The organism is Pseudomonas sp. KB_12 (assembly GCF_052114545.1).
In the GTDB taxonomy this organism is placed as follows: Bacteria; Pseudomonadota; Gammaproteobacteria; order Pseudomonadales; family Pseudomonadaceae; genus Aquipseudomonas; species Aquipseudomonas brassicacearum.
Genome location: NZ_JBFREY010000004.1, coordinates 56,670 through 113,345, shown reverse-complemented (window position 1 = coordinate 113,345; position 56,676 = coordinate 56,670). Strand labels below are relative to the sequence as shown.

Below are 56,676 nucleotides of genomic sequence, written 5' to 3'. Positions count from 1 at the left end.
CATGGGGCAGGCTGACCACGCCTTTCATCATGTCCAAGCTGCCCAGCACCTCGACTTCGATGATGCCCACCCGCGAACTGACGGTCACGCGCTGCCCGTCCTCAAGACCGCGACTGGCGAGGTCATCCGGGTGCATCAGCAACTGATGACGTGGCTTGCCCTTCACCAGTCGATGAAAATTATGCATCCAGGAGTTGTTGCTGCGCACATGGCGGCGGCCAATCATCAGCAACTCGTCCGGTTTTGGCGCCTGCAACGCGGCAAAGCGCACAAGGTCGGCAAGAATCACCGCTGGCGCGGCCTGCACACGTTGGTTTTCGGTTTTCAGGCGTGCTGCCAGGTTGGGCTTGAGCGCACCGAGGTCGATGCCATGGGGATGATCGAACAGGGTCGTCAGGGACAGCTTGTGCGGCGAGGCGTCGCCATACGCCCCGCTACGCAGGCCGAAATCGATCATCTGCGCCGGCGGCATGGTCGGCTTGAGTTCCTTGCCGGTTCGGGCGGCAAAGGCCTTGGCCAGGCCGACGAAGATTTCCCAATCGTGCAGCGCACCCTCGGGCTTGGGCAGGATCGCCCGGTTGAAACGGGTCACGTTGCGCACCGCGAACAGGTTGAACGTGGTGTCGTAATGATCGTTCTCCAGGGCCGAGGTCGAGGGCAGGATCAGGTCGGCGTAACGTGTGGTTTCGTTGATGTACAAATCGAGGCTGACCATGAACTCCAGCCCGTCCAGGGCCTGTTCCAGTTGCCGCCCGTTGGGTGTGGACAACACCGGGTTGCCGGCCACGGTGACCAGCGCACGAATCTGGCCTTCACCCTCGGTGAGCATCTCCTCGGCCAGGGCCGACACCGGCAACTCCCCTGAGTACTCGGGACGCCCGGACACCCGGCTCTGCCAACGGTTGAAATGCCCGCCCGAGGTGGTAGCGACCAGGTCCACCGCCGGCTCGGTGCACAGCGCCCCGCCCACCCGATCAAGATTGCCGGTGACCAGATTTATCACCTGGATCAGCCAATGGCACAGCGTGCCAAACGCCTGGGTCGAGACCCCCATTCGCCCGTAGCACACCGCTGACGGCGCGGCGGCGAAGTCCCGGGCCAATTGCCGGATCTGCGCTGCAGGCACCGCACAGAGCGGGCTCATGGCTTCAGCCGTGAACGTGGCGACGGCCTCGCGCACCTCGTCCAGGCCGTCCACCGGCAGGTGACTGTCACGGGTCAGGCCTTCGCTGAACAATGTATTGAGCAAACCAGACAGCAGCGCAGCATCACCGCCGGGGCGTACAAAGACGTGCTGGTTGGCAATGGCCGCCGTTTCGCTGCGACGCGGATCGACCACCACCACCTTGCCGCCACGGGCCTGGATCGCCTTGAGGCGCTTCTCCACGTCCGGCACGGTCATGATGCTGCCGTTGGAAGCCAGCGGGTTGCCGCCCAGGATCAGCATGAAGTCGGTGTGGTCGATGTCCGGAATCGGCAGCAGCAGGCCGTGGCCGTACATCAAATAGCTGGTCAGGTGATGGGGCAGTTGGTCCACCGAAGTCGCCGAGAAACGGCTGCGGGTTTTCAACAGGCCCAGGAAATAGTTGCTGTGGGTCATCAGCCCATAGTTATGCACGCTGGGGTTGCCCTGGTAGACCGCCACCGCGTTCTGGCCGTGGCGCGCCTGGATATCCGCCAGGCGCTCGGCCACCAACGCGAAGGCGTCGTCCCAGGCAATGGGTTGCCATTCATTGCCAACGCGCTGCATGGGCTGGCGCAGCCGGTCTGGATCGTTCTGGATATCTTGCAGGGCCACCGCCTTGGGGCAGATGTGACCGCGGCTGAAGGTGTCCAGCGCATCGCCCTTGATCGAGGTGATCGCCAGGCCCTGGCCGTCGGTTTCGGTGGTTTCGAGGGTCAAGCCGCAGATGGCTTCACACAGGTGGCACGCACGGTGGTGGAGAGTCTTGGTCATGGCCAGTCTCTGTTTTATTCGTGGCGGGCGCTTTCGGCCGCGGGAACAAAACTATGGCGCGTGATTCCCGGCAGCGCCAGCGACGTTCGTCCTGTGAATTGCCGGGCATCAGGCCCACCGATGAGAGGGCGTCAAGGCTGATCGGAAGGCGGTGCCAGCATCTGGATTTCTTCGACGGTTTCCACCTGCTCCTGGGCAATGGGCACACCCGTGAGCTCGCCAATAAGCCGCCAATGCTCGTCGAGGCCGCTGCTGATAGTGGCCATGCGGTCGATCATCCGACGTCCCGCAGCCTTGGTCACCTCATCATCGCTGCGCAGCAATTCGAATGACATGGAAGTCACCGAAGCCGTCAGGTGCGTCAGCGAGCGTGCAGTCAGCCCCAGCAATTCCATCAATTGTTGCTCTTTCGAATCCATTTCGGGCTCCTGTGCCGCTGAGGCTCATTTATAACCCAGGCCTTTGCATTAGGAAATGTTTCACAGCCACCAGCAGACAGGCGAAAGGCTGGGACGCCACGGCGCAAACCGACTCTCATCCATGGCACGCCCGCCGCGCTTGATTGCCAAGCCAAGCAACGCCAGTGTACAAATGGGTCGCTGCTGTCAGGAAACCGGCCACAAATATGCCATCGCATTCGCGTGATGGCCTCGCTGAAATCCCCAAAAACCGTAGCCCTATTGGTAAGACGCGACATTTAATTATAAGATCGCGCCTTCCCCTATTTCGTCGCCCCGTGCGGCTTTTGCCGCAGGTCTCGCCCGTTTTTTGAATAAACAAGGCTTTGAGCATCTGCGGTCAGTTACAAAAAGGTAGTCAATCATGAGCGCAAGGCACTTTCTCTCCCTGATGGATTTCACGCCCGATGAGTTGCTCGGCGTGATCCGTCGAGGCGTGGAGCTCAAGGACCTGCGTAACCGCGGCGTACTGTTCGAGCCCTTGAAAAACCGCGTGCTGGGGATGATCTTCGAGAAGTCATCGACCCGCACCCGCATCTCTTTCGAAGCCGGCATGATCCAACTGGGCGGCCAGGCGATCTTCCTGTCGCCCCGCGACACCCAACTGGGCCGCGGCGAACCCATCAGCGATTGCGCCATCGTCATGTCGAGCATGCTGGACGCGATGATGATCCGTACCTTTGCCCACAGCACCCTGACCGAGTTCGCGGCCCATTCCCGCGTACCGGTGATCAACGGCCTGTCCGACGACCTGCACCCCTGCCAGTTGCTGGCCGACATGCAGACCTTCCTCGAGCACCGTGGCTCGATCCAGGGCAAGACCGTGGCCTGGATCGGCGATGGCAACAACATGTGCAACAGCTATATAGAAGCGGCGCTGCAGTTCGACTTCCAACTGCGCGTTGCCTGCCCCGAAGGTTTTGACCCCAATGCCGAGTTGCTGGCCAAGGCCGGGGACCGGGTGACCATCGTGCGTGATCCCAAACAGGCCGTGGCCGGTGCGCACCTGGTGAGCACTGACGTCTGGACCTCCATGGGCCAGGAAGAAGAAACCGCCAAGCGCCTCGAGTTGTTCGCGCCGCTGCAGGTCAACCGGGCTTTGCTCGACCTGGCGGATGCCGACGTGCTGTTCATGCACTGCCTGCCGGCCCACCGTGGCGAGGAGATCAGTTTCGATTTGCTGGACGATCCGCGCTCGGTGGCCTGGGACCAGGCAGAAAATCGACTTCACGCGCAAAAGGCACTGCTCGAGTTCCTTGTCGAGCCGGCGTATCACCACGCATGAGCCATTCGCTGCTGCTGAATTTGCATGACCTGGCCTGCGGTTACCAAAACCAGCGGGTCGTGCAGAACCTCAACCTGCACCTCAATGCCGGCGATATCGGTTGCCTGCTCGGTTCGTCCGGGTGCGGCAAGACCACCACGTTGCGTGCCATCGCCGGCTTCGAACCAGTGCACGAGGGTGAAATCCAACTGGCAGGGGAAACCATTTCCCGAGCCGGTTTCACCCTAGCCCCGGAAAAACGCCGTATCGGCATGGTGTTCCAGGACTATGCCCTGTTTCCCCACCTGAGCGTGGCCGAGAACATCGCCTTTGGCATTCGCAAGCATCCGGACAAGGATCGCGTCGTCGAAGAGTTGCTGGAACTGGTCAACCTGAAGCACCTGGGCAAGCGCTTTCCCCATGAGTTGTCCGGCGGCCAGCAACAGCGTGTGGCCCTGGCCCGCGCGCTGGCACCAGAACCACAACTGCTGTTGCTCGATGAGCCGTTCTCCAACCTCGATGGCGAGTTGCGACGCAAGCTCAGCCATGAAGTGCGGGATATTCTCAAGGCCCGCGGCACCAGCGCGATCCTGGTCACACACGATCAGGAAGAAGCCTTCGCCGTGAGTGATCATGTCGGGGTATTCAAGGAAGGTCGACTGGAACAGTGGGACACGCCCTACAACCTGTATCACGAACCGCTGACACCATTCGTCGCCAGCTTCATTGGCCAGGGCTACTTCATTCGCGGCCGGCTCGACAGCCCGGAATCGGTGCAAACCGAGTTGGGCACCCTGCGCGGTAACCGAGCCTACACCTGGCCCATCGGCGGAGCGGTGGATGTGTTGCTGCGCCCAGACGATATCGTCTACGCACCGGAGAGCACGCTCACCGCCAGCATTGTCGGCAAGACCTTCCTGGGCGCTTCAACCTTGTATCGCCTGCAATTGCCCACAGGCGCGCAACTGGAATCGATCTTCCCCAGCCACGCCGACCATCAGCTCGGGGACAGTGTCGGCATCCGCGTGGCGGCTGAACACCTGGTGCTGTTCCAGGCCTCAGGCAGCACCGCGGCGCACATCCCGCCGGTGGACAGCGGTGTGCGGCGCTATAGCCTGTAGGAGCTGACGAGCGGAACGAGGCTGCGATCTTTCCCCAGCCACTTGAATTTCAAGCGAAAGATCAAAAGATCAAAAGATCAAAAGATCGCAGGCTTCGCCAGCTCCTACAGGGCGCAAACCAGCGGGGAATGCCATCAACCCAGTATCAACGTCCCACTGGCCACCAACGTCGCATTCCCGCCGATCTTCACCCGCTCACCCTCCAAGCGGCAGAACAACGCCCCGCCCCGGGCCGAGCATTGGTAAGCCGTCAGGCCGTGCTTGCCCAAGCGTTTGGACCAATAGGGAATCAGGCTGCAGTGGGTCGAGCCGGTGACTGGATCTTCGTTGATGCCGATCGCCGGGGCAAAATAGCGCGAGACAAAATCATGCTTGCTCCCCGGCGCGGTCACGATAGCGCCGGGCCAAGGCAGCTTTGCCAGGGCCGCCATGTCCGGCTTGCAATCGAGCACCGCTTGCTCCGACTCCAGCACCACGAACAGTTCGTTGGAGCTCAGCACGTCCACCGCTTCGACACCCAAGGCACTCTGGACGGCCAAGGACGCGCCCAACTCGGCAGGCACGACGGCCGGAAAATCCAGCCACAACCGGTCACCCTCGCGCGTAACGCTCAACGAACCGGACTTGCAGATGAAATCCAGTCGTTCGACCGTTTCGTGGTAGACCTCGAACAGTACATAAGCGCTGGCCAACGTGGCGTGCCCGCACAGAGGGACTTCGGTGGCGGGCGTGAACCAGCGGATATGCCAATGCTGGCCTTCACGCACCAGAAACGCGGTTTCAGCCAGGTTATGTTCGGCGGCGATCTTCTGCATCAAGTCATCGGCAAGCCAGCCGTCGAGGCGATAGACCATCGCCGGGTTACCGCCGAACGGCCGGTCACTGAACGCATCGACCTGATGAAACGCAAGCTGCATGGCACTTCTCCTTTTTTTGATGCGCCAGCATGCGGTGCAGCGGCGCAGCTTATCCAGTGACAGATCAGTAGAATTTTCACCCTACAGAGCCGATGAAAACACAGATAAAGCTCAAGCCTTACCCCTGTGGCGAGGGAGCTTGCTCCCGCTTGGCTGCGCAGCAGCCACCCGGCTCTATTCAAGCACGCCCAATATCGGCAAACGCCGCCCCGGTGTGCTCCTTCAATACCGAAGGCGCCAACTCGACTTCCAAGCCGCGCCTTCCCGCACTGACAAACATACTGGCGAGCGGCTGTGCCGAACTGTCGATAAAAGTGCGCAGGCGCTTCTTCTGCCCCAGCGGGCTGATCCCACCCAGTAGATAACCGGTCGAACGCTGCGCAGCGGCTGGGTCGGCCATCTCGACCTTTTTCACCCCGGCGGCATGGGCCAGGCCTTTCAAATCCAGGCTTCCGGCCACGGGCACCACCGCCACCAACAGCTCACCCTTTTCGCTGGCCGCCAACAACGTCTTGAACACCTGCGCCGGATCCAGGCCGAGCTTTTCCGCCGCTTCCAGGCCGTAGGACGCGGCCTTGGGATCGTGTTCATAACTGTGGATACGATGTTCGGCGCGCACTTTCTTAAGCAGATCCAACGCGGGTGTCATGACTGCTCCTGACAAGGAAATGAAAAAAGAGTGGCCGGATTCTAAGCCATCGCCAATGAAAAGGCTTGGGACGGGGTCGCGAGTACCGGTACCCCACCGTCAGTGGAAGAGTCATTCACGCCACGAATAGTTGAAATGTGACCGACGGTTCACTTTCGACCTTTGACACCAGCGTTTCTTGTCTATATTTTTTCGAAACTGAAAGTCATATCGCAGGTCTCAAGCAGCAACCCGAGATCAGGATGGGGATCCTGCCTCGGCGGAGATCGCGCAATCGAGCTTTATCGAAGGCGCAGCAAAACAACAAAAAACCGAGGTTTGAATGACAACTGCTTTACAACAGCCGTCCCTGTCCAGCCAATGCCTGGCTGAATTCCTGGGCACTGCCCTACTGATTTTTTTCGGCACTGGTTGCGTCGCGGCCCTCAAGGTAGCGGGTGCCAGCTTCGGTTTGTGGGAAATCAGCCTCATCTGGGGTGTCGGTGTCAGCATGGCGATCTATCTGAGCGCGGGCATTTCCGGCGCCCATCTCAACCCCGCCGTCAGCATTGCCCTGTGCATTTTCACCGGCTTCGAAAAGCGCAAACTGCCTTTCTATATGCTCTCCCAAGTGGCCGGCGCTTTCTGCGGCGCACTTCTGGTCTACACGCTGTACAGCAACCTATTCTTCGATTTCGAACAGTCTCGGCACATGATTCGAGGCACCGAAGCCAGCCTCGAACTGGCCTCGGTGTTTTCCACCTACCCGCACGCCGCACTGTCCACCGGCCAGGCCTTCCTCGTGGAGGTGATCATCACGGCCATCCTGATGGGAGTGATCATGTCCCTGACCGATGACAACAATGGTTTGCCTCGCGGCCCACTGGCGCCACTGCTGATCGGCCTGTTGATTGCGGTGATCGGCAGCTCCATGGGGCCGCTGACAGGCTTTGCGATGAACCCGGCGCGGGACTTCGGTCCTAAACTGATGACTTTCTTCGCCGGCTGGGGTGAAATTTCCCTCACGGGTGGACGCGACATCCCGTACTTCCTGGTTCCGATTTTTGCCCCGATTGCGGGTGCGTGCCTGGGTGCTGCGGCTTATCGCGGCCTGATTGCCCGCCACCTGCCCAGCGCCATAACTGCTACAAAGGATGCAGAACCGGCCATTGACGGCAAGCCCAGAACATCCTGAAACAGTCGGCGCAGGCTCCTGCCATTCCAGCCTGCACCGTGGCTTCTTCCCTAATTTACGTCCCAAGGCAATCGACATGACCGATATCCAGAACAAGAACTACATCATTGCCCTCGACCAGGGTACGACCAGCTCGCGGGCGATCATCTTCGACCGTGACGCCAACGTGGTCTGCACCGCCCAGCGCGAATTCGCCCAGCATTATCCGCAGGCCGGCTGGGTCGAACATGACCCGATGGAAATCTTCGCCACCCAGAGCGCGGTCATGGTCGAAGCCCTCGCCCAGGCCGGCCTGCACCATGACCAGGTGGCCGCCATCGGCATCACCAACCAGCGTGAAACCACCGTGGTCTGGGACAAGACCACCGGCCGGCCGATCTACAACGCCATCGTCTGGCAATGCCGCCGCAGTACCGAAATCTGCCAGCAGCTCAAGCGCGATGGCCACGAGCAATACATCAGCCAAACCACCGGCCTGGTCACCGACCCGTACTTTTCCGGCACCAAGCTCAAGTGGATCCTGGACAACGTCGAAGGCAGCCGCGAGCGTGCGCGCAACGGTGAACTGCTGTTCGGCACCGTCGACAGCTGGCTGATCTGGAAATTCACCGGCGGCAAGGTCCACGTCACCGACTACACCAACGCCTCGCGCACCATGCTCTTCAACATTCACTCGCTGGAATGGGACGCGAAGATGCTCGACATCCTCGACATCCCCCGCGAAATGCTCCCGCAAGTGAAATCGTCCTCGGAGATCTATGGCCGCACCAAGAGCGGCATCGCCATCGGCGGCATTGCCGGCGACCAGCAGGCGGCGCTTTTCGGCCAGATGTGCGTGGAGCCAGGCCAGGCGAAAAACACCTACGGCACCGGCTGTTTCCTGCTGATGAACACCGGCAGCAAGGCCGTCAAATCCAATCACGGCATGCTCACCACCATCGCCTGTGGCCCGCGCGGCGAAGTTGCCTACGCCCTGGAAGGTGCGGTCTTCAATGGCGGCTCCACGGTCCAGTGGCTGCGCGATGAGCTGAAAATCATCAACGATGCGCTGGATACCGAATACTTTGCCAACAAGGTCAAGGACAGCAACGGTGTGTACCTGGTGCCCGCCTTCACCGGCCTGGGCGCCCCGTATTGGGACCCCTATGCCCGTGGCGCGCTGTTTGGCCTGACCCGCGGCGTACGCGTCGACCACATCATTCGCGCAGCGCTGGAGTCGATTGCCTACCAGACCCGCGACGTACTCGATGCCATGCAGCAGGATTCGGGGGAACGCCTCAAGGCCCTGCGCGTGGACGGTGGCGCGGTGGCAAACAACTTCCTGATGCAGTTCCAGGCCGACATCCTGGGTACCCAGGTCGAGCGCCCGAAAATGCGTGAAACCACCGCCCTGGGTGCTGCGTATTTGGCCGGCCTGGCGTGCGGCTTCTGGGGCACCCTGGAAGAACTGCGCGGCAAAGCGGTGATCGAGCGTGTATTCGAACCACAACTGGACGAACAGGCGAAGGAAAAACTCTACGCCGGCTGGCAGAAAGCGGTCAGCCGCACCCGCGATTGGGAACCCCATGAAGACGCTGAATAAAGCCTTATAAGGTTCTGAAACTGGTCGGGAGTGGATTCCTGCGGCATCATGGGCAAATTTTGTACGGCAGCCCAAAGGAAGCCCCATGAATCTGCCTCCCCGCCAACAGCAAATCCTCGAACTGGTCCGCGAACGCGGCTATGTCAGCATCGAGGAAATGGCGCAGCTATTCGTCGTCACCCCGCAAACCATTCGCCGCGATATCAACCAACTGGCGGAAGTGAACCTGCTGCGTCGCTACCACGGCGGCGCCGCCTACGATTCAAGCGTGGAAAACACCGCCTACGCCATGCGCGCCGATCAGATGCGCGACGAGAAGCAACGCATCGCCGAAGCCATCGCCGCCCAGATCCCCGATCATGCCTCGCTGTTCATCAACATCGGCACCACCACCGAATCCATTGCCCGGGCGCTGCTCAATCACAACCATCTGAAGGTCATCACCAATAACCTGCACGTGGCTTCGATCCTCAGCGCCAAGGACGACTTCGAAGTCCTGATCGCCGGCGGCAACGTACGGCGTGACGGCGGCGTGGTGGGCCAGGCCAGCGTCGACTTCATCAACCAGTTCAAGGTCGACTTTGCCCTGGTGGGCATCAGCGGGATCGATGAAGACGGCAGCCTGCTGGACTTCGACTACCAGGAAGTGCGGGTTTCCCAAGCCATCATCGCCAACGCCCGACAAGTGCTGCTGGCGGCGGACTCCAGCAAATTCGGGCGCAACGCCATGGTCCGCCTGGGGCCTATCAGCTTGATCGACTGCCTGGTGACCGACCAGCAACCCGTGCCGGCCCTGGCGCAATTGCTGAGCCAGCACAAGATTCGGCTGGAGGTGGTCTGACCACCTCCTCAATACCCTGTGGCAAGGCTGCTGTGGGAGCATGGCTTGCCCGCGATGAAGACGACACAGTTTCTACATAGAACGAGGCGCCTGTTTCGCGAGCAAGCTTTGCTCCCACAAATCCCTCTCGCCAGCGTGCCCAGGCACCTTCTTCTTCCTTACATGTTCGAAAATTTTCCTTTCAGCTTCTCTTGATCAGTATTTTCAATCGAAGTTAACTGGCTGTTGCCGTCTTTATGGGCTAGTATTTTCGCAAATGAACATTTATGTTCGAATTCAAATATTGCGAACAAGAGCCCGAGGCTAGCCGATGCCCACTTCTACCTTGCCTACGCCCCCTCTCGCCGAGGTTTACGACATCGCCGTCATTGGTGGCGGTATCAACGGCGTGGGGATTGCCGCGGACGCTGCCGGTCGCGGTCTTTCGGTGTTCCTTTGCGAAAAGGACGACCTGGCCAGCCACACATCGTCGGCCAGCAGCAAGCTGATCCACGGTGGCCTGCGCTACCTCGAACATTATGAATTTCGCCTGGTGCGCGAAGCGCTGGCCGAGCGCGAAGTGCTGCTGACCAAGGCCCCGCACATCGTCAAGCAAATGCGCTTCGTATTGCCTCACCGCCCGCATCTGCGTCCGGCCTGGATGATCCGCGCCGGCCTGTTCCTCTACGATCACCTGGGCAAGCGTGAGCAGCTCGCCGGCTCCAAAAGCCTGAAGTTCGGTGCCGACAGCGCATTGAAAAGCGAGATCACCAAAGGTTTCGAATATTCCGACTGCTGGGTCGACGATGCGCGGCTGGTGGTACTCAACGCCATGGCCGCCCGGGAAAAAGGCGCACATATCCACACCCGCACGCGCTGCGTGAATGCCCGCCGCAGCAAAGGCCTGTGGCACTTGCACCTGGAACGTGCCGACGGCAGCCTGTTTTCGATCCGCGCCAAGGCACTGGTCAACGCTGCCGGCCCGTGGGTCGCCAAGTTCATTCGCGATGACCTGAAGCTGGAATCGCCCTACGGCATCCGCCTGATCCAGGGCAGCCACCTGATCGTGCCGAAACTCTACGAAGGCGAACATGCGCACATTCTGCAAAACGAAGACCAGCGCATCGTGTTCACCATTCCGTACCTGAACCAGTTCACCCTGATCGGCACGACTGACCGCGAATACACCGGTGACCCGGCCAAAGTGGCGATCACCGAGGGCGAAACCGATTACCTGTTGAAGGTGGTCAATGCCCACTTCAAGAAGCAGATCAGCCGCGACGATATCCTGCACAGCTATTCCGGGGTGCGTCCGCTGTGCAACGACGAATCCGACAACCCATCGGCCGTGACCCGCGACTACACCCTGGCGCTGTCGGGTGGCGGTGAAGAAGCCCCCTTGCTGTCGGTGTTCGGCGGCAAGCTGACCACCTACCGCAAACTGGCCGAATCGGCGATGGCGCAACTGGCCCCGTACTTCACCCAGATGCGTCCGAGCTGGACCGCCGTAGAGGCCCTCCCCGGTGGCGAAAACATGACCACCCCGCAGGCGCTGTGCTCGGCGATCCGCGACAAGTTCGACTGGCTGCCAACCGACATCGCCCGCCGCTGGGCCACCACCTACGGCAGCCGCACCTGGCGCATGCTCGAAGGCGTGCACAACCTGGGCGACCTGGGTGAGCACATCGGCGCCGGGCTCTATACGCGCGAAGTCGACTACCTGTGCAGCGACGAGTGGGCCGTCGATGCCCAGGACATCCTGTGGCGCCGCAGCAAGCTGGGCTTGTTCACCACCCCGGTCGAGCAGGAGAAACTGCAGCAGTATCTGGACAAGGTCGAGCACAACCGCCGCAAGATCGAAGCGGCCTGAACGCTAGCCCGCTGAACCCAAAGCCCCTGAATCCTGCGATTCAGGGGCTTTTTGCATTCTGCAATACACAGCCGCCCCCTGTGGGAGCGAGCTTGCTCGCGATGAAAGCCAGCACATTCAACCTCTATGTGACTGACCTACCGCTATCGCGAGCAAGCTCGCTCCCACAATGGATTGATGCGGGCCAAAAGCATTCGGTTTTCCGAACACGACCCACCAGTCAGTTCGGCTAACCGGATGAAGCAGGTCGCAAAAAACCTGAAACAAAACATTAATTACCTTTAAAAACAATGCATTACGCAGATATGACTGGCCTGGCACGAGTCATGCTCTACACTCCTGGAGACGAATGCCTGTACGCCGACACAACAGGAGCTGCCAGGCACTTCGAAGTACTCAGGGCCGACAAACCGGCCGAAATAAAAAAAACAATGTCGAGGAAACATCGATGCGTATCGTTCCCCATCTCCTGGGCGCAGCCATGGCTGCCGCTCTGATCAGCACTCCGGTTTTCGCAGCCGAACTGACCGGCACACTGAAAAAGATCAAAGAGTCCGGCGTTGTCACGCTTGGCCATCGCGACGCTTCCATTCCGTTTTCCTACATCGCGGACGCTTCCGGCAAACCGGTTGGCTACTCCCACGATATCCAGATGAAAGTCGTCGAAGCGCTGAAAAAAGACCTGGACCTGCCCAACCTGCAGGTCAAATACAACCTGGTGACCTCGCAAACCCGTATCCCGCTGGTGCAGAACGGCACCGTGGACCTGGAATGCGGCTCCACCACCAACAACGTCGAGCGTCAGCAGCAGGTTGACTTCTCCGTTGGCATTTTCGAAATCGGCACCAAGCTGCTGTCCAAGAAAGATTCCAAGTACAAGGATTTCGACGACCTCAAGGGCAAGAACGTCGTGACCACTGCCGGCACCACGTCCGAGCGCATCCTCAAGGCGATGAACGCCGACAAGCAGATGGGCATGAACGTCATCTCCGCCAAGGACCACGGCGAATCCTTCCAGATGCTGGAATCGGGTCGTGCCGTCGCGTTCATGATGGACGACGCCCTGCTGGCTGGCGAAGCCGCCAAGGCCAAGAAAGCCGATGACTGGGCCGTGACCGGTACCCCACAGTCCTACGAAATCTATGGCTGCATGGTGCGCAAAGGCGACGAGCCGTTCAAAAAGGCTGTCGATGACGCCATCAAGGCCACCTACGCTTCGGGCGAGATCAACAAGATCTACGAAAAATGGTTCATGCAACCTATCCCGCCAAAAGGCCTGAACCTTAACTTCCCGATGAGCGACGAACTCAAGGCACTGATCGCCAAGCCGACCGATAAAGCGGCTGACGACAAGAAATCCTGATTTCTGACTAACCTTATCTCCTGAAGGGGCCCGGCCCTTTCAGGGGATGGTCACTCCCTGCTGGCAAATCTGGAAACACTCGAACCGGTGGCTGTCGAGCCGATCGCGTGTGCCTGGCCTTCAAGTCGGGCGGGAACGGAGTTTCCCCAGGCGGGCATTTGTACATCGAACGATCTGAGGGGAGACCCTAATGAATTACAACTGGGACTGGAGCGTGTTCTTCAAGTCCACCGGCGTGGGCAGCGAGACCTATCTCGACTGGTACGTGTCCGGCCTGGGCTGGACCATCGCCATCGCCGTCGTAGCCTGGATCATCGCCCTGCTGCTGGGCTCGGTGCTAGGCGTCATGCGCACCGTGCCGAACCGGCTGGTGTCTGGCATCGCTACCTGCTACGTGGAACTCTTTCGTAATGTGCCGCTGCTGGTTCAGCTGTTCATCTGGTACTTCCTGGTGCCGGACCTGCTGCCCGCCGATATGCAGGAGTGGTACAAGCAGGACCTGAACCCGACCACCTCGGCCTACCTGAGCGTCGTGGTGTGCCTGGGCCTGTTCACCGCCGCCCGTGTTTGCGAACAGGTGCGTACCGGTATCCAGGCGCTACCGCGCGGCCAGGAATCCGCCGCCCGTGCCATGGGCTTCAAGCTGCCGCAGATCTACTGGAACGTGCTGCTGCCCCAGGCCTATCGGATCATCATTCCGCCGCTTACCTCGGAATTCCTCAACGTCTTCAAGAACTCCTCCGTGGCCTCGCTGATCGGCCTGATGGAATTGCTCGCGCAGACCAAGCAGACCGCCGAGTTCTCCGCCAACCTGTTCGAAGCCTTCACCCTGGCCACGCTGATCTATTTCACCCTGAACATGAGCCTGATGCTGCTCATGCGCATGGTCGAGAAGAAAGTCGCGGTGCCCGGCCTGATCTCCGTTGGGGGTAAATAATGGAACTCGACTTCACTGGCATCATCCCGGCCATTCCCGGTTTGTGGAACGGCATGGTGATGACCCTCAAGCTGATGGCCTTGGGCGTGGTCGGCGGGATCATCCTCGGCACGATCCTGGCGCTGATGCGCCTGTCCCATAACAAGCTGGTCTCCAATATCGCTGGCGCCTACGTCAACTATTTCCGCTCGATCCCGCTGCTGCTGGTGATCACCTGGTTCTACCTGGCGGTACCGTTCGTGCTGCGCTGGATCACCGGCGAAGACACGCCAATCGGGGCATTCGGTTCTTGCATCGTGGCGTTCATGATGTTTGAAGCGGCGTACTTCTGCGAAATCGTCCGGGCCGGCGTGCAGTCGATTCCCAAGGGCCAGATGGGCGCCGCCCAGGCACTGGGCATGAATTACGGCCAGACCATGCGTCTGATCATCCTGCCCCAGGCGTTTCGCAAGATGACCCCGCTGCTGTTGCAACAAAGCATCATCCTGTTTCAGGACACCTCGCTGGTCTACACGGTCGGCCTGGTGGACTTCCTCAATGCTTCGCGGGCCAGTGGTGACATCATCGGCCGCTCCAATGAGTTCCTGATCATCGCAGGTCTCGTGTACTTCACCGTCAGCTTTGCCGCCTCGCAGCTGGTCAAGCGTCTGCAAAAAAGGTTCGCCGTATGATCTCTATCAAGAACATCAACAAGTGGTATGGGGACTTCCAGGTACTGACCAATTGCAGCACCGAGGTCAGCAAGGGTGAGGTGGTGGTGGTGTGCGGGCCGTCGGGTTCGGGCAAGTCCACGTTGATCAAGTGCGTGAACGCCCTGGAACCGTTCCAGAAAGGCGACATCGTGGTCGATGGCACGTCCATCGCCGACCCGAAGACCAACCTGCCGAAACTGCGTTCGCGCGTGGGCATGGTGTTCCAGCATTTCGAACTGTTCCCGCACCTGACCATCACCGAAAACCTGACCATCGCGCAGATCAAGGTGCTGGGTCGCAGCAAGGAAGAAGCCACCAAGAAAGGCCTGCAACTGCTTGAGCGGGTCGGCCTCTCGGCCCACGCCCACAAGCACCCGGGCCAGCTCTCCGGCGGCCAGCAGCAGCGCGTGGCGATTGCCCGTGCCCTGGCAATGGACCCGGTGGTGATGCTGTTCGACGAGCCGACCTCGGCCCTCGACCCGGAAATGGTCAACGAAGTGCTCGACGTGATGGTGCAACTGGCCCACGAAGGCATGACCATGATGTGCGTGACCCACGAAATGGGCTTCGCCCGCAAAGTGGCGAACCGGGTGATCTTCATGGACCAGGGCCAGATCATCGAAGACTGCAAGAAAGAAGAGTTCTTCGGCGACATCAGCGCCCGCTCCGAACGCGCGCAGCATTTCCTTGAGAAAATCCTGCAGCACTAAACAACACCGCTCCCCACTGTGGGAGCGAGCTTGCTCGCGATGACTGCCTACGGATCGACCATTGTGTTGCCTGACAGTCCGCTATCGCGAGCAAGCTCGCTCCCACATAGGGATCGGAGTTGGCTTGTCGATTTGTGTAGTGGTTGACCCAAGGCTTCTGTGATGAAATGCGACCCCACCCTCTATCGCGCCGCGCCGCCATCACTCGCCGTGAAACCCCGCCTGATCCGCCATCTGTTCCTGCCGCCACTGGTCATTGCCCTGATGATCGGCCTGGGTTACCTCGGCTTCTGGATCAGCGAGCACTATGGCGTACGCGGCCTCGCCGAGAATGGCGAGCGTCAGTTGGAACTGCACGCCCGTGCGGTCGAGAGCGAGATCAGCAAGTACACCTACCTGCCCAGCCTGCTGGAGCTTGAATCAAGTGTCTCGCAACTGCTCGACGACCCGACGCCCGAGCACCGCAGGACCGTCAATGAATACCTCGAAGGCCTGAACCGTCGCAGCCGCAGCCGGGCCATCTACGTGATGGACACCACCGGCCGGGTGATGGCCACCAGCAACTGGCGCGATGTCGACAGTTACCTGGGCGAAGACCTGTCCTTCCGTGCCTACTTCCAGAATGCCGTACGCGGCCAGCCGGGGCGTTTCTACGGCATCGGCAGCACCAACGGCGAACCCGGCTACTACCTGGCCCATGGCCTGGAGCAACAAGGCAAGATCATCGGCGTCGCCGTGGTCAAGGTGCGCCTCGAAGCCCTGGAGGAACGCTGGCAGCGTGCGCGGCTGGAGGCGTTCGTCAGTGATGAGAACGGCATCATCATCCTGTCCAGCGACCCGGCGCGGCGGCTCAAGTCGGTTCGCCCCCTGAGCGACGACACCAAGGAACGCCTGGCCCGCAGCCTGCAGTACTACTGGTTCCCGCTCAATGAACTGGTGCCCCTGGCCCGGGAACGCCTGGCCGAAGGCATGGAGAAGCTGACGTTCCCGGCCAACAGCGAACTGGTGTCCGACGAGCGCGCCATCAGCTACTTGTCGCAGACCCGGCCCTTGAGCGATACACCGTGGAATTTCACCCTGCTGACCCCACTTGAAGACCTGCGTCGCCAGGCGATCAACCAAGGCATCCTGGTGGCCGTGGCCTTCGCCCTGGTGGCATTCCTGTTGATCGCCTGGAACGAACGGCGCAAGGTCATCGCCACCCGTCTCGCGGCCCGGGAAGCCTTGCAGCAAGCCAACAACCAGCTCGAGCGTCGGATTACCGAACGCACCACCGACCTGCGCGCCAGCAACGAACGACTCAAGGGCCAGATCCGCGAACGGCGGCAGGCCGAAGAGACCTTGCGCCGGGCCCAGGACGAATTGGTCCAGGCCGGTAAACTGGCGGCCATCGGGCAGATGTCCACCAGCATCGCCCACGAACTCAACCAGCCGCTGGCGGCACTGCGCACCTTGTCCGGCAATACCGTGCGCTTCCTGGAACGCGGCCAGCTGGACATCGCCAGCGCCAACCTCAAGACCATCAACGATTTGATCGACCGCATGGGCCGGATCACCGCCAGCCTGCGCGCCTTTGCCCGGCGTGGGGACGACCAGGGCCAGGCCAGCCTCGGCAAAGGTGTCGAGGCCGCGCTGCAACTGCTGGGCGCTCGTCTTGAAAGCTTGAACATCCAGATTCATTCCAGCTTCGACGACGTCCAGGTGCAAATTGACCAGACGCGCCTGGAGCAGATCCTGGTGAACCTGATCGGCAATGCCCTGGACGCCATGCAGACGCAACCCGAACCGCAGCTGTGGCTCGAAGGCCAGGCCGGCGATGGCAAATATCGCCTGCGCGTGCGGGATAACGGCCACGGTATTGACCCAGAAGCACGCAAGCATCTGTTCGAACCCTTCTTCACCACCAAACCCGGCGAACAAGGCCTGGGCCTGGGCCTGACGCTTTCCGCCAGCCTGGCCGCCGCCACGGGTGGATACCTGGGCGTCGAACACCCGGTCGAGGGCAGTGGAACCACGTTTGTCCTCAGTTTACCGTTGGTAAGCCTATTACCTGCCGAGCCGCTATGAACAACGACCTGAGCGTACTGATCGTCGAAGACGACCCCCATGTCCTGCTGGGCTGCAAGCAGGCGCTGACCCTGGAAGACATTCCCTGCATCGGCGTGGGCAGCGCCGAAGAGGCCCTGGAGCGCGTCGACGATAACTTTGCCGGCATCGTCATCAGCGACATTCGCCTGCCGGGCATCGATGGCCTGGAACTGCTGACCCGCCTCAAGGCGCGGGACCGCAGCTTGCCGGTGGTGCTGATCACCGGCCACGGCGACATCTCCATGGCCGTCGGCGCCATGCAAAAAGGCGCCTATGACTTCATGGAGAAACCCTTCTCCCCTGAACGCCTGGTGGACGTCGCCCGCCGTGCCCTGGAGCAGCGCAGCCTCGCTCGGGAAGTGTCATCGCTGCGTCGGCAATTGGCCGAACGCGATTCCCTGGAAGGCCGGATCATTGGCCGCTCACCCGCCATGCAGCACCTGCGCGCGCTGATCGCCAACGTCGCCGACACCTCGGCCAACGTGCTGATCGAAGGTGAAACCGGCACCGGCAAGGAATTGGTCGCCCGTTGCCTGCATGACTTCAGCCGACGCCACGACAAGCAGTTCGTCGCGCTGAACTGCGGCGGCCTGCCGGAGAACCTGTTCGAAAGCGAGATTTTCGGCCACGAGGCCAATGCCTTTACCGGTGCCGGCAAACGCCGGATCGGCAAGATCGAACACGCCGACGGTGGCACGCTGTTTCTCGACGAAGTGGAAAGCATGCCCCTGCCCTTGCAGATCAAGTTGCTGCGCGTGCTGCAGGAACGCACCCTCGAGCGCCTGGGCTCGAACCAGAGCGTGGCCGTGGATTGCCGGGTGATCGCCGCCACCAAGTCCGACCTGGACGAAATGGGCCGGACCGGGCAGTTCCGCAGCGACTTGTATTACCGCCTCAACGTGGTGACCCTGGAACTGCCGCCACTGCGCGAGCGGCGCGAAGACATCCTGCAACTGTTCAAGCACTTTCTCCAGCAGTCGTCCCTGCGCTTCGACCGCACGGTGCCGGAGCTGGACAACCAGACCCTGTCGAACCTGATGAGCCACGACTGGCCGGGCAACGTACGCGAACTGCGCAACGTCGCCGAGCGTTACGCCCTGGGCCTGCCGGCGTTCAAGCGCTCCGGTGCCAGCGGCGGCAACCAGGGCCTGGCCTTCGCCGAAGCAGTCGAAGCCTTCGAGCGCAACCTGCTGGTGGACGCCCTGCAACGCAGCGGTGGCAACCTGACCCAGGCCAGCCTGGAACTGGGCATGGCCAAGACCACGCTGTTCGACAAAGTCAAAAAGTATGGCTTGAGCCATTAATCAACTGGGCGGGAAACTGTGGATCTGATTTTCAAGGCAGCGCTCGGTGCAGCCGTGGTGGTCATCCTGGCGATGCTGGCCAAGACCAGGAACTATTACATCGCCGGGCTCGTGCCGCTGTTCCCGACCTTCGCCCTGATCGCCCATTACATCGTCGGCAAGGGCCGCTCGGTGGACGACCTGAAGACCACCATCGTGTTTGGGATGTGGTCGATCATTCCGTACTTTGTCTATCTGGCAACGCTGTACGTGATGGTCGACCGCATGCGCCTGGAGGCGTCCCTGGCCGTAGCGGCGGTGGCGTGGCTGATGGCCGCGACGGTGCTGGTCAGCGCCTGGGTAAGCATCCACGGCTAATCCCTGTAGGAGCTGCCGAGCAACGCGAGGCTGCGATCTTTCCTTGGACACTTGAGTTTCTAGCGAAAGATCAAAAGATCGCAGCCTCGCGTTGCTCGACAGCTCCTACACAGTTCCTACACAAACCTGTGATCAATAACCGACGGTAAATCGCGTCCGCGAAAACTGCGGTGTTTCCACTTCATCGATCATCGCGATGGCGTAGTCAGCAAAGCTGATCCAGCTACGCCCGGCATCGTCGAACAGCAGGTGATTCTTGCCGAGGCGAAACTGCTCGGTGCGCTCGGTTTCGACGAACTCTGCCGAAGGCGAAAGGAAGGTCCAGTCCAGGTCTTGCTCCTGGCGCAGTACGTCCAGGAACAATGCTCCGGCGCTGGCTTCGGCCAGGTATTCCTCCGGGAAGCCATCGCTGTCGATCACACGAGAGCCGTCCGGAAGCAACAACGAACCGGCCCCGCCGACCACCAGCAAACGCTTGACCCCAGCGGCTTTCACCGGCGCGATGAGCTTGTCGGCCGGCACGCTGGCAAAGTGGGCCGCGCTGATCACCACATCGTGATCGGTCACCGCCGCCGTCAATGCCTCGCTGTCCAATACATCCAGTTGCTTGCTGACCACCCCGGCCCTTTCACCGATTTTCGCGGTGTTGCGGGCAATGGCCGTCACGCTGTGACCACGGCGCAGGGCTTCTTCCAGCAATTGGCTGCCGGCGCGACCGGTGGCGCCGATGATTGCGATTTTGCTCATGGTGTTCTCCAGTGATTACACATAGGGGCTATTGAAGCTGTGCTCGAAACGGGCATGACAAATCTTTTCGGTATGTACACCGTTGTGGCGAGGGAGCTTGCTCCCTCGCCACAGAAGCGCAGAATCAGGGTTGTCACCACTTCATCTCGCCCTTTGCCACCTTGGCACTGAGCTCCAGGGAACTGTCTTCACCCAGGTTCGGGTAGCGTTGCTTCATGGCCGCGATCAGCGCGGCGGAATCCTTGGCCTTGGCGGTTTCTTCATCGAAGGCCTTGATGTAGCCCGCGGTGAATGTCACCGGGGCCAGGGACCGGGCGCTTTCACCCAGGTAGTGGCCCGGGATCACGGTGTTCGGTTGCAGCTTTTCAATACCGGCAAGGGTCGCCAGCCAGTCCTTGTGGGACTGCGGCGTCTGGGTGTCGGCCATCCAGACATGAATGTTCTCGGCCACCACCACACCGCCTACCACGGCCTTGATCGATGGAATCCACACGAAACTGCGGTCCGGCTGTGGGCCATCGAGGCCGACGATCTGCAAGCGCTGGCCTTCCAGGGTCAGGCTATCGCCCTTGAGCACCTGGGGCACGATGGCTTTGGCCGGGGCATCGGTCTTCAGGATCGGCCCCCAATATTTCAGCTTGCCGTCCATGGTCTGCTTGATGTGCGCGACAGTCGGCGCGGACGCCAGCACCTTGGCCTCGGGGAACGCGGCGGTGAGGGTTTCCAGACCAAAATAGTAGTCCGGATCGCCGTGGCTGATGTAGATCGTGGTCAATCGCTTGCCGCTGGCGCGAATTTTTTCCACCACCTGTGCGGCCTGGGTCTTGCCGAACTGGGCGTCCACCAGGATTGCCTCTTTTTCACCGCTGACTAAAACCGAAGTCACCGGAAAAACCGCCGCCGCGCCGGGGTTGTAGACGTCCAGCGTCAGGCCGGCGGCCCAGGTCTGGGCGGTGAAGGCCAGGGCGGCGGTTGCCAACAGCAGGCGCTTGAGTGGGATAAATCCGGTCATGGTGTGCTCCGTTGTCCAAAAACCCGTCAGGGGAATGAGACTGAGCTTAGTGACCTGACTCGTTTCAAAAAATGCGATGATCGAACATAGTTTGTTTCTGAAATCGGGCAGATCATGGATCGTCTACAAGCAATGCGGGTGTTCGTCACGGTGGTGGACCTGGGCAGCCAGTCGGCGGCGGCCGAGCATCTGGACCTGTCGCGGCCGGTGGTGTCGCGGTATCTGGCGGAGCTGGAGGACTGGGTTGGTGCCCGGCTGATGCACCGCACCACCCGCAAACTGAGCCTGACGGCCGCAGGCTCCGAGATCCTGCCGCGGTGCCGGCAGATGCTCGAGCTGTCCGGCGACATGCAAGCCGCCGTCAGCACCCCGGACGACGCGCCACGGGGCATGCTGCGCATCAGCGCCAGCACCTCGTTCGGCCAGGCCCAACTGGCGAGCGCCATGGCCGAATACGTCAAGCGCTACCCAGGGGTGAGCGTCGACCTGCAAATGCTCGACCGCACCGTGAACCTGGTGGATGAGCGCATCGACCTGGCGATCCGCATGAGCAACGACCTGGACCCGAACCTGATTGCCCGTCGCCTCACGGTCTGCCGCTCGGTGATCTGCGCCTCGCCACAGTACCTGCGCGAGCACCCGACACCGCTGCGCGTGGAAGACCTGAGCCGGCACAACTGCCTGACCCACTCCTACGTCGGCAAGAGCCTGTGGCATTTCGAGCAGGACGGCGAGCAGGTCTCGGTGCCGGTGCAAGGTAATATCAGCGCCAACGAAGCCAGCACGTTGCTTCAGGCAACGATAGCCGGTGCCGGCGTGGCCATGCTGCCCAGCTACCAGGCCGGCGCCCACATCAAGAACGGCGAACTGACCCGCCTGCTGCCCCACGCCGAACCCCGCCGGATGAACATGTACGCGGTGTACGCCTCACGCAAACACATGCCGTCGGCACTGCGCAGCCTGCTGGATTTTTTGGTGCTGAAGTTTCCCGAGATGCCGGAGTGGGATGTGGGGTTGTAGCTGCCACTTGTGAACGCCTGTGTGGGAGCGAGCTTGCTCGCGATAGCGGAGTGTCAGCCACCCATTTAATGACTGATACACCGCCATCGCGAGCAAGCTCGCTCCCACAATGGAGATCGGCGTATGACCAGGATTTCACCATTAGCCCGCCCCAAGGCATACTTGCGGCCCTCCGAGTTCCAGAACCCATCGCCCCATGCGTATCCACGTCAGTTTCATCGACCGAGTTGGCATCACCCAGGAAGTCCTGGCCTTGCTCGGTGGGCGCAATCTCAATCTGGATGCGGTGGAGATGGTGCCGCCCAACGTCTACATCGACGCCCCGACCCTCAGCCCGCAAGTACTCGACGAGTTGCGCGAGGCGCTGTTCAGCGTGCGCGGCGTGCAGGCGGTCACCGTGGTGGACATCCTGCCGGGCCAGCGTCGGCACTTGCAGCTCGACGCCTTGCTCGCGGCCATGACCGACCCGGTGCTGGCCCTGGACAGTGCCGGCAAGGTGCTGCTGGCCAACCCAGCGCTGATTGCCCTGTACGGGCGTGAACCGGCCGGGGAAAGCGTGGCCGAGCTGTTCGGTGACGAGGCCTTGCTGGACGCCTTGCTGGAGAACGGTTTTCGCTTGCCGCTGCGGGAAATCACCCTCAACGGCCAGACCTTGCTGCTGGACGCCACGCCCATCACCGATGCCGGCGCGCTGCTGACGCTGTATCAGCCGAACCGCATCGGCGAGCGCCTGTCGGCACTGCATCACGATCACGCCGAAGGTTTCGACGCGCTGCTGGGCGAATCCCCGGCGATCCGCACCCTCAAGGCCCGGGCCCAGCGGGTCGCGGCGCTGGATGCACCGCTGCTGATCCAGGGCGAAACAGGCACCGGCAAGGAACTGGTGGCCCGGGCGTGCCACGCCATCAGCGCCCGTCATGGCGCACCGTTCCTGGCCCTGAACTGCGCGGCATTGCCGGAGAACCTGGCGGAAAGCGAACTGTTCGGTTATGCCCCCGGCGCCTTCACCGGAGCGCAACGGGGTGGCAAGCCAGGGCTGATGGAGTTGGCGAACCAGGGCACGGTATTCCTCGATGAAATCGGCGAGATGTCGCCGTACCTGCAAGCCAAGCTGCTGCGCTTCCTGAACGATGGCAGCTTCCGCCGGGTGGGCGGCGACCGGGAAATCAAGGTCAACGTGCGGATCCTCAGCGCCACCCACCGCAACCTGGAGAAAATGGTCAGCGAGGGCTCGTTTCGCGAAGACCTGTTCTATCGCCTGAACGTGCTCAATGTCGAAGTCCCGCCGCTGCGGGAGCGCGGCCAGGACATCCTGCTGCTGGCGCGTTATTTCATGCAGCAGGCCTGCGCGCAGATCCAGCGCCCGGTCTGCCGCCTGGCCCCCGGCACTTACCCGGCCCTGCTGGGCAACCGCTGGCCGGGCAACGTGCGGCAATTGCAAAACGTGATCTTCCGCGCCGCGGCCATCTGCGAAAGCAGCCTGGTGGACATCGGCGACCTGGACATCGCCGGCACCTCCGTGGCGCGCCAGGGCGATGTGGAAGTCGAAAGCCTGGAACAGGCCGTGGAAAGCTTCGAGAAGCACCTGCTCGAAAGCCTCTACGTCAACTACCCCTCCACCCGCCAGCTCGCCAGCCGCCTGCAAACTTCCCACACCGCGATTGCCCATCGGTTGCGCAAGTATGGGATTTCCAACAAGCCATAAACCCGCCGCAATCCCCTTGTGGGAGCGAGCTTGCTCGCGATGACGGTAGCCCAGTCAGCCATAGGTTGGCTGACACACCGCTATCGCGAGCAAGCTCGCTCCCACAGGGGGTCTGTGTTGTGGTTGAGAATCGCGTTAAAAACGACCTCCACCTGTACTGAAAGCGCTACAGTGGAACGATATCGCTACAATCATCGCTAAGCAGCGCTGCGCAAGGCTTTGATCCCACAACGATTTTTTCCAGCCTCCCAGCTGTAGCGATTTCGCTACAGCGAAGTCGATCCAAGCTTCGGCAAAACCAGTCAAACCATTGATATGTAAGCAATTATTAACATTGGCCGCATTCTTGCTATGGGTATTAGCATTCGGCCGGGCCAAGCCCCGCGCCTTTCTTCGCGTCCACCAGACGATTCTGGCCCCAGGAGTTTCCATGAGCGAGTTGCGTTTCACTGAAGATCACGAATGGCTGCGCACCGAAGTCGACGGCAGCGTCACCGTCGGCATTACCGCTTTCGCGCAGAACGCATTGGGTGACGTGGTTTTTGTGCAACTGCCTGAATTGCAGGCCTATGACAAAGGCGCCGAAGCCTCCACCGTGGAGTCGGTCAAGGCCGCCAGCGGTGTGTACATGCCCCTGGACGGTGAAGTGCTCGAAGTGAACGACAAACTCGACGCCAGCCCGGAGCTGGTCAACGAAGATCCGATGGGCGAAGGCTGGTTCTTCCGCTTTAAACCGACCGACGTCGACGCAGTGGCTAAGCTGTTGGATCAAGACGCCTACGATCGCCTGATCAAAGCCAACGCCCAAGCCTGAGGAGCGCCATATGACCGTTAATCTCGGCACCGCCAACGAATTCATCGCCCGCCACATCGGCCCGCGTGCCAGCGACGAGCAAGCCATGCTCGAGCGCCTGGGCTACGACTCCCTGGAAGCCCTGAGCGCCAGCGTCATCCCGGAAAGCATCAAGGGCACCAGCGTGCTGGACATGGGCGACGGCCAGAGCGAAGCCGATGCACTGGCCTCGATCAAGGCCATCGCCGCCAAGAACCAACTGTTCAAGACCTACATCGGCCAGGGCTACTACAACTGCCATACGCCGTCACCGATCCTGCGCAACCTGCTGGAAAACCCGGCCTGGTACACCGCCTACACCCCGTACCAGCCAGAAATTTCCCAGGGCCGTCTCGAAGCGCTGTTGAACTTCCAGACCTTGATCAGCGACCTTACCGGCCTGCCGATCGCCAACGCGTCCTTGCTCGACGAAGCCACCGCCGCCGCCGAAGCCATGACCTTCTGCAAGCGCCTGAGCAAGAACAAGGGCAGCAACGCGTTCTTCGCCTCCGTGCACAGCCACCCGCAAACCCTCGACGTGCTGCGCACCCGTGCCGAGCCCCTGGGCATCGACGTAGTGGTCGGCGATGAGCGCGAACTGAGCGACGTCAGCGGCTTCTTCGGCGCGCTGCTGCAATACCCGGCCAGCAACGGTGACCTGTTCGACTACCGCGAACTGACCGAACGCTTCCACACGGCCAACGCCCTGGTGGCCGTGGCTGCGGATCTGCTGGCCCTGACCCTGTTGACCCCGCCAGGTGAGTTTGGCGCCGACGTGGCCATCGGCAGCGCCCAGCGCTTCGGTGTGCCGCTGGGCTTCGGTGGCCCGCATGCGGCGTATTTCTCCACCAAGGACGCCTTCAAGCGCGACATGCCGGGCCGTCTGGTCGGCGTTTCCGTGGACCGTTTCGGCAAGCCGGCCCTGCGCCTGGCGATGCAGACCCGCGAGCAACACATCCGCCGCGAGAAAGCCACGAGCAACATCTGCACCGCCCAGGTGCTGCTGGCCAACATCGCCAGCATGTACGCCGTGTACCACGGTCCCAAGGGCCTGGTGCAAATTGCCAATCGCATCCATCACCTGACCGCGATCCTCGCCAAGGGCCTGGGCGCGCTAGGGCTCAGCGTCGAGCAAGAGAGCTTCTTCGACACCCTGACCCTGCGCACCGGCGCGCAAACCGCTGCCCTGCACGACAAGGCCCGCGCACAGCGCATCAACCTGCGTGTGGTGGACGCGCAACGCCTGGGCCTGTCCCTGGACGAGACCACCAGCCAGGCTGACGTCGAAGCCCTGTGGAAGCTGTTGGCCGACGGCAAGGCGCTGCCGGACTTCGCGGTACTGGCCGCCAGCGTGCAAAGCCGCATTCCGGCCGAGCTGGTGCGCCAATCGGCGATCCTCAGCCACCCAGTGTTCAACCGCTACCACTCCGAAACCGAGCTGATGCGCTACCTGCGCAAGCTCGCCGACAAGGACCTGGCCCTGGATCGCACCATGATCCCGCTGGGTTCCTGCACCATGAAACTCAACGCCGCCAGCGAAATGATCCCGGTGACCTGGGCCGAGTTCGGCGCCCTGCACCCGTTCGCCCCGGCCGAGCAGAGCGCTGGCTACCAGCAACTGACCGACGAGCTGGAGGCCATGCTCTGCGCCGCCACCGGCTATGACGCGGTGTCGCTGCAACCCAACGCCGGTTCCCAGGGCGAATACGCCGGCCTGCTGGCGATCCGTGCCTATCACCAGAGCCGTGGCGAAGACCGTCGCGACATCTGCCTGATCCCGTCCTCGGCCCACGGCACCAACCCGGCCACCGCCCACATGGCCGGCATGCGCGTGGTCGTGACCGCCTGCGATGCCCGCGGCAACGTCGACATCGAAGACCTGCGGGCCAAGGCCATCGAGCACCGCGAACACCTCGCCGCGCTGATGATCACCTACCCGTCCACCCACGGTGTGTTCGAAGAAGGCATCCGCGAAATCTGCGGCATCATTCATGACAACGGCGGCCAGGTGTACATCGACGGCGCCAACATGAACGCCATGGTCGGCCTCTGCGCCCCAGGCAAGTTCGGCGGCGACGTGTCGCACCTGAACCTGCACAAGACCTTCTGCATTCCCCACGGCGGTGGCGGCCCGGGCGTCGGCCCGATTGGCGTCAAGTCCCACCTGGCACCGTTCCTGCCGGGCCACGCCAACATGGAACGCAAGGAAGGCGCGGTGTGCGCGGCGCCGTTCGGCAGCGCGAGCATCCTGCCGATCACCTGGATGTACATCCGCATGATGGGTGGCGCCGGCCTCAAGCGCGCTTCGCAACTGGCGATCCTCAACGCCAACTACATCGCCCGCCGCCTGGAAGAGCACTACCCGGTGCTCTACTCCGGCAGCAACGGCCTGGTGGCCCACGAATGCATCCTGGACCTGCGTCCACTCAAGGACAGCAGCGGCATCAGCGTCGATGACGTGGCCAAGCGCCTGATCGATTTCGGTTTCCACGCGCCGACCATGTCGTTCCCAGTGGCCGGCACGTTGATGATCGAGCCGACCGAAAGCGAATCCAAGGAAGAGCTGGACCGTTTCTGCGACGCCATGATCTGCATCCGCGAAGAAATTCGCGCGGTGGAAAACGGCAGCCTGGACAAAGACGACAACCCACTGAAGAACGCCCCGCACACTGCGGCGGAAATCGTCGGTGAATGGACCCACCCTTACAGCCGCGAACAGGCGGTGTACCCGGTGGCGTCGTTGATCGAAGGCAAGTACTGGCCGCCCGTGGGCCGGGTCGACAACGTGTTCGGCGACCGCAACCTGGTCTGCGCCTGCCCGTCGATCGAAAGCTACGCTTGACCTGTGAGGGGGCGGGTTTGCTCGCCCCCACCAGACACGCCGCATCCCTTGTGAAAACACTTTCCCAGGGGAAACCACAGCCCCTGTGGGAGCGAGCTTGCTCGCGATAGCGGTGTGACAGCTGACAGAGATGTTGACTGACACTCCGCTATCGCGAGCAAGCTCGCTCCCACAAGGAACCTGTACCCGACTTCATAATCGTCGATCCTCATAAAAAGAAACCGGAGAAACACCATGTCGTTAAGCGTGTTCGACCTGTTCAAGATCGGTATCGGCCCTTCCAGCTCCCATACCGTCGGCCCGATGCGTGCCGCTGCCCGTTTCGCCGAGGGGCTGCGTCGCGATGACTTGCTCAATTGCACCACCAGCGTCAAGGTCGAGCTCTACGGCTCGCTCGGCGCCACCGGCAAGGGCCACGGCAGCGACAAGGCCGTGCTGCTGGGCCTGGAAGGCGAGCATCCCGACACCGTGGACACCGAAACCGTCGACGCCCGCCTCCAAGCGATCCGCAGCAGCGGTCGCCTGAACCTGCTCGGCGAACACTCCATCGAATTCAATGAAAAGCTGCACTTGGCGATGATCCGCAAGCCGTTGGCCTTTCACCCCAACGGCATGATCTTCCGCGCCTTCGATGCCGCAGGGCTGCAAGTGCGCAGCCGCGAGTACTATTCGGTCGGTGGCGGCTTTGTCGTCGATGAAGACGCGGCTGGCGCCGACCGCATCGTCGAAGATGCCACGCCCCTGACCTTCCCGTTCAAGAGTGCCAAGGACCTGCTGGGCCATTGCAGCACCTATGGCCTGTCCATCAGCCAGGTGATGCTGACCAACGAAAGCGCCTGGCGCCCCGAAGCCGAGACCCGTGCCGGCCTGCTGAAGATCTGGCAGGTGATGCAGGATTGCGTGGCGGCCGGCTGTCGCAACGAAGGGATTCTGCCAGGCGGGCTGAAGGTCAAGCGCCGCGCCGCGGCGTTGCACCGCCAGCTGTGCAAGAACCCCGAAGCCGCACTGCGTGATCCACTGTCAGTGCTGGACTGGGTCAACCTGTACGCCTTGGCGGTCAACGAAGAAAACGCCTATGGCGGCCGCGTCGTCACCGCGCCTACCAACGGGGCGGCGGGTATCGTCCCGGCCGTGCTGCATTACTACATGCGCTTTATCCCCGGGGCCAGCGAGGATGGCGTGGTGCGGTTCCTGCTGACCGCCGCCGCCATCGGCATCCTGTACAAGGAAAACGCCTCCATCTCCGGCGCCGAAGTCGGTTGCCAGGGGGAAGTGGGCGTGGCCTGTTCCATGGCCGCCGGCGCCCTCTGCGAAGTGCTCGGTGGTAGCGTGCAGCAAGTGGAAAACGCCGCCGAGATCGGCATGGAACACAACCTCGGCCTGACCTGCGACCCGATTGGCGGCCTGGTGCAGGTGCCATGCATCGAACGCAACGCCATGGGTTCGGTGAAGGCCATCAACGCGGTACGCATGGCCATGCGCGGCGACGGGCATCATTTCGTCTCCCTCGACAAAGTCATCCGCACCATGCGCCAGACCGGCGCCGACATGAAAAGCAAATACAAGGAGACCGCCCGCGGCGGTCTGGCGGTCAACATCATCGAATGCTGATGCGGCCTCACTTCCACATTTTTTCCAGGAGCTGATATGTCCACCGAACAACTGCTGAAGACCCCGCTGCACGCGCTGCACCTCGAACTCGGCGCCCGCATGGTGCCGTTCGCCGGCTACGACATGCCGGTGCAGTACCCACTGGGGGTGATGAAAGAACACCAGCACACCCGTGATCAGGCCGGGCTGTTCGACGTGTCCCATATGGGCCAGATCCGCCTGACCGGCGCAGGCGCCGCCAAGGCCCTGGAAACCCTGGTGCCGGTGGACATCATCGACCTGCCGGTGGGCATGCAGCGCTACGCCATGTTCACCAACGAGAACGGCGGCATCCTCGACGACCTGATGGTCGCCAACCTGGGCAATGACGAACTCTTCCTGGTGGTCAACGCGGCCTGCAAGGACCAGGACCTGGCCCACCTGCGGGCCCACATTGGCGCGCAGTGCAGCATCGAGCCACTGTTCGAAGCCCGCGCCCTGCTCGCCCTGCAAGGCCCGGCCGCCGTCGCCGTGCTCGCACGCCTGGCGCCGGACGTGGCGAAGATGACCTTCATGCAGTTCCAGCGCGTCACGCTGTTGGGCATGGACTGCTTTGTCAGCCGTTCGGGCTACACCGGTGAAGACGGTTTCGAAATCTCGGTACCCGCCGCCGATGCGGAAAAACTGGCCCGCGCCCTGCTGGCCGAGCCGGAAGTCGCGGCCATCGGCCTCGGCGCCCGTGACTCCCTGCGCCTGGAAGCCGGCCTGTGCCTCTACGGCCACGACATGAACACCGAGACCACGCCGATCGAAGCCAGCCTGTTGTGGGCGATTTCCAAAGTACGTCGTGCCGACGGCGCCCGCGCTGGCGGTTTCCCCGGCGCTGAAACCGTATTCGCCCAACAACAGGGCGGCGTGAAGCGCAAACGCGTCGGCCTGCTGCCCCAGGAACGCACACCAGTGCGCGAAGGCGCAGAGATCGTCAACGAAGCGGGCGAGATTATCGGTGCGGTGTGCAGCGGCGGTTTCGGCCCGACCCTGGGCGGTCCGTTGGCGATGGGTTACCTGGACAGCGCCTATGTCGCACTGGATACGCCAGTCTGGGCCATCGTGCGTGGGAAAAAGGTGCCTTTACTTGTAAGCAAAATGCCATTCGTCCCACAACGCTACTACCGCGGCTGATTGACTGTTTCTATAAGTAACGCGATTGCGTTATACGTGCACTAATGTGTAACGCAACCGCCATAAAAAGGTGCATATCTTTAGACATTGAACAACGCTTATAACGGTCGCAAACAATTGAACTAGCCTATCGAATAAGCTCCGCCCGGTGGTGTATGTAAATGCTTGCAAGCTGAGCAAATACGGGGCTTCCCCGGGGGGTTGTTTTTTCATTCGTAGTTGGCGTAGAGTTTGGTCACTGTGTTTGCATGGGTCGCTTGGAATCGTGACCTGGGCAGTAGCTTATGAAGTTCGCTACATCCCGTTCGACGTCTCTTACTTTCCTGCAACCCAGCCCCAGTACTCTTTCATGCGAAAGAGGCTGTCATCAATTTTAGCGTCAAAGGAAATAAGAAAATGTCTCAACGTCAGAGCGGTACCGTCAAGTGGTTCAACGACGAGAAGGGTTTTGGTTTTATCACGCCTGAAAGCGGTCCGGACCTGTTCGTGCATTTCCGCGCCATCCAGGGCAACGGCTTCAAGAGCCTGAAAGAAGGCCAGAAAGTCACTTTCGTTGCTGTGCAAGGCCAGAAAGGCATGCAGGCTGACGAGGTTCAAGCAGAAGCCTGAGGCTTTCGCACACTAAAAAGCCCCTGATTGATATCAGGGGCTTTTTTATGGGCGTAAATCCGTAAAATGGCTTCTTTTTTCGTCCGAGGCCGTCATGCCGAAACACCTGCTCACCCCCCAGGGCGACTTTCCTCCCGCCGGCCTGGGTCGTCGCCTGGCCGCGATGTTTTATGATTTCTTGCTGTGCACCGCGCTGCTGATCGTCACCAGCGGCGCCTACAAGATGATCCAGATGGCGATCATCGGCGAAGAAAAAATGCGTGCCCTGACCGAAGCCGGCGCACTGGACGGTGACCCGCTGCTGTCCACCGTGCTGCTGTTCGTGCTGTTCGGCTTCTTCGCCAAGTTCTGGACCCACAACGGCCAAACCCTGGGCATGCAGGTGTGGTGCATCCGCGTACAGAATGCCGATGGCACGGCCATCAGCCTATGGCAGGCGCTGTTGCGGTTCGTGGTATCGATTGCGTCATTGCTGCTGGTGGGGCTGGGCTTCATCTGGGTGCTGTTCGACAAGCGCAAGCGCAGCTGGCATGACATCTACTCGGATACGCAGTTGGTGCGGATTCCCAAGAAGACCAAGTAAGAACACCACGTCAGTGGGTTTGATCGTTCCCACGCTCTGCGTGGGAATGTAGCCCGGGACGCTCTGCGTCCCAAAAAGCCGAACGCGGAGCGTCCGCGGAGGCGTTCCCACGCAGAGCGTGGGAACGATCAACGTCTTGAAGCCTCAGCCTTCCAACAGTCAGGCATTGCCCGCCAGCTTCATCCGCGCCGCCTGGGTGAAGTCCAGCATGCGCTTGAGCGGGCGAATCGCCTGGGGGATCAGCGCCGGGTCGACGAAGATCTCGTTGGCGCCCTCCTGCAAGCTCTTGAGCGTGCGCTCCAGGGTATTCATCGCCATCCATGGGCAGTGTGCGCAACTGCGGCACGCCGCGCCGTTACCAGCGGTAGGGGCTTCGATGAAGACCTTGTCCGGGCACAGCTGCTGCATCTTGTAGAAAATGCCCCGGTCGGTGGCGACGATCAGCGTCTTGTTCGGCAGCGTCTGGGCCGCGGCGATCAATTGGCTGGTGGAGCCCACGGCATCCGCCAGTTCGATCACCGACGTCGGCGACTCCGGATGCACCAGGATCGCGGCGTCCGGGTACAGCGCCTTCATGTCCTCCAACTGTTTGGACTTGAACTCTTCGTGGACGATACAGGCACCGTCCCAGAGCAGCATGTCGGCGCCGGTCTTGCGCTGGATGTAAGTGCCAAGGTGCTTGTCCGGGCCCCAGATGATCGTCTCGCCGTTGTCCATCAGGCTCTCGACGATTTCCAGCGCGCAACTGGACGTCACCACCCAGTCGGCCCGGGCCTTCACTGCCGCCGAGGTGTTGGCATACACCACCACGGTGCGCTCCGGATGCTGGTCGCAGAACGCCGAGAACTCGTCCACCGGGCAGCCCAGGTCCAGGGAGCAGGTGGCTTCCAGGGTGGGCATCAGCACACGCTTTTCGGGGTTGAGGATCTTGGCGGTCTCGCCCATGAACTTGACCCCCGCCACCACCACGGTCTTGGCCGGGTGGGCATTGCCGAAGCGGGCCATTTCCAGGGAGTCGGACACGCAACCACCGGTCTCTTCGGCCAGGGCCTGGATGATCGGGTCGCAGTAGAAGTGCGCGACCAGCACCGCGTCCTGAGCCTTGAGCTCGGCGGCGATGGCGGCGCGGTACCAGGCCTCTTGCTCGGCGGTCAGCGGCTTGGGCTGCTTGGCGTCGAGGTGGGCCTGGACCAGAAGGCGTTCGGAAATTTGCGTCATGTTCGCAAGACCTGCAAGCGCGTTTAGCGCGAAAGTCGAGTATACACCCGGCTCCGGACCACTCGGGTACCGCCGGGAAAGTGGGTATCAATCAGGCACGGGACAGCGTGAAGCCGGCAAGGCTACAGAATATCCCGTCGATGCAAAAGATCATTCTGACCTGTACCCGACCCTGGAACCGGACGCGCGCCCCAGCAAGGGCAAGCTGACCGAAATGTAATCACCTGCCCGGCCGGCTTATGTCATCTTCTTTTCAAAGCGACACAGGGGGATTGCCCCCGTGTTCGCTGCGAATCGACTGACGGACTTCCATCGTATGCAAACAAAAACTTCCCGGCGAACCTTCGTAAAGGGCCTGACTGCCGGCGGCATCCTTGGCGGCCTGGGCTTGTGGCGCGCGCCTGTCTGGGCGGTCACCGGGCCGGGCCAGCCCAACGTCCTGAGCGGCACCGAGTTCGATCTGTTCATCGGCGAAAGCCCGGTCAACTTCACCGGCCACCCACGTACCGCCCAAACCATCAACGGCGGCATTCCCGGCCCGCTGCTGCGCTGGCGTGAAGGCGACACCGTGACCCTGCGGGTGCGCAATCGCTTGAAGGATACAACCTCCATCCACTGGCACGGCATCCTGCTGCCAGCCAACATGGACGGCGTTCCGGGGTTGAGTTTCAAGGGCATCGAACCCGACGGCATGTACGTGTATCAGTTCAAGGTCCGGCAAAACGGCACCTACTGGTACCACAGCCATTCCGGCTTCCAGGAACAATCCGGGGTCTACGGCCCGCTGGTGATCGACGCCAGAGAACCGGAGCCCTTCCAGTACGAACGGGACTACGTGGTGATGCTCACCGACTGGACCGATGAAGACCCCGGCAACATCCTTCGCAAGCTCAAGAAACAGTCGGACTACTACAACTACAACAAACGCACCGTTGGCGACTTCATTGACGATGTGGGCAAGAACGGCTGGGCCAGCACCGTGGCCGATCGCAAGATGTGGGCCGAGATGAAGATGAATCCCACTGACCTGGCCGATGTCAGTGGCGCCACCTACACCTACCTCATGAACGGCCAGGCGCCGGACATGAACTGGACCGGCCTGTTCAGGCCTGGCGAACGTCTTCGCCTGCGCTTTATCAACGGCTCGGCCATGAGCTATTTCGACGTGCGCATTCCCGGCTTGAAGATGACGGTGGTGGCGTCCGACGGCCAATACGTCAAACCGGTGAGTGTCGATGAGTTTCGGATCGCCGTGGCCGAAACCTATGACGTCATCGTCGAACCGACCGAGGAGGCCTACACCCTGTTCGCCCAGTCCATGGACCGCACCGGCTATGCCCGCGGCACTCTCGCGGCCAGGGCCGGGTTGTCGGCACCGGTACCGCCCCTGGACCCGCGGCCATTGGTGACCATGGACGACATGGGCATGGGTGGCATGGACCATGGCTCGATGCAGGGCATGGCGGGAATGGACGACAGCTCGATGCAAGGTATGGATCACAGCCAGATGCAGGGCATGGGCGACATGGCCGGTATGGATCACGGTGCCATGCAAGGCATGGACGGCATGCAGTCGCATCCCGACACCGAGAACGACAACCCCCTGGTGGACATGCAGGCCATGAGCGTCAAGCCCAGGCTCGACGACCCGGGCATGGGGCTGCGCGACAACGGCCGCAAAGTGCTGACCTACTCAGACCTGCGCAGCACCTTCCCCGACCCCGACGGCCGCGAGCCGGGCCGTACGATCGAGCTGCACCTGACCGGGCACATGGAGAAATTCGCCTGGTCGTTCAACGGCGTGAAATTTTCCGACGCCGCGCCGCTGCTGCTCAAGTACGGCGAGCGACTGCGCATCGTGCTGATCAACGACACCATGATGACCCACCCCATCCACCTGCACGGCATGTGGAGCGACCTGGAGGACGAGAACGGCCAGTTCATGGTGCGCAAGCACACCATCGACGTGCCACCGGGCGCCAAGCGTAGCTACCGCGTCACCGCCGATGCCCTCGGGCGCTGGGCGTACCACTGTCATCTGCTGTTTCACATGGAGATGGGGATGTTCCGTGAAGTTCGGGTGCAGGAATGAGGAGCCGACCATGACCAGTGTTTTTCAATACCCCATGGCACTCATTGCCAGCCTGACCCTCGGCGCCACCTCGGCCTGGGCGGCGGGCAACGACATGCAAGGCATGGATCACAGCCAGATGCCCGGAATGGACCATAGCCAGATGCAAGGCATGGACTCGATGCAGGGCATGGAACCCATGCAATCAGCGCCGACCAGCAGCCGCACGCCGATCCCGGAACTGACCGCCGCCGACCGCGCCGCCGTCTACGAGGATCATGGCGGACACGCGATGCACGACAGCGCTATCAATTCGTTTTTCCTCATCGACCAACTGGAGTGGCAAGACGCCGATGACGGCAGCGCCCTGAGCTGGGATGCCTCCGGCTGGATCGGTGGCGACATTGATCGTTTGTGGCTGCGCTCCGAAGGTGAACGCCTCAACGGCAAGACCGAAGAGGCGGAACTTCAGGCCCTGTGGGGCCACGCCATCAGTCCTTGGTGGGACGTGGTGGCCGGCGTACGCCAGGACTTCAAGCCGGGCGATGCGCAAACCTGGGCCGCCTTCGGCGTGCAAGGCATGGCGCTGTACAACTTCGAAGCCGAAGCCACCGCGTTCATCGGCGAAGGTGGCCAGAGCGCGGCGCGGCTGGAAGGCGACTACGACATCTTGCTGACCAATCGGTTGATCCTGCAGCCCACCGCCGAGGTCAACTTCTATGGCAAGAACGACCCCGCACGCGGCGTCGGCTCAGGGCTGTCGGACACCGAACTCGGCGTGCGGCTGCGTTATGAAATACGCCGCGAATTCGCCCCCTACATTGGCGTCACCTGGAATCGGGTCTACGGCAACACCGCCGACTACGCCCGTGAAGAAGGCGAAGACCGCAGCGAAGCCCGCCTGGTGTTGGGCGTGCGCATGTGGTTCTGAACCACTGACCTGTTTCACTCAAAACTAAAAAACCAAGCTGTAGGAGTCCTTGCATGTCATTCATCAAAACCGCTGTTGTTGCTGTCGCCTTGTCCACCGGCCTGCTGGTCAGTGGCCTGGCCCAGGCCCACCCGAAACTGCTGTCCTCTACCCCTGCCGAAGGTGCAGACGGAGCGGCACCGGCAAAAATCGAGCTGCATTTTTCCGAAAACCTGATGACCAAGTTTTCCGGCGCCAAGCTGATGATGACCGAGATGCCCGGCATGGCGGCGCATTCGCCCATGCCTATGCCAGCCAAGGTCTCCGGCAGCGATGACCCGAAAACCATGGTCATTGTCCCGAATGGTCCCCTCACCGCCGGCACCTATCAGGTCCAGTGGCGCGCGGTGTCGTCCGACACTCACCCGATTACCGGTAACGTCACGTTCAAGGTGAAGTGAGTTGATGAGCGACTCGATCAACATTGCCCTGCGTTTTGCCCTGTATTTGGATCTGATGTTGCTGTTCGGCCTGGCCGCGTTCGGGCTCTATAGCCTGCGAGGCCAGGAGCGGGTGTCAGATGCGCAGTTGCCTTTCACACCGCTGCTGCTGATCTCGGCGGTGCTGGGCGGGTTGCTCTCCTTCGCCGCCATGGCGTGCATGGCCTGGGCCATGAGCGGTGTTTCAGACTGGGCCGAACTGTGGCCGCACATTGAAATGATGGTGTTGGAGACCGACGTCGGTTCGAGTTGGACACTGCGGATAGCGGCGCTGCTGCTGGCCGGTGTCGCCGTGACGCTCAATAAACGTTGGCCGACCGCCAGCCTGGGCCTGGTCATGCTCGGCGGAGCCGTGGCCTTGGCGACGCTGGCCTGGGCAGGCCACGGCGCCATGGACGAAGGCACACGCCGCAACTGGCACTTCATCACCGACTTCCTGCACCTGTGGGCGGCGGGTGGCTGGGTCGGGGCCTTGGCCGCGTTTGCCCTGCTGCTTCGCCAGGCCGAACCGCAGTTGGCGGTACTGGCCCGGACATTGACCGGGTTTGAAACCGCCGGGGCGGTGATCGTGGTGGTCATCAGCGTGACGGGAGTGGTGAATTATCTGTTCATCGCCGGCCCAAGCGTTGAAGGGTTGCTGGACAGCACCTACGGTCAGTTGCTGGCGCTCAAGCTCATCTTGTTCGCCGCCATGCTGGTGTTCGCCGCGTTGAACCGCTTTCACCTGAGCCCACTGCTGGAGCAGGCTCGACAGACCGGCCAGCACAGGGTCGCGGTGAATGCCCTGCGGCGCAGCATGGTCCTGGAGTTCGCTGTGGCGGTGACCATCCTTGGGTTGGTGGCGTGGCTGGGGACGCTGAGCCCGACACCGGATTAAACCTTCCCCTCTGTGGGAGCGAGCTTGCTCGCGATGGCGGCAATACATCCACATCAATGTAAGCTGACCCACCGCTATCGCGAGCAAGCTCGCACCCCCAGGGATGGGCATCGAACATTTAATTCTCGGACAAGCGCCTGTAGCGCTATCGAATTTTTAAATACCTCTTTCCGATTTTCAATTTGCCCACAACGACGGCAGCCAGCCTAAATGGGGCTTTATCCAGCCAAGGCCCTGTTATGGAAAACATTCGAACCTCAACCACCCACGCCATCTGGCTGATGGTCAGCATCGTCTTGGTGGCGCTGAACCTGCGGCCCTCGATGGCGGCGGTCGGGCCGTTGTTGTCGGCCATTCGCGGCGAGGTGCCCTTGAGTTTCAGTACCGCCTCGCTGCTGACCATGTTGCCCGTCATGGCGATGGGCCTGGCGATGTTCCTGGGCATGCGCATCGCCCTGCGCATCGGTGAACACCGCACCATCGTGCTGTCGCTGTTGATCATTGGCATCGCCACGGCCTCGCGCTTGTACCTGGACAGCGCCGCCGGGTTGATCGCCAGTGCGATCGTGGCCGGGCTCGGGATCGCCTTGATCCAGGCTGTGATGCCGGCACTGATCAAGTCGCGCTTCGCCGACAACGTCTCGCTGTTCATGGGTTTGTACGTCACCTCCATCATGGGCGGGGCGGCGATTGCCGCATCGTTTTCACCCTTTGTCCTGACGCAGACCGGCAGTTGGCGCGTCGGCCTGGCGATCTGGGCATTGTTGGCGCTGGTCGCCCTGGGCTGCTGGTACGCCCAGCGCTCGAACATCACGCCCTTGCCCGAAACAGCGTCCCGGCATCACGAAGCGTTTTCCAGCAACGCCCGGGCCTGGCTCCTGGCGATTTTCTTTGGCCTGGGCACCGCCTCCTACACCTGCGTGCTGGCCTGGCTGGCGCCGTACTACGTGGAAAAGGGCTGGAGCGAACAGCACGCTGGCCTGCTGCTGGGGTTCCTCACGGCAATGGAAGTGTTATCCGGCCTGGTCACTCCGGCGATTGCCAACCGCAGCCGGGATAAACGCCTGGTCCTGACCGTCCTGCTGGCCCTGATCATCGGCGGCTTCTGCGGCCTGATCCTCAGTCCGGAACGCTTCAGCCTGCTCTGGGCCTGCCTGCTGGGGCTGGGTATCGGCGGCCTGTTCCCCATGAGCCTGATCGTATCCCTCGACCACCTGGACAACCCACGCCGGGCCGGTGGCCTTACCGCGTTCGTGCAGGGTGTCGGCTATCTCATCGCCGGCCTCTCGCCATTGATTGCCGGGATAATCCGCGACCAATTGGGGAGTTTTGAGTGGGCCTGGTGGTCGCTCACGGCGGTCATGGCGTTGATGATGGTGATGGTATTGCGCCTGGACCCGAAACATTACGGACAGCACATCCGCTGAATTGCCAGTAGGAGGACTTGATAGGTTGAAGATTTAGCGGGTGCGACTTGGCGTTACTATACCTGCCAGGATTTTTACCTCGTAAGGGAGCTACGCCTTGTCCGTCATTCCTGACAGAACCTTCGCTGAAGTGCTAAAGCGAACCGTCAAACGCATTCTTTCCTATTGGACCCAAATCACCGTCACGTTAGGCCTGCTCGCGACAGGGCTTGGGTTCATCACGCTGTATCTCTATACCCGCACGATTGGACGAATCGATCTGTTCATGCCGTCGATCGATGTGAAGTCTGCGCTGTTGGTCTGGGTCGTGCTGGTCCTGCTGCTGATGCTTTCGTATTTGTTCATCCTGGGTGCAACAACGTGGATGTTCGGCTGCTCGGTTTCGCTTTTTTCAAACATGAAGGACCACCAACCGAAGATTGTTTTCTATCTGGTGTTCCCCACGGTTGTGGGATTTAGCGCGTTCATCTGGGCCACCTTCTTCTTGCCCACTTTATTGAACCACTGGGCGACAATGGCGGCGTTACTCCTGATCGTCTTCGTTGCGTGCTTTCTCATGTACGCATTCACGCCGTTCAAAAGAATCATCAGGAAAAGCACACTTGTCCAAGCCAGGCTGGAGCGAGCCCGCTTGAAGCGCCTGGCAGCCCATCAACAAATAAAGCGGAAAAAATTGCAGCACAAGGCAGCCCCCGCCCAGAAGACCTGGTCGCAAGAATGGCTCACCTATTGGCAGGCACTCAAGAACAAGACGACGCCAGCGTGGCTCTGGCTAAAAGAAAAATGGCAGCGGCTACAGTCGTGGGTATGGGCTCGCAAAGAGTTCTGGCTCGTCACCCTGCTCTCGATCTCCATATTCGTCACCGTGATCTTCGCCGCCTTTCCAATCCTGCTGACGATACGTTCATATATGGAGAGGGAAACGCCTGACACCGTCCCCTACGTGGCGGGCCTGTCCTGGCTGACACTCATCTTCACCCTGCTACCGGTCGTCATATTTTATTGTTTCAAGGGGGACATCTACAGGCGGACCTTCAATGGCCTGGTCGCAATGATCCTGGCCTTCTGCGCCTTCACATTGCTCTCGCCGGGCAGTTTGAGCCAGATCACCTACATCGCAGCAGGCGGCTTATCGGTTCGCCAACAAACGGCGGAGCGATACACCTTGCCAGAGGATATAAAGCTGCAGGACCTGAGCGCCACCCTGTGGAAAACACGTCAGGTTGCCGCGCAAAAAATAGAAGTCGAGGCGTTCCAGTTGTATTCCTTTGGGGACGTACTGTTACTGTGCCCAAAAGACATGCTGTCACTTGAACTCAAAGAACTGAAAAACTACTCGAAGTTCTGTGTGAGCACGCTCAATAGCAAGGTTGTGCGCAAACCTCGGCTACCGGTATTCGCCAGGAAACCACAGAACGAATGGTCCTGTCGGGTGCCCTCATGGCAGATCCAGGCAGGACGTTGGCTCGCGTGGGAAGCGCTGGTTCCTGGCGTTCATCGCTCCGTGTCGGGCGAGAAAAAGGGCTGAAGGCCCTGGCAGTCGTGAGCATGGCGACTGCTCCACGACAGCACTACTGACTCCCTGCCCTTGGGCGGGGGGACACTTAATTCCAGGCAAAAAAAAATCCGGAAATCCTCACTTTCGTGGGCCTTCCAGACTTTTAAAACTGCAAAAAATGGTGGGTCGTGTGGGATTCGAACCTACGACCAATTGGTTAAAAGCCAACTGCTCTACCAACTGAGCTAACGACCCGCTGTGTGGTGGCGCGTATAATACTGATTTCTAAGGACTATTCAACACCTAATTTGAAATAAATCAAAAATAACGGGTTGGATCGCTCACACCCGCCGCCGCAAAGCCTTCTGCGCGCAGGCGGCAGCTGTCGCACTTGCCGCAAGCACGGCCCTGATCGTCGGCCTGATAGCAGGAAACAGTGAGCCCGTAGTCCACGCCAAGCTTCACACCGGCCTTGACGATGTCGGCCTTGCTGAGATTCTGCAACGGCGCCTGGATGCGGAAACCCTGCCCTTCTACGCCGGCCTTGGTCGCCAGGTTCGCCATGCGCTCGAAGGCTTCGACGAACTCCGGGCGGCAATCCGGGTAACCGGAGTAATCCACGGCATTGACGCCGATGAAAATATCACGGGCGCCCAGCACTTCGGCCCAGCCCAATGCCAAGGACAGGAATACGGTGTTACGCGCCGGCACATACGTCACCGGGATGCCTTCGCTAGGCGCCTGCGGCACGTCGATGGAGCTGTCGGTCAAGGCCGAGCCACCAATGCCGTTAAGGTTCAGGCCGATCACTTTGTGTTCCACCACGCCCAGGTCCCGGGCCACTCGCTCGGCAGCGTGCAGTTCTGCGCGGTGGCGCTGACCATAATCGAAACTCATGGTGTAGCAGCGGTACCCCTCGGCATGGGCCATGGCCACGACGGTGGCCGAATCCAGGCCGCCGGACAACAGGATGACCGCACGTTTTTCTGCAATGTTCGAATGTTCAGTCATATCAGCGCCCCGGCTCGTCGTTCCAAAGATATTTATGCAGCTGCAGTTGCAGGCGCACCGGCAGGTTATCCGCCACCACCCAGTCCGCCAGGTCCCGGGCGCTCAAATCGTGATGGCTCGGCGACAACAATACTTCGCCGGCCCGCTGGTCGAGTCCGTACTGGATCAGCTTGGACACGGCCCAGTCGTAATCTTCCCGTGAACAGATCACGAATTTGACCTGATCGTTGGGGGTCAGCAACTCGATATTCTCGTAACGGTTGCGATGCGCTTCCTTGGAGCCTGGAGTTTTCAGGTCCACGACGCGACTGACGCGCGGGTCGACAGCCGAGATATCCAAGGCGCCGCTGGTTTCCAGGGAAACCTCGTAACCGGCATCACACAACTGCTTGAGCAAGGGGATGGCGTTGGGTTGCGCCAATGGCTCGCCGCCCGTGACGCAGACATAACGCGGACGATAACTGGCCACTTGCTCAAGGATATCGTCGAGGGTTCGCAAGGTGCCGCCGCTGAACGCATAGGCACTGTCGCAGTATTGGCAACGCAACGGGCAACCGGTGAGGCGCACAAATACTGTGGGCAGCCCAGCCGTCCGTGTTTCACCCTGCAACGAGTAAAAAACTTCGGTGATTCTCAATGTGTCTTGCATAGTCGCCACGGGCGTAACAGCTAAACAGGCTGTCCGCCTCCGTCAGGCACTTCAAGGAACCCCGCCAACGCGCAGATCCCAAAAAGCGTGTTTCATAAAAAGGGCGTGAATTCTAACGAAAAAACCCGCGACAGGCGCGGGTTTCTTCAAAACAGGTCAAGCCAGCTTACATGCGTTGCAGATCACGCTGGGCCAACTGGGCGGCGGATGTACCCGGATATTGGGCCACCACCTGCTGCAGAATGCCTTTTACCTTGTCGGTGTGACCGAGGCGGCGCTCTACATCAGCCAGCTTGTACAGCGAATCCGGCACCTTGGCGTGCTTGGGATACAGTTGCGAAACCTTGGCGAATGCCTGGCCGGCACCTTGCAGGTCGCCCTTGGCCAGGTTCACTTCGCCCAACCAGTATTGGGCATTGCCCGCGTACTGGCTGTTTGGGTATTTGCGCAGGAAAGCGGCAAAGGCCTGGCTGGCCTTGTCGAAATCCTTGGCCTTGATCAGGTCGAAGGCAGCATCGTAATAGAGCTTTTCCTTCGCCGGATCAGCCGGCTCGCCACCGGCGGCAGGTGCTGCGGGAGCAGCTGCCCCCGCGCCTGCGGCTGCACCGGGGGCGTTCAAGTCGCCACCGGCAGGAGAATTCTCAGGAGTCGCGGCAGGTGCAGGTGCAACGCCGGTTCCTATGCGCCGATCAAGATCCTGGTATCGCTCCAGGTTTTCCTGCTTCATGCGCGAAATATCATTCTGCAGAACTTCGATCACGCCTTGCTGGCGCGAAAGCTGATCCTGCATTTGCTGGAGCTGGTTGAACAGCTCGCCCTGTGCCGAGACAGGGGCCGAAACCCCTCCCCCGGCATAGGCGCCGTTCGTACCGTAACCTGCAGGCGGATAGCTGCTCCCGCTATTGTTATAGCCGGCATCGTTATCGACCACAGGAACCGCAGCCCACGCCGCAAGCGGCGCGAGGCTGAGAGCCAGAACAGTTACAGCACGACGGCACGTTCGCATGACGAATTACTTACGCAGTTCGACGCGACGGTTTTGAGCCCAGGACTGCTCGTCGTTGCCGGTAGCAACTGGACGCTCTTCGCCGTAGGAAACCAGTTCCAGCTGAGCTGGGGAAACACCTTGCAGTACCAGGTAGCGTTGAACGGCTTTCGCACGACGCTCGCCCAGTGCCATGTTGTACTCACGAGTACCACGTTCGTCGGTGTTGCCTTCCAGAACAACGCGAGCGCCGTTCGACTTCAGGTCTTTGGCGTGAACGTCCAGAGCGCGCATGGCTTCTGGCTTCAGGTCCGAGCTGTCGTATTCGAAGTAGAAGGTGGTGATTGCGCGCAGAGCAGCTTCTTCGCTCAGGGAGCCGTCAACTGCACCGGTGTTAGCGCCGTAACCAGCGTTTGGATCAACAGCGCCTTCACCGGCATTGTCGCCGCCTTTGGACGAGCAACCTACAGCTACAGCCATGGCCAGAGCCAGCGCAGCAAATTTACCAAACTTCAGCATTTCCATCGTGAAACTCCTAATGAACCCCAGTGTGTTAAGTAAAACGTATAGCGCCGCGTCAGTTCAGGTAAGGGGACCAGGACGGTTCTCTGACTTCGCCTTGAGCGGTAGGAAGCGGGAGCCTCACGCGTCCATTAATGGACACGAGCATCAAGACTCCCCGGCCCTGCTGGCGGGTGGCGTAGATTACCATGGTGCCGTTGGGCGCAACAGTGGGTGACTCGTCCAGAGTGCTATCAGTGAGGATTTTTACGCTACCGCGCTGCAAATCCTGGGCCGCCACCTTGAAATTAGTGAAACCATCCTGGCGATGGATCATCACCAGGGTCTTTTCATCTGCCGACAGTTTAGGGTTGGCGTTGTAGTTACCGACGAACGTCACGCGTTCGGCACCGCCACCACCAGCACTGGTCTTGTAGATCTGTGGTTTGCCGCCACGGTCGGAGGTGAAGTAGATGGTCGAGCCATCCTTGCCCCAGAACGGTTCGGTGTTGATACCCGGGCCATTGGTGACGCGGGAGATCGAACGCGAAGCCAGGTTCATCACATAAATGTCCGGGTTACCGTCCTTGGACAGTACGAACGCCAGGCGCGAACCGTCCGGCGACCAGGCTGGCGCGCCATTCAGGCCTTCGAAGTTGGTGATCTGCTCACGACGACCAGTGTCGATGTGCTGCACGAAAATGCGCGGACGCTTCTGCTCGAACGAGACATAGGCGATGCGCTTGCCATCGGGGGCGAAGCGCGGCGACAGGATCGGCTCGCGCGATTGCAGCAAGGTCACCGCACGCGCGCCGTCATAGTCGGAGCGCTGCAGGGTGTAGCGGGTGTTGTTCTCGGAGAAACGCTCGGCCGTCACGTAGAGCATGCGCGTGGAGAACGCGCCCTTGATGCCGGTGAGTTTCTCGAACGACTGGTCGGCGATGTAGTGCGACATGTCGCGCAGCTGATCGACACTGCCCGACACGCTGCCGGTCAGCACTTGCTGTTCGGTGGCGACGTTGAACAGGGCGTACTGCACCTGCAGGCGACCGCCAGCCGGAACGATGCTGCCGACCATGATGTACTGGGCGCCCAGGGCCTTCCAGTCACGGTAGATGACTTCGCTGACCTGGGTCGGCAGGCTGATCATGTTCTGCTTCGGAATCGGCGCGTAGTAACCCGAGTTGCGCAGGTCGTTGCCGATGATTTCCGCCATGTCGTCCGGCAGGACGCTACCGCCCTGCCAGCCGAACGGTACGACGGCGATCGGGGTCGCCCGGTCGCTGCCGCTGGTGACCAGGATGTTCTTTTCCTCTGCTACCGCTATCCCTGCCAGGCAGCAGATAACGACCAGCATTGATCGAAGAAGGTTTCTCACAAGGCTAGATCCTCAGGTGTGAATGTCATCTTGAATGAACGATAGGGAGCAAAGTCGCTCGGTTTCATTCCTTGCATTTCCGTCAATCGCCCAATGTTCTTGACCGCTGCGACCGCCGAAGCGTCGAACGGACCGTCACCACTGGACTTGGCGACGCTGACCGAGGTAACCGTACCGTCGGGCAACATGCCGATTTGCAATACTACCGTCATGCCTTTGCGCGCCGAAGGGGGACGAGCCCAGCCTTCTGCCGCTCGTGCGCGAATCAAGTCATCGTAGCTGCCGGCGACTTCATCGCCCTGCTCATCAGCCAATGCCTGCTGGCGCTCCGGCGTGTCGGAAAGCAGATCTGCCAAGGCCTGGGCCTTTTTGTCTTCGGCGGATTTACGCGCTGCGTCCTGGGCCTTTTTCTTGGCGGCGTCGGCGGCGGCTTTCTTCTTCGCGTCCTCGGCGACTTTCTTTTTCGCCTCGTCAGCTTCAGCTTTTTTCTTGGCGTCTTCGGCGGCTTTCTTCTTCGCGTCCTCGACGATCTTCTTCTTCGCTTCTTCAGCGGCCGCTTTCTTGGCCTCTTCTTCAGCAGCTTTCTTGGCTTCTTCTTCGGCTTTCTTCTTGGCTATATCAGCCAATTGTTTCTCTTCTGCCTTTTTGGCCTCGGCGGTTTTCTTCGCTTCGTCGGCTTTCTTGGCTTCGTCAGCCTTTTTCGCCTCGTCCGCTTTCTTCGCCTCATCGGCCTTCTTGGCTTCCTCGGCCTTTTGAGCCGCGTCCTCTTTCTTTTGTTCCGCAGCCTTTATCGCTTCCTGCTCGACCTTCTTCTGCTCCATCTGCTCGACTTCAGTCTGGCGCGCGGCGGATTTCTTCGCCTCACCGGCAAGCTTCTGGTTGGTCTGGGTGGTCGCCTGGCTTTTCGACTTGAGCTGGTACAACGTCGCCTGCACGATCGGCTTGGCCGGCGGCAGCTCAGGGGTCATGGCAAAACTGACGAACAGCATGCCGAACACCAGTACGTGCAGACCGATTGCCAGGACACTAGGCCAGAAGTAGCTTTCCGAGGCGGACGGCTCTCGCTGTTGCTGCATCAGGGGGCCTCGGTGATCAAGCCAACATTACCGACCCCGGCTTTCTGCAGGCCGCCCATGGCGCCCATCACGGCACCGTAGTCGACGGTCTTGTCACCGCGAATGAAGACCTGCGTGCGCTTGCCTGCATCGTTGCCGACACGAATGATCTTGGTCACCGCATCGGTCATCTGCGGCAAGGTCATGGCCCGGTCCTGCTGCTTCTCGGTGTCGACTTCGCTGCCAAGGTTCCAGTAGTAGGTCTTGTCAGCCTTGATCGAAATGGTCAGTACCTGGGTGTTGTTGTCCTGCGGCAAGGCTTCGCTGGAAACCTTGGGCAGATCGACCTTCACGCCCTGATTGAGCATCGGCGCGGTCACCATGAAGATGACCAGCAGCACCAACATCACGTCGATGTAGGGCACCACGTTCATCTCGGCAACCGGCTTGCGCTTGTTTCGGGCTCGAGCGATTAAAGCCATGGGGAAATACCTGCTTATTCTTCGCTGGTGTGCACTTTGCGGTGCAGGATCGCCTGGAATTCATCGGCGAAGGTGTAGTAACGGCTGGTCAGCGCTTCGCTACGGGCAGCGAAGCGGTTGTAGGCGATCACGGCTGGAATGGCCGCGAACAGGCCGATGGCGGTGGCGACCAGCGCCTCGGCAATACCCGGGGCCACGGTGGCCAGGGTCGCTTGTTGGGCAGAGGCCAGGCCACGGAAGGAGTTCATGATCCCCCACACGGTGCCGAACAGACCGATGTACGGGCTGACCGAACCGACGGTGGCGAGGAACGACAGGCCCTGTTCGAGTTTTTCTTCCTCGCGGGAGATGGCCACGCGCATGGCACGGGCCACGCCCTCCATCACCGCTTCCGGGTCAACCCCTGGCTGCTGGCGCAGACGGGAGAATTCCTTGAAGCCGGCACGGAAGATCTGCTCCACGCCCGAATCCGGGTCCGGGTTGCTCCCGGCCTGACGGTAGAGCTTGGACAGGTCGATGCCGGACCAGAAGCGCTCTTCGAAGCTCTCCAGGGCACGGCGACCGGCGCGCAGCATGTTGCTGCGCTGAAAAATCATGATCCATGAGGTCACCGATGCGGCTACCAGGATCAGCATTACCAACTGCACCACGACGCTGGCATTGCTGACCAAGCTCCACATGGAGGTATGGTCGACGACGTTAGCTTCCACGCTTTATCTCCTGCTCTGAGTGTGTACCCGCGCCGCTCACGCCGGCAAAGGCCGCACGTAGAGCTTCGGGAATGGCCCGGGGTTTCAAACTATGGGTGCGCACACAGGCCACCAAAAACTGCCCTTCACAGAGCAGCACGTTATCCGTAGCCCGCCTGACCTGCTGCTTGAAACGCAGGCTGACACGGTTCAATTCGATGACATCGGCACTTACCACCAGTTCGTCGTCCAGTCGCGCCGGCGCGTGGTAGCGCGCTTCGCTGGAATGCACGACGAATAACAGGTCCTCCCCTGCCAGCGCGGATTGGGCAAAACCCAGTTCCCGCAGCCGTTCGGTTCGAGCCCGTTCCATAAACTTGAGGTAATTGACGTAGTAGACGATGCCGCCAGCATCGGTGTCCTCGTAATAAACGCGACAGCGATGTGCGAACGACTCCAGCCCGTTTTGCGCGCGCATACTCTAGTGCTTACTCCTCAGGTTGCCAATCGGCCAGGCAACTGTTTTTTCATTCTCGAACGCATTGACGCTCCAGGCGTCGTCTGGGACAGCACGAACTGGAAAAAAGTCGGCGTACAGAGCTCGTTCAATCGTCCACGGCATCGAGGAATTCGTCTACCACCGGCATCTCACCCATTCGTGTCGGGATGTTTAAGCCAAAATGCAGATAAGCATGACGGGTCACCACGCGCCCGCGAGGGGTACGCATGATGTAGCCCTGCTGGATCAGGTACGGTTCCAGCACATCTTCAATGGTGTGGCGCTCTTCACTGATGGCCGCGGCCAGGCTGTCCACGCCCACCGGGCCACCGTCGAACTTCTCGATCATGGTCAGCAGCAGGCGCCGGTCCTGGTGGTCGAAACCACGCTCGTCGATGTCCAGCAGGTTCAACGCCAGGTCGGCAATCGGCTTGGTGATGTGGCCCTTGGCCCGGACTTCGGCAAAATCCCGGACCCGGCGCAGCAGGCGGTTGGCGATCCGCGGCGTGCCCCGGGCACGCCGGGCGATCTCATACGCACCGTCCGGGTCCAGCGGCAACCCGAGGATGCCCGCCGAGCGGCTGACAATCGTCGCCAGGTCGGCGTTGTTGTAGAACTCCAGGCGCTGGACGATACCGAAGCGGTCCCGCAACGGGTTGGTCAGCATGCCAGCGCGGGTGGTGGCGCCCACCAGGGTGAAGGGCGGCAGGTCCAACTTGATGGAGCGTGCCGCCGGCCCTTCGCCGATCATGATGTCGAGCTGGAAATCTTCCATGGCCGGGTACAGCACTTCCTCGACGATCGGCGACAGCCGATGGATTTCGTCGATGAACAGCACATCATGGGGCTCAAGGTTGGTCAGCAGCGCCGCCAGGTCGCCAGGCCGCTCCAGGACCGGCCCGGACGTGCTCTTGATCGAGACGCCCATTTCCTGGGCAATGATGTTGGCCAGGGTGGTCTTGCCCAGGCCCGGCGGGCCGAAGATCAAGGTGTGGTCCAGCGACTCGCTGCGCCCACGGGCGGCCTGGATGAACAATTCCATCTGCTCGCGCACGGTCGGTTGACCGATGTAGTCGGCCAGGCTGACAGGACGAATCGCGCGGTCCTGGATTTCCTCGCGGTCACGGGGCGCGCCCGTGGCGGCGATCAGGCGGTCAGCTTCAATCACTTAAATCATTCCCTTCAGGGCACGACGAATCATGTCTTCAGTGCTCAGGCCTTTTTCCTTGATAGCGGAAATCGCCTTGCTGGCTTCCTGCGGCTTGTAGCCCAGGGAGATCAGCGCGGTGACTGCATCGTTTTCGGCGCTGACCGCAGGCGCAGGCGCGTCCGGCTGGTTCGGCACCAGGGCAAACATCGCCGGCACCGCCTCCCAGGCCTTGAAACGGTCCTTGAGTTCGACCAGCAGGCGCTCGGCGGTTTTCTTGCCCACACCCGGCACCTTGGTCAGGGCCGAGGTGTCCTGGGACTGCACACAACGCACCAATTCATCGACTTCCAGGCTCGACATCAAGGCCAGGGCCAGTTTCGGGCCGACGCCATTGAGACGGATCAGTTCGCGAAAGAAGTCCCGCTCGCGCTTGCCGACAAAGCCATAGAGTAACTGCGCATCCTCGCGCACGACCAAATGGGTGTGCAGGGTCAGCGGCTCGCCGACCGACGGCAAGCGATACAGCGTGGTCATGGGCACTTCCAGCTCATAGCCCAGGCCGTTTACATCCAGAATCAGGTGCGGCGGCTGTTTTTCAGCCAGGGTGCCGCGCAAGCGTCCAATCACGTTTCAGATCCTTGGGTGTTGGCCAGCCTGCTGGCTGGCGAGTAACAGCCCGGGCATGAAGGCCGACGACACAGGCGCAAGATGCTCGGGCTCACGAAAGATTGCGCTGATGCTATCAGAGACGCAGGCGCCCGCCACGACTGCGTGCGGTTCCCAGGCCGTGAGGCAACAGGCTGGAACGGGTATGGGCATGGCAAATGGCAATGGCCAGGGCGTCGGAGGCATCGATCTGCGGCTTGCTGACCAGTTTCAACAGGTGCATCACCATCATTTGCACCTGCTCCTTGTTCGCCGCCCCGGTTCCGACGACTGCCTGCTTGACCTGGGTCGCGCTGTACTCGGCGATTTCCAGGTTTTCCTCGGCGCCGGCAACGATTGCCGCGCCCCGGGCCTGTCCCAGCTTCAAGGCCGAGTCGGCGTTGCGCGCCATGAAAACCTTTTCGATGCCCATGGTGACCGGGCCGTAGGTCTGGATAACTTCGCGAACGCCGCGATAAACAATCTGCAAGCGCTCGTGCAGTTCACCCGCCCCGGTGCGGATGCAACCGGACGCGACGTACACGCAGCCGCGCCCGGTGTCGCGAACCACACCGTAGCCGGTGATGCGCGAACCAGGGTCGATACCAAGGATTAAAGTCATAGCGCCTGCGAAAGGTAGTGCGATTGCAAGAGGATACAGCTCATCAAAGACTTGCAGTGAATCCGTGGCGAGGGAGCTTGCTCCCGCTGGGCTGCGCAGCAGACCCTTCTTTGTGAGTGCTTCGCACTCAAGCGGGAGCAAGCTCCCTCGCCACGATGATTTCAAGCAAACTTTAAGTGAGCGGCATTTACGCCTGTCAGCCGAGCTGTTCAGCCACCGACTCCGGGATATCCGCGTTAGAGTAGACGTTCTGCACATCGTCCAGGTCTTCAAGCATGTCGATCAGCTTGAGCACCTTCTCGGCGCCTTCCAGGTCCAGTTCGGCACTGGTGGTCGGCTGCATGACGATCTCTGCGTCGGCAGGCTTGAAGCCGGCCGCCTCCAGGGCGTTGCGCACGGCATAGAAGCTGGCGAACGAAGTGAACACGTCGAACGAGCCGTCTTCGTGGCTGACCACGTCATCGGCGTCGGCCTCCAAGGCCGCTTCCGTCAGGGCATCTTCATCGAGGCCCGGCGCGAAGCTGATCTGCCCCTTGCGCTCGAACAGATAGGCCACCGAGCCGTCGGTGCCCAGGTTGCCACCGCATTTGCTGAACGCGTGACGCACGGCGGCGGCAGTACGGTTGCGGTTGTCGGTCATGCATTCGACCATCACCGCCACACCGCCCGGGCCATAACCTTCGTAGGTCAGCTCTTCAACGTTGTCGGCCTCGGTCGCACCGGCGCCACGGGCGATGGCCCGGTCGATGATGTCACGGCTCATGTTGGCACCCAGCGCCTTGTCCAGGGCCAGGCGCAAGCGCGGGTTGGAACCCGGGTCGCCGCCACCCTGGCGGGCCGCGACCGTCAGCTCACGGATCCACTTGGTGAAGATCTTGCCTCTCTTGGCATCCTGACGTTCTTTGCGGTGCTTGATGTTCGCCCACTTGGAATGACCTGCCATAACTCGCTCCGTTTCTCTTTGGAACATTGCCCGCCCTGCGCGCACGCAGTGGCCGGCAATCAGAAATATCGACCCCAATGAAAAGGCGCATCCGAAGATGCGCCCTCTCAGGTGCCAGCCTTACTCAGCCTTTGGCTGTTCACGCAGACGAATGTGCAACTCGCGCAATGCCTTGGCGTCCACCACACCCGGCGCCTGGGTCATGACATCGGCCGCGCTCTGGGTTTTCGGGAACGCGATCACTTCACGGATCGACTGGGCGCCGGTCATCAGCATCACCAGGCGGTCCAGGCCGAAGGCCAGGCCACCGTGGGGCGGTGCACCGTATTTCAGGGCGTCGAGCAGGAAGCCGAACTTCTCTTCCTGCTCGGCTTCGTTGATGCCCAGCAGGCGGAACACGGCCTGTTGCATTTCCTTGCGATGGATACGGATCGAACCGCCACCCAGCTCGGTGCCGTTCAGGACCATGTCGTAAGCGCGCGACAGAGCGGTGGCCGGGTTGGCCTCCAACTCTTGCGGCGAGCACTTCGGCGCGGTGAACGGGTGGTGCAGCGCCGAGAAGCTGCCGTCGTCGTTTTCTTCGAACATCGGGAAGTCAACGACCCACATTGGCGCCCACTCGCAAGTCAGCAGCTTCAGGTCGTGACCCAGCTTGATGCGCAGCGCGCCCAGGGCTTCGCTGACGATCTTGGCCTTGTCGGCGCCGAAGAACACGATGTCGCCGTCAACCGCGCCCACGCGATCGAGGATCACATTGAGGTTGGCTTCAGGGATGTTTTTCACGATCGGCGATTGCAGGCCATCAACACCCGCGGCGCGCTCGTTGACCTTGATGTAGGCCAGCCCCTTGGCACCGTAGATGCCGACGAACTTGGTGTAGTCGTCGATCTGCTTGCGCGGCATGCTGGCCCCGCCAGGAACGCGCAGAGCTGCGATACGGCATTTCGGGTCGTTGGCCGGGCCGCTGAACACCTTGAAATCCACTTCCTTGAGCTGGTCAGCCACGTCCACCAGCTCCAGCGGGTTACGCAGGTCCGGCTTGTCGGAACCGTAGCGGCGCATGGCCTCTTCGAAGGTCATGTGCGGGAACTCGCCGAATTCCAGACCCAGCACTTCCTTGAACAGGTTGCGGATCATGCCTTCGGTCAGGCCCATGATGTCTTTTTCGTCGAGGAAGCTGGTCTCGATGTCGATCTGAGTGAACTCAGGCTGACGGTCGGCACGCAGGTCTTCGTCGCGGAAGCACTTGGCGATCTGGTAATAGCGGTCGAACCCGGCAACCATCAGCAGTTGCTTGAACAGCTGTGGCGATTGCGGCAAGGCGAAGAAGCTGCCGGGGTGGGTACGGCTCGGTACCAGGTAGTCGCGGGCGCCTTCCGGCGTGGCGCGGGTCAGGATCGGCGTCTCGACGTCGAGGAAGCCGTTCTCGTCCAGGTAACGACGGATGCTGGTGGTCATGCGCGAACGCAGGCGCAGCTTCTCGGCCATTTCCGGGCGACGCAGGTCGATGAAGCGGTAGCGCAGGCGGGTTTCTTCGCCCACGTCGGAGTATTCGTTGAGCGGGAACGGCGGGGTTTCCGATTCGTTGAGCACTTCCAGTTCGTAGCCCAGCACTTCGATCATGCCAGACGCCATGTTGGCGTTGCCGGCGCCAGCCGGGCGCAGACGCACCTTGCCGGTGACCTTGACCACGTATTCGCTGCGCACGCGGTCGGCGGCGGCGAAGGTTTCAGCGCGGTCCGGATCGAACACCACCTGGGCCAGGCCTTCACGATCACGGATATCGAGGAAAATCACCCCGCCATGGTCACGGCGACGATGGACCCATCCGCAAAGAGTAACTTCCTGACCTTCCAGGCTTTCGTTCAGTTGGCCGCAATAATGGCTGCGCATCATGATAGTGGTTTCACTTCTCGTAATTCGAAATTCGGTTGGAGGACCTGCCCGTGCAAGCACTCGCGCGTGTTCAACTCAATCAGCTTTGTCGCCACCGGCCAAATTCTTCTTGGCGCCGGTCTTGAAGTCGGTTTCATACCAGCCTGTGCCGCCGAGGCGGAAACCAGGCATGGACAGCATCTTTTTCAGTTCTGGCGCCTGGCAGGCAGGGCAGTCGACCAGCGGTGCCGCGCTGATCTTTTGAATGGCTTCCATCTGATGACCACAGGAAGCACATTGATAGTCGTACATCGGCATGGGGTTGTCTCGGCGATCAGGTTACTCGCGCAAAGGCTGGGCTTTGCGGCAAAGAGCGGGATTATATCCATTAAATGCGGCCTGTGCAGCCGTAAGACCGCGTGTAGGAGCTGACGAGTGCAACGAGGCTGCGATCTTGCCCCAGACACTTGAGTCGCAAGCGAAAAATCAAGATCAAGATCAAAAGATCGCAGCCTTCGGCAGCTCCTACGCCCCACCATGCTCCATCCCGGCGTCCTTCAAGCTGTGCACCACGCAGACCACACGCACCAGCGCGCTGAAATTGCGCACCCCGCCATGGCGCAGGTGCACCTCCCTGTCGACATGGGACAACAACGTACTGATGGAACAGCGGTTGAGCTGGGCCATGTCGCCGAGGATATCCCAATAGACCTGTTCCAGCCGCAGACAGGTGGCGAACCCGTTCAGACGAATGGATCGGGCCAGGGGACGCACCAGCTGCATGTCGAACCCCCTGACGAACGGATCGACGCGGATGGACTGAAAGCGTCCACGCACACCCTCCTCCGGTTCTTTTCCTTGAATCATACCGTTGACACTCCTTTGCCATACGAGCCTCTCAGTTGGAACACTCCATCTGTGGCTCTATGGAAGCTCAACGGCATCGCCAGTTCCAGACGACTTTATGACCATGGGCGTAGGACAAGCCAACAGCAGGCAGGCGACGAATTACGTCGTCCTACACGCCGCACGCTGGGAATGTGGCCCACGCCACGTCATCACTTGCCGGATCATGTCTTCGGCACCCGGCACGCCTCCCTCTTCTTTAATAGAAGAAAGGCGCGCGTACACCGAGTAAGCACCGGCGGGACTTTTCTGGCCGACGAACAGCGCGGTACGTGCCCGTAACGAGTTTGAGAAGGCCGGGGCTTTGCTGTTAAATAGGCAGTGTGTCGCTACGCTTATTTTCCCGGGTGTGGCGCATAGGCTGATTCGGGTACGTGTCCAACGCCTCTCATTGTTTCGAAGCGAACCGCCCCCGACCAGCTCTTCCTTGTGATCTGTCTTAACCGTGAGCCAATCAAAATGTTGAAAATCGTCCACTTGCTAATGGGCGCAGCTGCCCTGCTGCTGTCCTTCATCCCTAGCCTGGGTTCCGAAGCCACACCTTACCTGCAACACCCCGATGCACTGTACCTGGCCTTTTTCGGCCTGCTCAACCTGACCCTTGCACCCGTCATTCCTTACTGGAACAAAGGTCCACGTCACCAACTGCAAAACCTGGTCAGCGCCCTGCTGGTGCTGGCCGTCGCCCTGCAAACCCTGGCCCTGCTGGCGCCCATGCCGGAAATCGGTGGTCAACCGGCCATTCTGTTCAGCCTGGGCGCAGCACTGCTCGCCGTGGCACTGCACCTGGCCGTCAGCTTCTACAAGAAGTCGTCGCCGGCCGCCGCTGCGCAGAACTACGACATGTCCAACCGCGATACCGGCACGGTGAAGTGGTTCAATACGTCCAAGGGGTTCGGCTTCATCTCCCGCGACTCCGGCGATGACATTTTCGTGCATTTCCGGGCCATTCGTGGCGAAGGCCATCGCGTCCTGGTGGAAGGCCAGCGCGTGGAGTTCTCCGTAATGAACCGCGACAAGGGCCTGCAGGCCGAAGATGTGATCGCCGCGCTGCCGCGCCGCTGATCCCAGCGTAAAAAAACCGCGATGCAGCCTGGCTGCTCGCGGTTTTTTATTGCCCGTCAAACGAGAGTCGGGCCCAGTCAGTAGTGAGGCGGCGGCGCCTCTTCTTCGAACGACTCGAACTGCCCGACCATTTCTTCCTGGCGCTTGAGCAACGCCGCCATCTGCAGCTGCAGCCGCTCGACGATCCGCTGCTGCTCCACAAGCACATCGTTCAATGCCTGGATGGTGTCATCCTGAAACGCCAGGCGGCTTTCCAGATCGGTTACGCGGTCTTCAAGGTTCATGGTTCAACCCTCCAGAAACTTGAAATCATCGGTCAAGGCCACTCGCAACCGTTCACGAATGGCCGCGACCTGCCCTGCATTATAAGGCTGGGCCGAGTGCTTGCCCCAGACCGGCGCAGGCCAGGCGGCGTCATCACGCTTACGCACGATGACATGCATGTGCAATTGACTGACAACGTTACCCAAGGTTGCAACGTTCATCTTGTCGGCATCAAACGAATCCTTGAGGGTTTCGGCCAACGCCGTGGTTTCTTTCCACAGCTGCTGTTGATCAGCGTCATCCAATTGAAACAATTCGCTGATATCTTCCCGCCGCGGTACGAGGATGAACCACGGGTAGTTCGAATCGTTGGACAAGAGCAATCGGCACAACGGGAAATCACCGATGGGCAATGTGTCTTGTTGCAGTCGTGGATCTAAAGCGAACACCGCGTGTACTCCTCGCTCGTTATCGGTTCTGCCCGGTTTGGCGGCCCGCAGGCCTGCATCGGACTCAGACGCGCAGCATACCTGCGAACGCCGGATCGATCACTGCGTACCGTCCTGATGCCCGGTCTTCGAATGTTTTTTTCAACACACCGCATCAACCTGTGCAAGCTGACGCACCAACACGGCGCAGGCGGCACGACAGGGTCCTGACAGGACCGTGCCAGGGCTCGGGAAAGGCATCGAGGCTGTAAGATTTTCGTACAGCTTGAAAATTTTTTGCACCAAAACTGCACAGTGCGTCTACGCTCAGTGCACAAAGTATCCGTGATTTACTCACTGGGTAGGGTGAACCGGTAACGTTTTTGATTGTCTTGCCACGTTTGCCGGCGTCAAACACGAGAGCCGCACACGAGTCAACCCTATTTAAAACAAGGCCTTTGGAGCCCGGTTTCATGAGGTTTCACCGAGTCAATCGGTAAAATGTGAAAAAAATGTAAACGAAATCCGGGTTTGAGCATGCTTGTTGCATTCATCCCCGCACTGTCCAAAGGACCCGCCGGAAATGGGAACCTGCCGACATACAAATTAAAGTGGCAAGGCTGCCCTCAGGAGCTTCAAACGCGGTAATGACGGACTCTTTACACCGATGCCGGAAAAGAAAAAACAACATTAAAGTTGTGAATACGGTTGCGTCGGAACAGCTGAAATGCGACATGGATCGAGCCATTGGCGACATGGTCGTAAAGAAGCTGAAAGGTTGAATGGGCAAGTATCGCCAATAGGGTCGGCGTGATATAAGTTTGCGCCGACACAAAAAGAAAGAGCCGCCCAGATAATAAAACAGGTGGGACGGCAGTACTCTTCTAAAACCAAAGGAGCAAATCACGATGCGCGTGATGAAGTGGAGCATGATCGCACTGGCAGTTGCAGCAGCAGCCAGTACTCAAATGGCCTCGGCCGCACCTTTCGTAAGTGACCAGGCTGAAGCCAAAGGTTTTGTTGAAGATGCCAGCGCTAAACTGCTGCTGCGCAACTACTACTTCAACCGTGATCGCAAAGATGGCGCAACCGATCAGAAAGACTGGACCCAAGGTATCTGGGGCAACTTCAACTCCGGTTACACCCAAGGCACCGTAGGCGTCGGCGTTGATGCGTTCGGTTACCTGGCAGTCAAACTGGACGGCGGTGACGGCACTGGCGGCACCGGCAACATGAGCCGCGATGCCGATGGCCACGTCAACGACAGCCAAGGCAAAGCCGGCGCGGCGGTTAAATTCCGCGTCTCCAAGACCGAGCTGAAAGTCGGTGACCAGCAGCCAAGCACTGCCCCAGTGTTCGCTGTCGGTGGCTCCCGTGTCCTGCCTCAAACTGCCAGCGGTTTCCAACTGCAGAGCAGCGAAGTCAAAGACCTTGACCTCGAAGCCGGCCACTTCTACTCGGCAACCAGCCAGGACCGTAACGCTCGTGATGGCGGCCTGTTTGCAACCTACGCTGGCGTAGAAGCCAACACCATCGACTACGCTGGTGGTAAATATGCATTCAGCGACAACCTGAGCGCATCGATCTACGGCGCCCAGCTGGAAGACATCTGGAACCAGTACTACGGTAACCTGAACTACACC

The 56,676-nt window shown here is 60.7% G+C and carries 54 protein-coding genes, 1 tRNA gene and 1 pseudogene (2 of these 56 running past the window's edge); 29 read left to right on the top strand and 27 right to left on the bottom strand.

Translation table 11 applies throughout. The annotated features are described in order from the left end of the window. Positions 1–1,957 carry the 5' portion of a molybdopterin oxidoreductase family protein gene (locus AB4Z20_RS03610; protein WP_442089347.1) on the bottom strand. The gene continues 152 nt to the left of window position 1, outside the view, so 1,957 of the gene's 2,109 nt are visible here — the first part of the coding sequence; its start codon is at positions 1,955–1,957; its stop codon lies off the left edge, out of view. Between the two features lie 131 nt (positions 1,958–2,088). Beyond that, a complete protein-coding gene (locus tag AB4Z20_RS03605; RefSeq protein WP_072348410.1) occupies positions 2,089–2,376 on the bottom strand; it encodes a hypothetical protein in 288 nt (95 codons plus the stop codon). A gap of 403 nt (positions 2,377–2,779) precedes the next feature. Between AB4Z20_RS03605 and argF the strand changes: the two genes are divergently transcribed. Both argF and AB4Z20_RS03595 read left to right on the top strand, forming a co-directional pair. Next, on the top strand, positions 2,780–3,700 hold the full coding sequence (argF, locus tag AB4Z20_RS03600; protein WP_253477509.1) for an ornithine carbamoyltransferase: 921 nt from the start codon (positions 2,780–2,782) through the stop codon (positions 3,698–3,700). After that, positions 3,697–4,800, top strand: a complete 1,104-nt coding sequence (locus AB4Z20_RS03595) for an ABC transporter ATP-binding protein (protein WP_320389362.1) — start codon at positions 3,697–3,699, stop codon at positions 4,798–4,800. The genes argF and AB4Z20_RS03595 overlap by 4 nt, the downstream gene beginning before the upstream one ends. Before the next feature lie 134 nt (positions 4,801–4,934). On the opposite strand, the gene AB4Z20_RS03590 is transcribed toward AB4Z20_RS03595, so the two are convergent. Both AB4Z20_RS03590 and ybaK read right to left on the bottom strand, forming a co-directional pair. Beyond that, a complete protein-coding gene (locus AB4Z20_RS03590; protein WP_442089346.1) occupies positions 4,935–5,717 on the bottom strand; it encodes a PhzF family phenazine biosynthesis protein in 783 nt (260 codons plus the stop codon). Between the two features lie 178 nt (positions 5,718–5,895). Then, the gene (ybaK, locus tag AB4Z20_RS03585; protein ID WP_053124560.1) at positions 5,896–6,366 is read right to left on the bottom strand and encodes a Cys-tRNA(Pro) deacylase; all 471 of its coding nucleotides are present in this window, start codon (positions 6,364–6,366) and stop codon (positions 5,896–5,898) included. A gap of 322 nt (positions 6,367–6,688) precedes the next feature. Here ybaK and AB4Z20_RS03580 point away from each other — a divergent pair, with 322 nt between their 5' ends. The 11 genes from AB4Z20_RS03580 (at position 6,689) to AB4Z20_RS03530 (ending at position 19,263) form a co-directional block, all read left to right on the top strand. Beyond that, positions 6,689–7,540 carry an MIP/aquaporin family protein gene (locus tag AB4Z20_RS03580; protein ID WP_258689193.1) on the top strand — a complete coding sequence of 284 codons (852 nt, stop codon included), beginning with the start codon at positions 6,689–6,691 and terminating at the stop codon, positions 7,538–7,540. Between the two features lie 76 nt (positions 7,541–7,616). After that, the gene (gene glpK, locus AB4Z20_RS03575; protein ID WP_442089345.1) at positions 7,617–9,122 is read left to right on the top strand and encodes a glycerol kinase GlpK; all 1,506 of its coding nucleotides are present in this window, start codon (positions 7,617–7,619) and stop codon (positions 9,120–9,122) included. 85 nt (positions 9,123–9,207) lie between these two features. Then, entirely contained in the window at positions 9,208–9,963 is a 756-nt protein-coding gene (locus AB4Z20_RS03570; protein ID WP_003204973.1) for a DeoR/GlpR family transcriptional regulator, read from the top strand. Positions 9,964–10,273: 310 nt separating this feature from the next. Further along, positions 10,274–11,812, top strand: coding sequence for a glycerol-3-phosphate dehydrogenase (gene glpD / locus AB4Z20_RS03565; RefSeq protein ID WP_320389366.1), 1,539 nt, complete (start codon positions 10,274–10,276; stop codon positions 11,810–11,812). 448 nt (positions 11,813–12,260) lie between these two features. Further along, positions 12,261–13,175: a glutamate/aspartate ABC transporter substrate-binding protein gene (locus tag AB4Z20_RS03560; protein WP_253477535.1), complete on the top strand. Its 915-nt coding sequence runs from the start codon at positions 12,261–12,263 to the stop codon at positions 13,173–13,175. A 190-nt stretch (positions 13,176–13,365) separates the two neighbouring features. Next, on the top strand, positions 13,366–14,112 hold the full coding sequence (locus AB4Z20_RS03555) for an amino acid ABC transporter permease (protein ID WP_212799251.1): 747 nt from the start codon (positions 13,366–13,368) through the stop codon (positions 14,110–14,112). Beyond that, complete coding sequence (locus AB4Z20_RS03550; RefSeq protein WP_214509434.1) at positions 14,112–14,783, top strand: amino acid ABC transporter permease; 672 nt, start codon at positions 14,112–14,114, stop codon at positions 14,781–14,783. Before AB4Z20_RS03555 ends, AB4Z20_RS03550 begins: the two co-directional genes overlap by 1 nt. Further along, entirely contained in the window at positions 14,780–15,514 is a 735-nt protein-coding gene (locus AB4Z20_RS03545) for an amino acid ABC transporter ATP-binding protein (protein WP_003204983.1), read from the top strand. Before AB4Z20_RS03550 ends, AB4Z20_RS03545 begins: the two co-directional genes overlap by 4 nt. Before the next feature lie 162 nt (positions 15,515–15,676). Continuing rightward, positions 15,677–17,581 (top strand): sensor histidine kinase, encoded by a 1,905-nt coding sequence (locus tag AB4Z20_RS03540; RefSeq protein ID WP_253477538.1) that lies wholly within the window; start codon positions 15,677–15,679, stop codon positions 17,579–17,581. Then, entirely contained in the window at positions 17,578–18,906 is a 1,329-nt protein-coding gene (locus AB4Z20_RS03535) for a sigma-54-dependent transcriptional regulator (RefSeq protein ID WP_258689199.1), read from the top strand. Before AB4Z20_RS03540 ends, AB4Z20_RS03535 begins: the two co-directional genes overlap by 4 nt. A gap of 27 nt (positions 18,907–18,933) precedes the next feature. After that, positions 18,934–19,263 (top strand): GlpM family protein, encoded by a 330-nt coding sequence (locus AB4Z20_RS03530; RefSeq protein ID WP_186007470.1) that lies wholly within the window; start codon positions 18,934–18,936, stop codon positions 19,261–19,263. Positions 19,264–19,395: 132 nt separating this feature from the next. On the opposite strand, the gene AB4Z20_RS03525 is transcribed toward AB4Z20_RS03530, so the two are convergent. Continuing rightward, entirely contained in the window at positions 19,396–20,010 is a 615-nt protein-coding gene (locus AB4Z20_RS03525) for an NAD(P)-dependent oxidoreductase (RefSeq protein ID WP_053181297.1), read from the bottom strand. 133 nt (positions 20,011–20,143) lie between these two features. Further along, on the bottom strand, positions 20,144–21,022 hold the full coding sequence (locus tag AB4Z20_RS03520; protein ID WP_003204993.1) for an MBL fold metallo-hydrolase: 879 nt from the start codon (positions 21,020–21,022) through the stop codon (positions 20,144–20,146). A 114-nt stretch (positions 21,023–21,136) separates the two neighbouring features. On the opposite strand from AB4Z20_RS03520, the gene AB4Z20_RS03515 reads away from it, so the two are divergent. From AB4Z20_RS03515 to AB4Z20_RS03480, 8 genes are all read left to right on the top strand, one after another. Then, complete coding sequence (locus AB4Z20_RS03515) at positions 21,137–22,042, top strand: LysR family transcriptional regulator (RefSeq protein WP_253477544.1); 906 nt, start codon at positions 21,137–21,139, stop codon at positions 22,040–22,042. 196 nt (positions 22,043–22,238) lie between these two features. Further along, positions 22,239–23,747 carry a sigma-54-dependent transcriptional regulator gene (locus AB4Z20_RS03510; protein ID WP_018614208.1) on the top strand — a complete coding sequence of 503 codons (1,509 nt, stop codon included), beginning with the start codon at positions 22,239–22,241 and terminating at the stop codon, positions 23,745–23,747. A gap of 430 nt (positions 23,748–24,177) precedes the next feature. Then, positions 24,178–24,561: a glycine cleavage system protein GcvH gene (gene gcvH / locus AB4Z20_RS03505; RefSeq protein WP_442089344.1), complete on the top strand. Its 384-nt coding sequence runs from the start codon at positions 24,178–24,180 to the stop codon at positions 24,559–24,561. A gap of 10 nt (positions 24,562–24,571) precedes the next feature. Beyond that, a complete protein-coding gene (gene gcvP, locus AB4Z20_RS03500) occupies positions 24,572–27,421 on the top strand; it encodes an aminomethyl-transferring glycine dehydrogenase (protein ID WP_258689201.1) in 2,850 nt (949 codons plus the stop codon). Positions 27,422–27,655: 234 nt separating this feature from the next. Next, positions 27,656–29,032, top strand: coding sequence for an L-serine ammonia-lyase (locus AB4Z20_RS03495; RefSeq protein WP_018614215.1), 1,377 nt, complete (start codon positions 27,656–27,658; stop codon positions 29,030–29,032). A gap of 36 nt (positions 29,033–29,068) precedes the next feature. Beyond that, complete coding sequence (gene gcvT, locus AB4Z20_RS03490; RefSeq protein ID WP_258689202.1) at positions 29,069–30,193, top strand: glycine cleavage system aminomethyltransferase GcvT; 1,125 nt, start codon at positions 29,069–29,071, stop codon at positions 30,191–30,193. Between the two features lie 396 nt (positions 30,194–30,589). Further along, positions 30,590–30,802, top strand: a complete 213-nt coding sequence (locus AB4Z20_RS03485; protein ID WP_003175786.1) for a cold-shock protein — start codon at positions 30,590–30,592, stop codon at positions 30,800–30,802. Positions 30,803–30,896: 94 nt separating this feature from the next. Next, positions 30,897–31,385: an RDD family protein gene (locus tag AB4Z20_RS03480; protein ID WP_212799240.1), complete on the top strand. Its 489-nt coding sequence runs from the start codon at positions 30,897–30,899 to the stop codon at positions 31,383–31,385. A 159-nt stretch (positions 31,386–31,544) separates the two neighbouring features. Here the strand turns inward: AB4Z20_RS03480 and nadA are convergent, their stop codons facing one another. Then, positions 31,545–32,603, bottom strand: coding sequence for a quinolinate synthase NadA (gene nadA, locus AB4Z20_RS03475; protein ID WP_003205010.1), 1,059 nt, complete (start codon positions 32,601–32,603; stop codon positions 31,545–31,547). 316 nt (positions 32,604–32,919) lie between these two features. On the opposite strand from nadA, the gene AB4Z20_RS03470 reads away from it, so the two are divergent. The 6 genes from AB4Z20_RS03470 to AB4Z20_RS03445 all read left to right on the top strand — a co-directional run bounded on the left by AB4Z20_RS03470 (position 32,920) and on the right by AB4Z20_RS03445 (position 39,916). Then, positions 32,920–34,695 carry a copper resistance system multicopper oxidase gene (locus AB4Z20_RS03470; protein ID WP_442089343.1) on the top strand — a complete coding sequence of 592 codons (1,776 nt, stop codon included), beginning with the start codon at positions 32,920–32,922 and terminating at the stop codon, positions 34,693–34,695. A 10-nt stretch (positions 34,696–34,705) separates the two neighbouring features. Then, positions 34,706–35,605 carry a copper resistance protein B gene (locus tag AB4Z20_RS03465; RefSeq protein ID WP_442089342.1) on the top strand — a complete coding sequence of 300 codons (900 nt, stop codon included), beginning with the start codon at positions 34,706–34,708 and terminating at the stop codon, positions 35,603–35,605. A 53-nt stretch (positions 35,606–35,658) separates the two neighbouring features. Then, the gene (gene copC, locus AB4Z20_RS03460) at positions 35,659–36,045 is read left to right on the top strand and encodes a copper homeostasis periplasmic binding protein CopC (protein WP_442089341.1); all 387 of its coding nucleotides are present in this window, start codon (positions 35,659–35,661) and stop codon (positions 36,043–36,045) included. 4 nt (positions 36,046–36,049) lie between these two features. After that, positions 36,050–36,961 (top strand): copper homeostasis membrane protein CopD, encoded by a 912-nt coding sequence (copD, locus tag AB4Z20_RS03455; protein ID WP_442089340.1) that lies wholly within the window; start codon positions 36,050–36,052, stop codon positions 36,959–36,961. 239 nt (positions 36,962–37,200) lie between these two features. Continuing rightward, positions 37,201–38,388 (top strand): cyanate transporter, encoded by a 1,188-nt coding sequence (locus AB4Z20_RS03450; protein ID WP_442089339.1) that lies wholly within the window; start codon positions 37,201–37,203, stop codon positions 38,386–38,388. 97 nt (positions 38,389–38,485) lie between these two features. Next, positions 38,486–39,916 (top strand): hypothetical protein, encoded by a 1,431-nt coding sequence (locus AB4Z20_RS03445; RefSeq protein WP_442089338.1) that lies wholly within the window; start codon positions 38,486–38,488, stop codon positions 39,914–39,916. A 149-nt stretch (positions 39,917–40,065) separates the two neighbouring features. On the opposite strand, the gene AB4Z20_RS03440 is transcribed toward AB4Z20_RS03445, so the two are convergent. From AB4Z20_RS03440 to AB4Z20_RS03355, 18 genes and pseudogenes are all read right to left on the bottom strand, one after another. Further along, positions 40,066–40,141, bottom strand: a tRNA-Lys gene (locus tag AB4Z20_RS03440). A 63-nt stretch (positions 40,142–40,204) separates the two neighbouring features. Next, complete coding sequence (gene queC, locus AB4Z20_RS03435; RefSeq protein WP_320390548.1) at positions 40,205–40,879, bottom strand: 7-cyano-7-deazaguanine synthase QueC; 675 nt, start codon at positions 40,877–40,879, stop codon at positions 40,205–40,207. A 19-nt stretch (positions 40,880–40,898) separates the two neighbouring features. Beyond that, positions 40,899–41,546 carry a 7-carboxy-7-deazaguanine synthase QueE gene (gene queE / locus AB4Z20_RS03430; RefSeq protein WP_003205025.1) on the bottom strand — a complete coding sequence of 216 codons (648 nt, stop codon included), beginning with the start codon at positions 41,544–41,546 and terminating at the stop codon, positions 40,899–40,901. A gap of 166 nt (positions 41,547–41,712) precedes the next feature. Next, entirely contained in the window at positions 41,713–42,552 is an 840-nt protein-coding gene (gene ybgF, locus AB4Z20_RS03425) for a tol-pal system protein YbgF (RefSeq protein ID WP_038856000.1), read from the bottom strand. Between the two features lie 6 nt (positions 42,553–42,558). Continuing rightward, a complete protein-coding gene (gene pal / locus AB4Z20_RS03420) occupies positions 42,559–43,056 on the bottom strand; it encodes a peptidoglycan-associated lipoprotein Pal (protein ID WP_003205029.1) in 498 nt (165 codons plus the stop codon). Between the two features lie 52 nt (positions 43,057–43,108). Then, positions 43,109–44,410 (bottom strand): Tol-Pal system beta propeller repeat protein TolB, encoded by a 1,302-nt coding sequence (tolB, locus tag AB4Z20_RS03415; protein ID WP_408980818.1) that lies wholly within the window; start codon positions 44,408–44,410, stop codon positions 43,109–43,111. Further along, positions 44,407–45,486, bottom strand: coding sequence for a cell envelope integrity protein TolA (gene tolA / locus AB4Z20_RS03410; RefSeq protein ID WP_253477570.1), 1,080 nt, complete (start codon positions 45,484–45,486; stop codon positions 44,407–44,409). Before tolA ends, tolB begins: the two co-directional genes overlap by 4 nt. Then, positions 45,486–45,938: a protein TolR gene (tolR, locus tag AB4Z20_RS03405; RefSeq protein ID WP_161796096.1), complete on the bottom strand. Its 453-nt coding sequence runs from the start codon at positions 45,936–45,938 to the stop codon at positions 45,486–45,488. Before tolR ends, tolA begins: the two co-directional genes overlap by 1 nt. 23 nt (positions 45,939–45,961) lie before the next feature. After that, positions 45,962–46,657, bottom strand: coding sequence for a protein TolQ (gene tolQ, locus AB4Z20_RS03400; protein WP_003205035.1), 696 nt, complete (start codon positions 46,655–46,657; stop codon positions 45,962–45,964). Continuing rightward, on the bottom strand, positions 46,647–47,114 hold the full coding sequence (gene ybgC, locus AB4Z20_RS03395; protein ID WP_003205037.1) for a tol-pal system-associated acyl-CoA thioesterase: 468 nt from the start codon (positions 47,112–47,114) through the stop codon (positions 46,647–46,649). Before ybgC ends, tolQ begins: the two co-directional genes overlap by 11 nt. 127 nt (positions 47,115–47,241) lie before the next feature. Beyond that, the gene (gene ruvB, locus AB4Z20_RS03390) at positions 47,242–48,303 is read right to left on the bottom strand and encodes a Holliday junction branch migration DNA helicase RuvB (RefSeq protein WP_003178599.1); all 1,062 of its coding nucleotides are present in this window, start codon (positions 48,301–48,303) and stop codon (positions 47,242–47,244) included. Next, the gene (gene ruvA, locus AB4Z20_RS03385; protein WP_058542614.1) at positions 48,304–48,912 is read right to left on the bottom strand and encodes a Holliday junction branch migration protein RuvA; all 609 of its coding nucleotides are present in this window, start codon (positions 48,910–48,912) and stop codon (positions 48,304–48,306) included. Positions 48,913–49,027: 115 nt separating this feature from the next. Beyond that, positions 49,028–49,552: a crossover junction endodeoxyribonuclease RuvC gene (gene ruvC / locus AB4Z20_RS03380; RefSeq protein WP_003178595.1), complete on the bottom strand. Its 525-nt coding sequence runs from the start codon at positions 49,550–49,552 to the stop codon at positions 49,028–49,030. Positions 49,553–49,748: 196 nt separating this feature from the next. Further along, positions 49,749–50,495, bottom strand: coding sequence for a YebC/PmpR family DNA-binding transcriptional regulator (locus AB4Z20_RS03375; RefSeq protein WP_018614256.1), 747 nt, complete (start codon positions 50,493–50,495; stop codon positions 49,749–49,751). Between the two features lie 120 nt (positions 50,496–50,615). Next, positions 50,616–52,391 (bottom strand): aspartate--tRNA ligase, encoded by a 1,776-nt coding sequence (aspS, locus tag AB4Z20_RS03370; RefSeq protein WP_014339921.1) that lies wholly within the window; start codon positions 52,389–52,391, stop codon positions 50,616–50,618. Positions 52,392–52,466: 75 nt separating this feature from the next. Continuing rightward, the gene (locus tag AB4Z20_RS03365; protein ID WP_003178589.1) at positions 52,467–52,688 is read right to left on the bottom strand and encodes an FmdB family zinc ribbon protein; all 222 of its coding nucleotides are present in this window, start codon (positions 52,686–52,688) and stop codon (positions 52,467–52,469) included. Between the two features lie 207 nt (positions 52,689–52,895). Further along, the gene (locus tag AB4Z20_RS03360; protein WP_214509416.1) at positions 52,896–53,237 is read right to left on the bottom strand and encodes a ribbon-helix-helix domain-containing protein; all 342 of its coding nucleotides are present in this window, start codon (positions 53,235–53,237) and stop codon (positions 52,896–52,898) included. Positions 53,238–53,384: 147 nt separating this feature from the next. After that, positions 53,385–53,513 (bottom strand): annotated as a pseudogene (locus AB4Z20_RS03355) (hypothetical protein); the annotation flags it as partial. Between the two features lie 222 nt (positions 53,514–53,735). On the opposite strand from AB4Z20_RS03355, the gene AB4Z20_RS03350 reads away from it, so the two are divergent. Further along, positions 53,736–54,341 (top strand): cold-shock protein, encoded by a 606-nt coding sequence (locus AB4Z20_RS03350; protein WP_003205048.1) that lies wholly within the window; start codon positions 53,736–53,738, stop codon positions 54,339–54,341. Between the two features lie 77 nt (positions 54,342–54,418). Here the strand turns inward: AB4Z20_RS03350 and AB4Z20_RS03345 are convergent, their stop codons facing one another. Continuing rightward, a complete protein-coding gene (locus tag AB4Z20_RS03345) occupies positions 54,419–54,625 on the bottom strand; it encodes a SlyX family protein (protein WP_253477576.1) in 207 nt (68 codons plus the stop codon). A gap of 3 nt (positions 54,626–54,628) precedes the next feature. Continuing rightward, on the bottom strand, positions 54,629–55,054 hold the full coding sequence (locus tag AB4Z20_RS03340) for an HIT family protein (RefSeq protein ID WP_253477579.1): 426 nt from the start codon (positions 55,052–55,054) through the stop codon (positions 54,629–54,631). Between the two features lie 887 nt (positions 55,055–55,941). Between AB4Z20_RS03340 and AB4Z20_RS03335 the strand changes: the two genes are divergently transcribed. Next, positions 55,942–56,676 carry the 5' portion of an OprD family porin gene (locus AB4Z20_RS03335; protein ID WP_214509413.1) on the top strand. Its footprint extends 594 nt past the window's final position, so the window shows 735 of its 1,329 coding nt (coding positions 1–735); the start codon lies at positions 55,942–55,944; its stop codon lies off the right edge, out of view.

Bases quoted from the DNA above. Each gene is read 5' to 3' on its own strand.
- AB4Z20_RS03605 (WP_072348410.1), bottom strand. From the start codon at position 2,376: ATGGATTCGAAAGAGCAACAATTGATGGAATTGCTGGGGCTGACTGCA.
- argF (WP_253477509.1), top strand. From the start codon at position 2,780: ATGAGCGCAAGGCACTTTCTCTCCCTGATGGATTTCACGCCCGATGAG.
- AB4Z20_RS03595 (WP_320389362.1), top strand. From the start codon at position 3,697: ATGAGCCATTCGCTGCTGCTGAATTTGCATGACCTGGCCTGCGGTTAC.
- AB4Z20_RS03590 (WP_442089346.1), bottom strand. From the start codon at position 5,717: ATGCAGCTTGCGTTTCATCAGGTCGATGCGTTCAGTGACCGGCCGTTC.
- ybaK (WP_053124560.1), bottom strand. From the start codon at position 6,366: ATGACACCCGCGTTGGATCTGCTTAAGAAAGTGCGCGCCGAACATCGT.
- AB4Z20_RS03580 (WP_258689193.1), top strand. From the start codon at position 6,689: ATGACAACTGCTTTACAACAGCCGTCCCTGTCCAGCCAATGCCTGGCT.
- glpK (WP_442089345.1), top strand. From the start codon at position 7,617: ATGACCGATATCCAGAACAAGAACTACATCATTGCCCTCGACCAGGGT.
- AB4Z20_RS03570 (WP_003204973.1), top strand. From the start codon at position 9,208: ATGAATCTGCCTCCCCGCCAACAGCAAATCCTCGAACTGGTCCGCGAA.
- glpD (WP_320389366.1), top strand. From the start codon at position 10,274: ATGCCCACTTCTACCTTGCCTACGCCCCCTCTCGCCGAGGTTTACGAC.
- AB4Z20_RS03560 (WP_253477535.1), top strand. From the start codon at position 12,261: ATGCGTATCGTTCCCCATCTCCTGGGCGCAGCCATGGCTGCCGCTCTG.
- AB4Z20_RS03555 (WP_212799251.1), top strand. From the start codon at position 13,366: ATGAATTACAACTGGGACTGGAGCGTGTTCTTCAAGTCCACCGGCGTG.
- AB4Z20_RS03550 (WP_214509434.1), top strand. From the start codon at position 14,112: ATGGAACTCGACTTCACTGGCATCATCCCGGCCATTCCCGGTTTGTGG.
- AB4Z20_RS03545 (WP_003204983.1), top strand. From the start codon at position 14,780: ATGATCTCTATCAAGAACATCAACAAGTGGTATGGGGACTTCCAGGTA.
- AB4Z20_RS03540 (WP_253477538.1), top strand. From the start codon at position 15,677: ATGAAATGCGACCCCACCCTCTATCGCGCCGCGCCGCCATCACTCGCC.
- AB4Z20_RS03535 (WP_258689199.1), top strand. From the start codon at position 17,578: ATGAACAACGACCTGAGCGTACTGATCGTCGAAGACGACCCCCATGTC.
- AB4Z20_RS03525 (WP_053181297.1), bottom strand. From the start codon at position 20,010: ATGAGCAAAATCGCAATCATCGGCGCCACCGGTCGCGCCGGCAGCCAA.
- AB4Z20_RS03520 (WP_003204993.1), bottom strand. From the start codon at position 21,022: ATGACCGGATTTATCCCACTCAAGCGCCTGCTGTTGGCAACCGCCGCC.
- AB4Z20_RS03515 (WP_253477544.1), top strand. From the start codon at position 21,137: ATGGATCGTCTACAAGCAATGCGGGTGTTCGTCACGGTGGTGGACCTG.
- AB4Z20_RS03510 (WP_018614208.1), top strand. From the start codon at position 22,239: ATGCGTATCCACGTCAGTTTCATCGACCGAGTTGGCATCACCCAGGAA.
- gcvH (WP_442089344.1), top strand. From the start codon at position 24,178: ATGAGCGAGTTGCGTTTCACTGAAGATCACGAATGGCTGCGCACCGAA.
- gcvP (WP_258689201.1), top strand. From the start codon at position 24,572: ATGACCGTTAATCTCGGCACCGCCAACGAATTCATCGCCCGCCACATC.
- AB4Z20_RS03495 (WP_018614215.1), top strand. From the start codon at position 27,656: ATGTCGTTAAGCGTGTTCGACCTGTTCAAGATCGGTATCGGCCCTTCC.
- gcvT (WP_258689202.1), top strand. From the start codon at position 29,069: ATGTCCACCGAACAACTGCTGAAGACCCCGCTGCACGCGCTGCACCTC.
- AB4Z20_RS03485 (WP_003175786.1), top strand. From the start codon at position 30,590: ATGTCTCAACGTCAGAGCGGTACCGTCAAGTGGTTCAACGACGAGAAG.
- AB4Z20_RS03480 (WP_212799240.1), top strand. From the start codon at position 30,897: ATGCCGAAACACCTGCTCACCCCCCAGGGCGACTTTCCTCCCGCCGGC.
- nadA (WP_003205010.1), bottom strand. From the start codon at position 32,603: ATGACGCAAATTTCCGAACGCCTTCTGGTCCAGGCCCACCTCGACGCC.
- AB4Z20_RS03470 (WP_442089343.1), top strand. From the start codon at position 32,920: ATGCAAACAAAAACTTCCCGGCGAACCTTCGTAAAGGGCCTGACTGCC.
- AB4Z20_RS03465 (WP_442089342.1), top strand. From the start codon at position 34,706: ATGACCAGTGTTTTTCAATACCCCATGGCACTCATTGCCAGCCTGACC.
- copC (WP_442089341.1), top strand. From the start codon at position 35,659: ATGTCATTCATCAAAACCGCTGTTGTTGCTGTCGCCTTGTCCACCGGC.
- copD (WP_442089340.1), top strand. From the start codon at position 36,050: ATGAGCGACTCGATCAACATTGCCCTGCGTTTTGCCCTGTATTTGGAT.
- AB4Z20_RS03450 (WP_442089339.1), top strand. From the start codon at position 37,201: ATGGAAAACATTCGAACCTCAACCACCCACGCCATCTGGCTGATGGTC.
- queE (WP_003205025.1), bottom strand. From the start codon at position 41,546: ATGCAAGACACATTGAGAATCACCGAAGTTTTTTACTCGTTGCAGGGT.
- ybgF (WP_038856000.1), bottom strand. From the start codon at position 42,552: ATGCGAACGTGCCGTCGTGCTGTAACTGTTCTGGCTCTCAGCCTCGCG.
- pal (WP_003205029.1), bottom strand. From the start codon at position 43,056: ATGGAAATGCTGAAGTTTGGTAAATTTGCTGCGCTGGCTCTGGCCATG.
- tolA (WP_253477570.1), bottom strand. From the start codon at position 45,486: ATGCAGCAACAGCGAGAGCCGTCCGCCTCGGAAAGCTACTTCTGGCCT.
- ybgC (WP_003205037.1), bottom strand. From the start codon at position 47,114: ATGCGCGCGCAAAACGGGCTGGAGTCGTTCGCACATCGCTGTCGCGTT.
- ruvC (WP_003178595.1), bottom strand. From the start codon at position 49,552: ATGACTTTAATCCTTGGTATCGACCCTGGTTCGCGCATCACCGGCTAC.
- AB4Z20_RS03375 (WP_018614256.1), bottom strand. From the start codon at position 50,495: ATGGCAGGTCATTCCAAGTGGGCGAACATCAAGCACCGCAAAGAACGT.
- aspS (WP_014339921.1), bottom strand. From the start codon at position 52,391: ATGATGCGCAGCCATTATTGCGGCCAACTGAACGAAAGCCTGGAAGGT.
- AB4Z20_RS03365 (WP_003178589.1), bottom strand. From the start codon at position 52,688: ATGCCGATGTACGACTATCAATGTGCTTCCTGTGGTCATCAGATGGAA.
- AB4Z20_RS03360 (WP_214509416.1), bottom strand. From the start codon at position 53,237: ATGATTCAAGGAAAAGAACCGGAGGAGGGTGTGCGTGGACGCTTTCAG.
- AB4Z20_RS03350 (WP_003205048.1), top strand. From the start codon at position 53,736: ATGTTGAAAATCGTCCACTTGCTAATGGGCGCAGCTGCCCTGCTGCTG.
- AB4Z20_RS03345 (WP_253477576.1), bottom strand. From the start codon at position 54,625: ATGAACCTTGAAGACCGCGTAACCGATCTGGAAAGCCGCCTGGCGTTT.